This window comes from Streptomyces sp. NPDC046335 (assembly GCF_055587985.1).
Window position 1 is genome coordinate 406414 of sequence record NZ_JBVJFF010000005.1, and the last position, 55953, is coordinate 462366.

At 72.5% G+C, this 55953-nt stretch carries 51 protein-coding genes (2 of these 51 cut by a window edge); 28 read left to right on the forward strand and 23 right to left on the reverse strand.

Annotated elements, in window-relative coordinates:
- The 4 genes from ACZ6JY_RS14265 to ACZ6JY_RS14280 all read left to right on the forward strand — a co-directional run.
- Positions 1 to 303, forward strand: the final stretch of a protein-coding gene (locus ACZ6JY_RS14265) for a bifunctional DNA primase/polymerase (protein ID WP_469195712.1). Its footprint begins 357 nt before the window's first position; only the last 303 of its 660 coding nucleotides appear in the window; its start codon lies beyond the left edge, outside the window; its stop codon occupies positions 301 to 303.
- Positions 304 to 409: 106 nt separating this feature from the next.
- Positions 410 to 1186: an ABC transporter ATP-binding protein gene (locus ACZ6JY_RS14270; protein WP_469195714.1), complete on the forward strand. Its 777-nt coding sequence runs from the start codon at positions 410 to 412 to the stop codon at positions 1184 to 1186.
- Positions 1183 to 2820, forward strand: coding sequence for a transporter (locus ACZ6JY_RS14275; RefSeq protein ID WP_469195715.1), 1638 nt, complete (start codon positions 1183 to 1185; stop codon positions 2818 to 2820). Before ACZ6JY_RS14270 ends, ACZ6JY_RS14275 begins: the two co-directional genes overlap by 4 nt.
- 448 nt (positions 2821 to 3268) lie before the next feature.
- On the forward strand, positions 3269 to 4636 hold the full coding sequence (locus ACZ6JY_RS14280; protein ID WP_469195717.1) for a PAS domain-containing protein: 1368 nt from the start codon (positions 3269 to 3271) through the stop codon (positions 4634 to 4636).
- Between the two features lie 44 nt (positions 4637 to 4680).
- Here the strand turns inward: ACZ6JY_RS14280 and ACZ6JY_RS14285 are convergent, their stop codons facing one another.
- Positions 4681 to 5445 carry an SIS domain-containing protein gene (locus ACZ6JY_RS14285; RefSeq protein ID WP_469195719.1) on the reverse strand — a complete coding sequence of 255 codons (765 nt, stop codon included), beginning with the start codon at positions 5443 to 5445 and terminating at the stop codon, positions 4681 to 4683.
- Between the two features lie 150 nt (positions 5446 to 5595).
- Here ACZ6JY_RS14285 and ACZ6JY_RS14290 point away from each other — a divergent pair, with 150 nt between their 5' ends.
- Both ACZ6JY_RS14290 and ACZ6JY_RS14295 read left to right on the forward strand, forming a co-directional pair.
- Entirely contained in the window at positions 5596 to 6288 is a 693-nt protein-coding gene (locus ACZ6JY_RS14290) for a metal-dependent transcriptional regulator (RefSeq protein WP_062776393.1), read from the forward strand.
- A 649-nt stretch (positions 6289 to 6937) separates the two neighbouring features.
- Positions 6938 to 7801, forward strand: coding sequence for an alpha/beta fold hydrolase (locus ACZ6JY_RS14295; RefSeq protein ID WP_469196142.1), 864 nt, complete (start codon positions 6938 to 6940; stop codon positions 7799 to 7801).
- 30 nt (positions 7802 to 7831) lie between these two features.
- Here ACZ6JY_RS14295 and pdxH read toward each other — a convergent pair whose 3' ends face one another.
- Positions 7832 to 8467, reverse strand: coding sequence for a pyridoxamine 5'-phosphate oxidase (gene pdxH / locus ACZ6JY_RS14300; protein WP_469196144.1), 636 nt, complete (start codon positions 8465 to 8467; stop codon positions 7832 to 7834).
- Between the two features lie 402 nt (positions 8468 to 8869).
- Here pdxH and ACZ6JY_RS14305 point away from each other — a divergent pair, with 402 nt between their 5' ends.
- The gene (locus tag ACZ6JY_RS14305) at positions 8870 to 9970 is read left to right on the forward strand and encodes a citrate synthase 2 (protein WP_469195721.1); all 1101 of its coding nucleotides are present in this window, start codon (positions 8870 to 8872) and stop codon (positions 9968 to 9970) included.
- Positions 9971 to 10000: 30 nt separating this feature from the next.
- Here ACZ6JY_RS14305 and ACZ6JY_RS14310 read toward each other — a convergent pair whose 3' ends face one another.
- From ACZ6JY_RS14310 to ACZ6JY_RS14350, 9 genes are all read right to left on the reverse strand, one after another.
- Complete coding sequence (locus ACZ6JY_RS14310) at positions 10001 to 10591, reverse strand: TetR/AcrR family transcriptional regulator (protein ID WP_469195723.1); 591 nt, start codon at positions 10589 to 10591, stop codon at positions 10001 to 10003.
- Positions 10579 to 11313, reverse strand: coding sequence for an enoyl-CoA hydratase family protein (locus tag ACZ6JY_RS14315; protein ID WP_469195725.1), 735 nt, complete (start codon positions 11311 to 11313; stop codon positions 10579 to 10581). The genes ACZ6JY_RS14310 and ACZ6JY_RS14315 overlap by 13 nt, the downstream gene beginning before the upstream one ends.
- Positions 11314 to 11325: 12 nt before the next feature.
- Positions 11326 to 12534, reverse strand: a complete 1209-nt coding sequence (locus tag ACZ6JY_RS14320; protein WP_469195727.1) for an acyl-CoA dehydrogenase family protein — start codon at positions 12532 to 12534, stop codon at positions 11326 to 11328.
- Complete coding sequence (locus ACZ6JY_RS14325) at positions 12531 to 14441, reverse strand: acetyl/propionyl/methylcrotonyl-CoA carboxylase subunit alpha (RefSeq protein ID WP_469195729.1); 1911 nt, start codon at positions 14439 to 14441, stop codon at positions 12531 to 12533. The genes ACZ6JY_RS14320 and ACZ6JY_RS14325 overlap by 4 nt, the downstream gene beginning before the upstream one ends.
- Positions 14442 to 14451: 10 nt before the next feature.
- Complete coding sequence (locus tag ACZ6JY_RS14330) at positions 14452 to 16056, reverse strand: acyl-CoA carboxylase subunit beta (RefSeq protein WP_469195731.1); 1605 nt, start codon at positions 16054 to 16056, stop codon at positions 14452 to 14454.
- A 52-nt stretch (positions 16057 to 16108) separates the two neighbouring features.
- On the reverse strand, positions 16109 to 17806 hold the full coding sequence (locus ACZ6JY_RS14335) for an acyclic terpene utilization AtuA family protein (protein ID WP_469195733.1): 1698 nt from the start codon (positions 17804 to 17806) through the stop codon (positions 16109 to 16111).
- Complete coding sequence (locus tag ACZ6JY_RS14340; protein WP_469195735.1) at positions 17803 to 18600, reverse strand: TIGR03084 family metal-binding protein; 798 nt, start codon at positions 18598 to 18600, stop codon at positions 17803 to 17805. The genes ACZ6JY_RS14335 and ACZ6JY_RS14340 overlap by 4 nt, the downstream gene beginning before the upstream one ends.
- Positions 18601 to 18779: 179 nt before the next feature.
- Positions 18780 to 19856 (reverse strand): EamA family transporter, encoded by a 1077-nt coding sequence (locus tag ACZ6JY_RS14345; RefSeq protein ID WP_469195737.1) that lies wholly within the window; start codon positions 19854 to 19856, stop codon positions 18780 to 18782.
- 180 nt (positions 19857 to 20036) lie between these two features.
- A complete protein-coding gene (locus tag ACZ6JY_RS14350; RefSeq protein WP_469195739.1) occupies positions 20037 to 22874 on the reverse strand; it encodes an FAD-binding and (Fe-S)-binding domain-containing protein in 2838 nt (945 codons plus the stop codon).
- A gap of 213 nt (positions 22875 to 23087) precedes the next feature.
- On the opposite strand from ACZ6JY_RS14350, the gene ACZ6JY_RS14355 reads away from it, so the two are divergent.
- The 7 genes from ACZ6JY_RS14355 to serC all read left to right on the forward strand — a co-directional run bounded on the left by ACZ6JY_RS14355 (position 23088) and on the right by serC (position 29954).
- Entirely contained in the window at positions 23088 to 24800 is a 1713-nt protein-coding gene (locus tag ACZ6JY_RS14355) for a sensor histidine kinase (protein WP_469195741.1), read from the forward strand.
- On the forward strand, positions 24797 to 25231 hold the full coding sequence (locus ACZ6JY_RS14360; protein WP_469195743.1) for a roadblock/LC7 domain-containing protein: 435 nt from the start codon (positions 24797 to 24799) through the stop codon (positions 25229 to 25231). Before ACZ6JY_RS14355 ends, ACZ6JY_RS14360 begins: the two co-directional genes overlap by 4 nt.
- The gene (locus ACZ6JY_RS14365) at positions 25228 to 25584 is read left to right on the forward strand and encodes a DUF742 domain-containing protein (protein ID WP_469195745.1); all 357 of its coding nucleotides are present in this window, start codon (positions 25228 to 25230) and stop codon (positions 25582 to 25584) included. The genes ACZ6JY_RS14360 and ACZ6JY_RS14365 overlap by 4 nt, the downstream gene beginning before the upstream one ends.
- A complete protein-coding gene (locus tag ACZ6JY_RS14370; RefSeq protein ID WP_469195747.1) occupies positions 25565 to 26251 on the forward strand; it encodes a GTP-binding protein in 687 nt (228 codons plus the stop codon). Before ACZ6JY_RS14365 ends, ACZ6JY_RS14370 begins: the two co-directional genes overlap by 20 nt.
- The gene (locus ACZ6JY_RS14375) at positions 26248 to 27501 is read left to right on the forward strand and encodes a cytochrome P450 (RefSeq protein ID WP_469195749.1); all 1254 of its coding nucleotides are present in this window, start codon (positions 26248 to 26250) and stop codon (positions 27499 to 27501) included. The genes ACZ6JY_RS14370 and ACZ6JY_RS14375 overlap by 4 nt, the downstream gene beginning before the upstream one ends.
- On the forward strand, positions 27498 to 28727 hold the full coding sequence (locus ACZ6JY_RS14380; RefSeq protein WP_469195751.1) for a cytochrome P450 family protein: 1230 nt from the start codon (positions 27498 to 27500) through the stop codon (positions 28725 to 28727). The genes ACZ6JY_RS14375 and ACZ6JY_RS14380 overlap by 4 nt, the downstream gene beginning before the upstream one ends.
- 108 nt (positions 28728 to 28835) lie before the next feature.
- Positions 28836 to 29954, forward strand: coding sequence for a phosphoserine transaminase (gene serC / locus ACZ6JY_RS14385; RefSeq protein ID WP_469195753.1), 1119 nt, complete (start codon positions 28836 to 28838; stop codon positions 29952 to 29954).
- A 52-nt stretch (positions 29955 to 30006) separates the two neighbouring features.
- Here the strand turns inward: serC and ACZ6JY_RS14390 are convergent, their stop codons facing one another.
- Together ACZ6JY_RS14390 and ACZ6JY_RS14395 are read right to left on the reverse strand one after the other, a co-directional pair.
- Complete coding sequence (locus ACZ6JY_RS14390) at positions 30007 to 30852, reverse strand: ABC transporter permease (protein WP_469195755.1); 846 nt, start codon at positions 30850 to 30852, stop codon at positions 30007 to 30009.
- Positions 30849 to 31844: an ATP-binding cassette domain-containing protein gene (locus ACZ6JY_RS14395; RefSeq protein ID WP_469195756.1), complete on the reverse strand. Its 996-nt coding sequence runs from the start codon at positions 31842 to 31844 to the stop codon at positions 30849 to 30851. The genes ACZ6JY_RS14390 and ACZ6JY_RS14395 overlap by 4 nt, the downstream gene beginning before the upstream one ends.
- 105 nt (positions 31845 to 31949) lie before the next feature.
- On the opposite strand from ACZ6JY_RS14395, the gene ACZ6JY_RS14400 reads away from it, so the two are divergent.
- Positions 31950 to 32723 carry a TetR/AcrR family transcriptional regulator gene (locus ACZ6JY_RS14400; protein ID WP_469195758.1) on the forward strand — a complete coding sequence of 258 codons (774 nt, stop codon included), beginning with the start codon at positions 31950 to 31952 and terminating at the stop codon, positions 32721 to 32723.
- A gap of 8 nt (positions 32724 to 32731) precedes the next feature.
- Here the strand turns inward: ACZ6JY_RS14400 and ACZ6JY_RS14405 are convergent, their stop codons facing one another.
- Entirely contained in the window at positions 32732 to 33745 is a 1014-nt protein-coding gene (locus ACZ6JY_RS14405; RefSeq protein WP_469195760.1) for a TolB-like translocation protein, read from the reverse strand.
- Between the two features lie 98 nt (positions 33746 to 33843).
- Here ACZ6JY_RS14405 and ACZ6JY_RS14410 point away from each other — a divergent pair, with 98 nt between their 5' ends.
- Positions 33844 to 34569 (forward strand): SGNH/GDSL hydrolase family protein, encoded by a 726-nt coding sequence (locus ACZ6JY_RS14410; RefSeq protein WP_469195762.1) that lies wholly within the window; start codon positions 33844 to 33846, stop codon positions 34567 to 34569.
- Here the strand turns inward: ACZ6JY_RS14410 and ACZ6JY_RS14415 are convergent.
- Positions 34566 to 35024 (reverse strand): hypothetical protein, encoded by a 459-nt coding sequence (locus ACZ6JY_RS14415; RefSeq protein WP_469195763.1) that lies wholly within the window; start codon positions 35022 to 35024, stop codon positions 34566 to 34568. The genes ACZ6JY_RS14410 and ACZ6JY_RS14415 overlap by 4 nt on opposite strands.
- Positions 35025 to 35107: 83 nt before the next feature.
- Between ACZ6JY_RS14415 and ACZ6JY_RS14420 the strand changes: the two genes are divergently transcribed.
- Together ACZ6JY_RS14420 and ACZ6JY_RS14425 are read left to right on the forward strand one after the other, a co-directional pair.
- Positions 35108 to 35917 carry a helix-turn-helix domain-containing protein gene (locus ACZ6JY_RS14420; protein WP_469195765.1) on the forward strand — a complete coding sequence of 270 codons (810 nt, stop codon included), beginning with the start codon at positions 35108 to 35110 and terminating at the stop codon, positions 35915 to 35917.
- On the forward strand, positions 35914 to 36216 hold the full coding sequence (locus ACZ6JY_RS14425) for a DUF397 domain-containing protein (protein ID WP_469195767.1): 303 nt from the start codon (positions 35914 to 35916) through the stop codon (positions 36214 to 36216). Before ACZ6JY_RS14420 ends, ACZ6JY_RS14425 begins: the two co-directional genes overlap by 4 nt.
- Positions 36217 to 36226: 10 nt before the next feature.
- On the opposite strand, the gene ACZ6JY_RS14430 is transcribed toward ACZ6JY_RS14425, so the two are convergent.
- Positions 36227 to 36733: a carboxymuconolactone decarboxylase family protein gene (locus ACZ6JY_RS14430; protein ID WP_469195769.1), complete on the reverse strand. Its 507-nt coding sequence runs from the start codon at positions 36731 to 36733 to the stop codon at positions 36227 to 36229.
- Between the two features lie 28 nt (positions 36734 to 36761).
- On the opposite strand from ACZ6JY_RS14430, the gene ACZ6JY_RS14435 reads away from it, so the two are divergent.
- From ACZ6JY_RS14435 to ACZ6JY_RS14445, 3 genes are all read left to right on the forward strand, one after another.
- On the forward strand, positions 36762 to 37310 hold the full coding sequence (locus ACZ6JY_RS14435) for a MarR family winged helix-turn-helix transcriptional regulator (protein WP_469195771.1): 549 nt from the start codon (positions 36762 to 36764) through the stop codon (positions 37308 to 37310).
- Positions 37311 to 37381: 71 nt separating this feature from the next.
- The gene (locus ACZ6JY_RS14440; protein ID WP_469195772.1) at positions 37382 to 37969 is read left to right on the forward strand and encodes a Uma2 family endonuclease; all 588 of its coding nucleotides are present in this window, start codon (positions 37382 to 37384) and stop codon (positions 37967 to 37969) included.
- Between the two features lie 60 nt (positions 37970 to 38029).
- The gene (locus ACZ6JY_RS14445) at positions 38030 to 39025 is read left to right on the forward strand and encodes an aldo/keto reductase (RefSeq protein WP_469195774.1); all 996 of its coding nucleotides are present in this window, start codon (positions 38030 to 38032) and stop codon (positions 39023 to 39025) included.
- A gap of 147 nt (positions 39026 to 39172) precedes the next feature.
- Here ACZ6JY_RS14445 and thpR read toward each other — a convergent pair whose 3' ends face one another.
- Positions 39173 to 39784 carry an RNA 2',3'-cyclic phosphodiesterase gene (gene thpR, locus ACZ6JY_RS14450; protein ID WP_469195776.1) on the reverse strand — a complete coding sequence of 204 codons (612 nt, stop codon included), beginning with the start codon at positions 39782 to 39784 and terminating at the stop codon, positions 39173 to 39175.
- A gap of 51 nt (positions 39785 to 39835) precedes the next feature.
- Here thpR and ACZ6JY_RS14455 point away from each other — a divergent pair, with 51 nt between their 5' ends.
- A complete protein-coding gene (locus ACZ6JY_RS14455; RefSeq protein WP_469195778.1) occupies positions 39836 to 40351 on the forward strand; it encodes a GNAT family N-acetyltransferase in 516 nt (171 codons plus the stop codon).
- A 23-nt stretch (positions 40352 to 40374) separates the two neighbouring features.
- On the opposite strand, the gene ACZ6JY_RS14460 is transcribed toward ACZ6JY_RS14455, so the two are convergent.
- The 3 genes from ACZ6JY_RS14460 to ACZ6JY_RS14470 all read right to left on the reverse strand — a co-directional run bounded on the left by ACZ6JY_RS14460 (position 40375) and on the right by ACZ6JY_RS14470 (position 43930).
- Positions 40375 to 41721, reverse strand: a complete 1347-nt coding sequence (locus ACZ6JY_RS14460; protein WP_469195780.1) for an MFS transporter — start codon at positions 41719 to 41721, stop codon at positions 40375 to 40377.
- A 110-nt stretch (positions 41722 to 41831) separates the two neighbouring features.
- Positions 41832 to 42269, reverse strand: coding sequence for a MarR family winged helix-turn-helix transcriptional regulator (locus ACZ6JY_RS14465; protein ID WP_469195782.1), 438 nt, complete (start codon positions 42267 to 42269; stop codon positions 41832 to 41834).
- 206 nt (positions 42270 to 42475) lie between these two features.
- Entirely contained in the window at positions 42476 to 43930 is a 1455-nt protein-coding gene (locus ACZ6JY_RS14470) for an NCS2 family permease (protein WP_469195784.1), read from the reverse strand.
- A 227-nt stretch (positions 43931 to 44157) separates the two neighbouring features.
- Here ACZ6JY_RS14470 and ACZ6JY_RS14475 point away from each other — a divergent pair, with 227 nt between their 5' ends.
- The gene (locus tag ACZ6JY_RS14475; RefSeq protein ID WP_469195786.1) at positions 44158 to 44415 is read left to right on the forward strand and encodes a DUF2530 domain-containing protein; all 258 of its coding nucleotides are present in this window, start codon (positions 44158 to 44160) and stop codon (positions 44413 to 44415) included.
- 168 nt (positions 44416 to 44583) lie between these two features.
- Positions 44584 to 46986, forward strand: a complete 2403-nt coding sequence (locus tag ACZ6JY_RS14480; RefSeq protein WP_469195788.1) for an HAD-IC family P-type ATPase — start codon at positions 44584 to 44586, stop codon at positions 46984 to 46986.
- A 23-nt stretch (positions 46987 to 47009) separates the two neighbouring features.
- On the opposite strand, the gene ACZ6JY_RS14485 is transcribed toward ACZ6JY_RS14480, so the two are convergent.
- The 3 genes from ACZ6JY_RS14485 to ACZ6JY_RS14495 form a co-directional block, all read right to left on the reverse strand.
- Complete coding sequence (locus ACZ6JY_RS14485; protein WP_469195790.1) at positions 47010 to 47846, reverse strand: calcium-binding protein; 837 nt, start codon at positions 47844 to 47846, stop codon at positions 47010 to 47012.
- Between the two features lie 215 nt (positions 47847 to 48061).
- The gene (locus ACZ6JY_RS14490; RefSeq protein ID WP_469195792.1) at positions 48062 to 51235 is read right to left on the reverse strand and encodes a sacsin N-terminal ATP-binding-like domain-containing protein; all 3174 of its coding nucleotides are present in this window, start codon (positions 51233 to 51235) and stop codon (positions 48062 to 48064) included.
- Positions 51236 to 51663: 428 nt separating this feature from the next.
- Positions 51664 to 52608 carry a DUF3027 domain-containing protein gene (locus ACZ6JY_RS14495; protein WP_469195794.1) on the reverse strand — a complete coding sequence of 315 codons (945 nt, stop codon included), beginning with the start codon at positions 52606 to 52608 and terminating at the stop codon, positions 51664 to 51666.
- Positions 52609 to 53092: 484 nt separating this feature from the next.
- On the opposite strand from ACZ6JY_RS14495, the gene ACZ6JY_RS14500 reads away from it, so the two are divergent.
- From ACZ6JY_RS14500 to ACZ6JY_RS14515, 4 genes are all read left to right on the forward strand, one after another.
- Positions 53093 to 54433: an MFS transporter gene (locus ACZ6JY_RS14500; RefSeq protein ID WP_469196146.1), complete on the forward strand. Its 1341-nt coding sequence runs from the start codon at positions 53093 to 53095 to the stop codon at positions 54431 to 54433.
- Between the two features lie 76 nt (positions 54434 to 54509).
- On the forward strand, positions 54510 to 55019 hold the full coding sequence (locus tag ACZ6JY_RS14505; RefSeq protein WP_469195796.1) for a DUF2771 domain-containing protein: 510 nt from the start codon (positions 54510 to 54512) through the stop codon (positions 55017 to 55019).
- Positions 54989 to 55738 carry a futalosine hydrolase gene (locus ACZ6JY_RS14510; protein ID WP_469195798.1) on the forward strand — a complete coding sequence of 250 codons (750 nt, stop codon included), beginning with the start codon at positions 54989 to 54991 and terminating at the stop codon, positions 55736 to 55738. The genes ACZ6JY_RS14505 and ACZ6JY_RS14510 overlap by 31 nt, the downstream gene beginning before the upstream one ends.
- Positions 55701 to 55953, forward strand: the 5' portion of a protein-coding gene (locus tag ACZ6JY_RS14515) for a 1,4-dihydroxy-6-naphthoate synthase (protein ID WP_469195799.1). The gene runs 647 nt beyond the window's last position; only the first 253 of its 900 coding nucleotides appear in the window; it begins with the start codon at positions 55701 to 55703; its stop codon lies beyond the right edge, outside the window. Before ACZ6JY_RS14510 ends, ACZ6JY_RS14515 begins: the two co-directional genes overlap by 38 nt.

Sequence of the window (55953 nt, forward strand, 5' to 3'; positions counted from 1 at the left end):
CGGATGGAGCTGACGCTCGGCCCCGTGACCCGCACGCCGGACCGGCGCATGCAGTTCTTCGTGCTGCCCGGCGCCGCGGCCAAGAACCCCGGCCTCGTCCGCGAGCTGGGCTGGCCGCCCGCCGGCATCGACCTGACCACGCTCGGCGAGGGCACCTACGTGGCCGCTCCCCCCACCCGCTTCGGCGCGTCCGGCGCGGTCCAGTGGGCCTGCCGCCCGACCGCCGCCAACCGCTGGCTGCCCGACTCCGAGGAGATCATCTCCCCGCTGGCGTACGCGTGCGGCAGAGAAGCACGCCGCTGAGACCCTGAACGCGCTGAGACCCTGGCCTCGCGGGGGAACCCTGACCTCGCGAGGACGGTGGCCGACGTATCGTGCGGGAACGGCGACAGCGGCGAAGGGTGGCACGGTGACCGAGGCGGCGGCGGTACGCGTGACGGGGCTCTGGAAGCGCTTCGGCGAGCAGGTGGCCGTCGCCGGGATCGACTTGGTCCTGCCCGCGGGCAAGTTCATCGGTCTCGTCGGGCCCAACGGCGCGGGCAAGACCACCACGCTCTCCATGGTCACCGGTCTGCTCAGACCCGATCAGGGCACCGTCGAGGTCGTCGGCCACGACGTCTGGCGCGACCCCGTGCAGGTCAAGGCCCGCATCGGCGTCCTCCCCGAGGGCCTGCGCCTCTTCGAGCGGCTCTCGGGGCGCGAACTCCTCGCGTACACCGGCAGGTTGCGCGGGCTGCCCGGCGCCGAGGTCGACAAGCGCGCCACCCAGCTCCTGGACGTGCTCGACCTCGCGGGCGCCCAGCACAAGCTCGTCGTCGACTACTCCACCGGCATGCGCAAGAAGATCGGCCTGGCGGCGGCGCTGCTCCACAACCCCGAAGTGCTGTTCCTCGACGAGCCGTTCGAGGGCGTCGACCCCGTGTCGGCCCAGACGATCCGCGGCGTCCTTGAGCGCTACACCGCATCCGGTGCCACCGTCGTCTTCTCCTCGCACGTCATGGAGCTCGTCGAGTCGCTCTGCGACTGGGTCGCCGTCATGGCCGCGGGCCGCATCCGCGCGCAGGGCACCCTCGCCGAGGTGCGCGGCACGGAGACCTCGCTGCAACGGGCATTCCTCGAACTCGTCGGCGCCGGAAGCCGTGACGCGGGCTCCGACCTGGACTGGCTGGGCGGCGGGCCCCGATGACCGCCGCCCCCTCCGACGCCACCGCCGCCTCCGGCACCAGCGCGGGCGGCCCCGCGATCACCTCCGTCTTCGTACGCCTGAAGCTGTCCCTGCTGCGCAACGGGCTGCGGCAGTCGGCCGGGCGCCGGGCCGCCTACATCGCCTCGATGGCCGCCGCCCTGCTCGTCGCGGCACTCCAGTTCCTCGGCCTTGTCCTGCTGCGCGGCGACCCGCACGCCGCCACCGTCTGCGTCCTCCTCGTCGGCGTGCTCGCCCTCGGCTGGGCGGTCATGCCGCTGTTCTTCCCCAGCGGCGACGAGACGCTCGACCCCACCCGCCTGGTGATGCTGCCGCTGCGGCCACGCCCCCTCGTACGGGCGCTGCTCGTCGCGTCGCTCGTGGGCGTCGGCCCGCTGTTCACGCTCTGCCTGGCCGCCGGTGCGGCGATCGCGCTCGCGCACGGCGTGGCGGCGGCCGTGACGGGCGTGCTCGCGACCGCCCTCACCCTGCTCCTCTGCGTGGCCATCGCCCGGGCCGTGGCCGCCGCCAACATCCGCCTCCTCACCAGCCGCAAGGGCCGTGACCTCGCGGTCCTCAGCGGCCTGGTCATCGCCGTCGGGGCGCAGGTCGTCAACTTCGGGGCGCAGCGGCTCGGCTCGTCCGGCCTGGGCACCCTGGACCCCGCGGCCGACGTGGTGCGCTGGCTCCCGCCGGCCGCGGCGCTCGGCGCGGTGGACTCGGTGAGCGAGGGCGCGTACGTCACCGGGGTGGCCCAGCTCGCCCTGTCCGCCGCGGCCCTGGTGGGCCTCCTCGCGCTCTGGCGGCGCAGCCTGACCCGGCTCATGACGACGCCGGACGGCTCGACCCTGGCGGCCGCCGGACCGGAGAGGGGCACGTCCCGCTCCTCCGGCGCCCTGGGCGCGCTCCTGCCCGCCGGGCGCACCGGCACCGTCATGGAGCGCAGCCTGCGCTACGTGTGGCGCGATCCGAAGACCAAGGCCGCCTGGGTGACCTCCCTGGCCATCGGCCTGATCGTGCCGGTGTTCAACGCGTTGCAGGGCACGGGCTCCGTCTACTTCGCGTGCTTCGCGGCGGGGATGCTTGGCGTCCTGATGTACAACCAGTTCGGCCAGGACACCTCGGCGTTCTGGATGGTGGCGATGACCATCTCCGCCACCCGCGACGCCTACGTGGAGCTGCGCGGCCGGTCCCTGGCCCTGCTGCTCATCACGGTGCCGTACGCGGTGCTCGTCTGCGTCCTCACCACGGCGATGCTCGGCGACTGGGCCGCCCTGCCGGAGGTCGTCGGCCTCTCCTTCGCGCTGCTCGGCGCGATGCTGGCCACGGGCGCCTGGACGTCGGCCCGCTTCCCGTACTCGATCCCGCAGGAGGGCTACAAGAACGTGGCGCCCGGGCAGGCGGGCCTCGCCTGGATCTCGATCTTCGGCGGCATGGTCGCCGCGGCGCTGATCTGCGCCCCGGTCCTCGCGCTCACCATCTGGCTGCACGCCGCGGGCGCGGCCGACCGGAGCTGGGTGCTGCTACCGGTGGGGGCGGTCTACGGCTACGGGATCACCGAGCTCGGCATCCGGATGGCGGCGCCCCGGGTCGCCGGGCGGCTGCCGGAGATCCTCTCGGCGGTGAGCAAGGGCTGAGAGCGGCCCGCCCCTGTCCGGCTCCGCCCCGGTGGGTCCCGTGAACGCAGGCGACCCGCGGGCCATGGTCCCTCCACCGGAAGGATCCGGGTGGAGGAAGCCGGCCGGACGTACCGGCGGCCCGCGGGTCGGGTGACTGCTCTGGACTGGGCCGGCCGCACGCTCGACTCACGCGCTGGTCCGGCACCGCACTGGGTGTGGTGACGGGCCGCTAGCCCGCAGCCACCTCTCGCGTCCGCAATGAAATCACTGCAGCAACACCTCCTTCCTCGAGTGCTCCACACCTTAGGAACGTGCCTCGGGGACCTCAAGCGGTTTTTCTTCGGGGTACGGTTTCCGTCCAACTTCCGGGAACCTGCTGTGGGGTGCGTCACGTTCGAGTTGAATGATCTGACGTGCGGTACTGGCAGCTCATGAGGACGAGGACACGGCCTGCAGGGGGTTCCGGGTGAGTGCTTCGCGGCGGAGCGGAACTACTGACGAACTGGGTCCCGAAGAGCCCGGGCCGGGCGGAGCCGAACTGCTCGCGGCGCTGCTCGACGGGATGGACGCGGCGCTCTGCGCGTTCGACGCCGAGGGCGTGGTGACGCACTGGAACCGCGAGGCCGAGCGCATCCTCGGCTGGTCGGCGGCGGAGGCCGTGGGGCAGCGGGGCTTCTCCGGGTGGGCCGTGCGCGCCGCGGACGCCGCGGAGGTCGAGGGGCGGCTGCTGTCCGTGATGGACGCGCCGGGGCGGCAGGTGCACGAGTTCGCCCTCGTGACCAAGGACGGCGGGCGGGTCCTCGTCCGCATGCAGTCCGCCGCCGTGCGGGGCGGGGACGGGAAGGCCGCGGGCGTCTACTGCGCCTTCAGCGAGGTCCACGCCCAGATCGACCTGGAACGCTCCATCGCGCTGAGCGAGGCGCTCCTGGAAACGGCCTCCTGGGGCGTCGTCATCGTCGACGCGGACCTGCGGCCCGCCGTCGTGAACGAACACGCGGCCCGTGCGCTCGGAGTGGGGCGTACGGCGGTTCTCGGGCGGCCCCTCGCGGATCTCCTCGGGCACGGTGTCGAGGAGCTGGAGAGCGCGCTGACCCATGTCCTCGCCGAGGGGGCGCCGCCCGCCCCCGCCGAGCTGTGGGTGTCGGTGCGGACCGGTGAGGGGGAGGGCTTCGAGCGGCGGTGCTGGCGCAGCGGCTTCGTGCGGCTCGCCTCGCCGCTGACGGAGGAGCCCGTGCCACTCGGGGTCGGCTGGCTCTTCCAGGACGTCACGGAGGCCAGGCAGAGCGCTCAGGAGGCCTCGCAGCTCCGGTTCCGCTCGCAGCAGCTGCACCGGGCCGCCCGCGCCGCCGGGGAGTGCGAGGACCCCACGGAGGCGGCCACGGTTCAGCTCGACTTCGCGCTGGCCGGGTTCGCCGACCATGCGCTGGTGGATCTCGTGGCGGGCGGGGAGCCGGTCCGTCTGGTCCGGGTCGCCGCGACGCCCGGCGGGGCGCCGGGGCCCTGCCTTCCGGTGGCCATGGCGGGGATTCCGGTGCGGTATCCGGAGGGGCATCCCGCGCCGCAGTGCGTGGAGCGGGCCGGGTCCGTGCGGGCCAGCGCGGGGTCGGCCGCGCCGGAGCGGGCGCGGGCCTGGGCCGTCGCGCGGCAGTGGCCGGAGGACTCGGTGCACGCGCTGTGCGCGGTGTTGCGGAGCCGGGGGCGGACGCTGGGGGTCGTGACGTTCCTGCGGGCGGCGGGGCGGGGGGCCTTCGAGCTCCTGGACGCGACGTACGCGGAGAGCGTGGCGGGCAGGGTGGCCGCCTCCCTGGACCTGGCGGCCACCGCCACGCCGTAGCCCTCGCTCCGAGGGTGCCGGGGGCCGGGGGCCGCGCCGGCGGATCAGTGCCGGTAGAAGATCCGCTCCCCGTACTCCTGGAAGATCCGGCCGTTCCAGTCGTGGCCCCCGTCCACGTTCCCGGAGCGGAGCAGCGGCGGCTGGACGCCCCGCTCGGCGAGGCGCTCGATCGTGGCGGCGATCATGGCCTGCATCAGCGCGCCCGTGACGACGCTGGACGCGGACCCGAACGGCGCGTCGACCCCGTCGAGCGACAGCTCCGCGTCCCCCACGGCGATCTTGGAGTCGACCACGACGTCGCAGTGGTCCAGCAGGAAGGTGCCGGAGACGTGCCGCGAACGGGTCTCGGAGGCGTAGGCCACGGAGGTCACGCCGATGACCTTGAGGCCGAGCGCGCGGGCGTTCATCGCCATCTCCACCGGCAGCGAGTTCCGCCCCGAGAGGGAGACGATCACCAGGGCGTCGCCGGGCTTGGCGGGGCTGGAGTCCAGGACGGCTCCCGCGAGGCCGTCGACCCGCTCCAGGGCGGAGCCGAGGGTCGCGGGCATCACGTCGACGCCGACCACGCCGGGCACGGCGAGGAGGTTCATGAGGGCGAGCCCGCCCGCGCGGTAGACGACGTCCTGCGCGGCGAGGGAGGAGTGCCCCGCGCCGAAGGCGAAGAGGCGCCCGCCGGACTGGACCGCGTCGGCGAGCAGGGTGCCTGCCTCGGCGATGTTCCCGGACTCCTCGTCGCGGACGCGCTGCAACAGGCCGATGGCGGCGTCGAAGTACTGACCGGCTGTTTTGCTCTCGCTCTTCGAGCTCATTCGGATCACGTTGAGGTCTGGACCAGTGCCCTGTCAACACTGCCGTCGGGCGGTACGGGGCCGGTTTTCCCACGGCGCGGCACGGTTGTCGGTGGTATGCGTCAGAATTGAGGGCAGGGCCAGCGCACGAGCGAATTCTGAGGGGCACCCATGTCGGGGCTGATTGACACCACTGAGATGTATTTGCGCACCATCCTCGAATTGGAGGAGGAAGGTGTGGTCCCCATGCGCGCCCGGATTGCCGAGCGGCTCGACCAGAGCGGACCGACGGTGAGCCAGACCGTGGCGCGCATGGAGCGCGACGGCCTGGTGGCGGTCGCCAGCGACCGCCACCTGGAGCTCACCGAGGAGGGCCGCCGTCTGGCCACCCGTGTGATGCGCAAGCACCGCCTGGCGGAGTGCCTGCTCGTCGATGTGATCGGGCTCGAATGGGAGCAGGTGCACGCCGAGGCGTGCCGTTGGGAGCACGTGATGAGCGAGGCGGTGGAGCGCCGCGTCCTGGAGCTCCTGCGCCACCCCACCGAGTCTCCGTACGGAAACCCGATCCCGGGCCTGGAGGAGCTGGGCGAGAAGGACGGCGCGGATCCGTTCCTGGACGAGGGCATGGTCTCCCTGACCGAGCTCGACCCGGGCGCCGAGGGCAAGACGGTCGTCGTGCGCCGCATCGGCGAGCCGATCCAGACGGACGCCCAGCTGATGTACACGCTGCGGCGGGCCGGCGTGCAGCCGGGCTCCGTGGTGAGCGTGACGGAGTCGGCGGGCGGCGTGCTCGTGGGCAGCAGCGGTGAGGCCGCGGAGCTGTCCTCCGAGGTCGCTTCGCACGTCTTCGTCGCCAAGCGCTGAGGCGGGCACGGACCGCCGAGGAGACTGAGGTCAACTTCCCCCGCCGAAGAGAAAGTTGATGACGGCGAGCGGGCTCCGCGAAATCTCGCGGAGTCCAAGATTCAGTGTGCGGAATTGCAGCGCACGCGCGTTTTGCGTGCGAGGCTGTCGCGAGAGGCATATGACCTGAGGGCTCTTGACCGCGTCGACGCCAGGTCTGGCCGCCCGGCCGGAGAGGGGGCAGGAGGATGTGCCCGTCTGGTGAACGCGGGGACCCCCGCGGCGAGCACGAGCGTCCGCGTGATGAGTACGGACGCCCGCACGGTGAGCGTGAGCAGGGACGTCGCCGTGGTGCGGCGGGCACGTGGCGGACGCCGGGCGCACAAAGTGATGGCCCCGGCGCCTCGCGGCGCCGGGGCCTGTCCTCCCCTGTGCTGACCCGGAGCCCCGAGCTCTCAGGGTCATTCCCTTCGGACCGGTTTCCCCGAGCGGCCCGTCCCCCGAGGAAGATCTCCCCTCGGCGGCGCCGGTCAATCCTTGAGCGTGGTCACCCGAACGAGGGGTGTTATCAGCGATCCGCCCGTTTTCGAAAGGGAGTTCGATAGCGTGCGGTGGTGTGGGGCAGGACCAGACGGGGATCCCGACAGAATCTAGGGGGGTGCCAGGAATCATGGTGCGGCGCATCGACGTGAGGGGTGCAGGTGGCGTACGCCTCGCCGCCTGGGAGTTCGCCGACCCTCCCAAGCTCAGGGAGGCCGAGCGGTCACCGGGCGGCGTGCTCTTGCTGCACGGCCTGATGGGCCGCGCCTCGCACTGGGCGGACACCGCCCGCTGGCTCTCCGAGCGGCACCGCGCGGTCGCCCTCGACCAGCGGGGCCACGGCCGCAGCGAGAAGCCGGCGGAGGGGCCCTTCACCCGTGAGGCCTACGTGGACGACGCCGAGGCCGCCCTCGAACAGCTGGGCCTCGCGCCCGCCGTGATCATCGGCCACTCCATGGGCGCCCTCACCGGCTGGCAGCTCGCCGCGCGCCGCCCCGACCTCGTCCGGGGGCTGATCATCTGCGACATGCGGGCCTCCGCGCTCGGCGCGGCCTCGCAGCGGGAGTGGGAGGACTGGTTCAAGTCCTGGCCCGTCCCCTTCGCCACGCTCGCCGACGTCCGCAAGTGGTTCGGCGAGGACGACCCGTGGGTCGAGCGCCCCAACCCCGCGCGCGGCGAGTTCTTCACCGAGGTGATGGCCGAGGGACCCGACGGCTGGCGTCCCGTCTTCGACCGCGCCCAGATGCTGAAGTCCCGCGAGACGTGGGTGCACGACGCGCACTGGGAGGAGCTGATCCAGGTCCGCTGCCCCACGCTCGTCGTCCGGGGGCTCTACGGCGACCTGGGCCGGGCCGAGTCCCAGGAGATGGTCCGCGTCCTGCCTCGCGGGGAGTACGCGGAGGTCGTGGACGCCGGGCACCTCGTCCACTACGACCGGCCGGACGCCTGGCGCGCGGCGATCGAACCGTTCCTGGACGGGGTCCTGACCGGTTAGCCCGCGGCCCGTGGCCGGCCGGCGGGGCCGTCACGGGCTCAGGCGGTCCACCTGCCAGGCACCGCTTCCCGCCGCTCGGGCGTACCGCAGCCGGTCGTGGAGGCGGTTGCTCCGGCCCTGCCAGAACTCCACCGTCCGCGGGGTCACGCGGAAGCCGCCCCAGTTCGGCGGGGCCGGGACCTGTTCGCCCTCGGGGTAGCGGGCCGCCAAGTCGGCGTAGGCGCGGTCCAGTTCCTCGCGGGAGATCAGTACGGAGGACTGGGCGCTGGCCCAGGCGCCGAGCTGGGAGCCGTGCGGGCGGGTGCGGAAGTAGGCGACCGTCTCGTCGCGGCCCACGCGCGTCGCCGTGCCGGAGACGATGACCTGGCGGGCCATGGGGTGCCAGGGGAAGAGCAGCGAGACGTACGGATTGGCGGCCAGCTCGTGGGCCTTGCGGGAGGCGTAGTTGGTGAAGAAGACGAAGCCCCGCTCGTCGAAGCCCTTCAGGAGGACCGTGCGGGAGCTCGGCCTGCCCTCGGCGTCGGCCGTGGAGACGACCATGGCGTTCGGCTCGTGCACCAGGCCCGTCTCGCGCGCCGCCTCCTTGAACCAGAGGGCGAACTGGTCCATGGGATCGGCCGGGAGCTCGGCCTCGGCGAGCCCCGCGGTGACGTACTGCTCGCGCATGCCGGCCGGCTCGGGCAGGGGTTCGGACGATGAGGCGCTGGAGTCGGTCACACCGCCATCCTGCCGTATGCCTCCGGGCGCCCGGCGGCCGCGCCCGCCGGCAGAGGTGACGTGTGGCACTGAGTGCCGCATCTCATCGCCAAAGGTGGCACCAAGGGATATCGTCCTGCTGCCGAACCGGTTGGGTGACCACCAGCCTCACTGGGCATCACCGGGGTGAACGTTCCGGACCGCGAGTCGCCGGACGCGCCGCACTTGGGTGCGTCGGACCGTGTAACCGGGCCGCGATCGCCTGTTGTGACCGATGGTCATGAGCTGTCCCCTGATCTCACGCGAACACCATCACGTCGAAAACCATCACGCCGAACCCATCACGTCGAACCCATCACGAGGAGCCGCCTGATGTCCGATTTCGTACCCGGACTTGAAGGAGTCATCGCGTTCGAGACGGAGATCGCCGAACCGGACAAGGAAGGTGGCGCGCTGCGCTACCGCGGCGTCGACATCGAGGACCTGGTCGGCCACGTCTCCTTCGGAAACGTGTGGGGCCTGCTCGTCGACGGCGCCTTCAATCCCGGTCTGCCGCCCGCCGAGCCGTTCCCCATCCCGGTCCACTCCGGGGACATCCGTGTCGACGTACAGTCCGCGCTCGCGATGCTCGCCCCCGTGTGGGGCCTGCGCCCGCTCCTGGACATCGACGAGCGGCAGGCCCGCGAGGACCTGGCGCGCGCCGCCGTCATGGCCCTCTCCTACGTGGCCCAGTCGGCCCGCGGCCAGGGCCTCCCGATGGTGCCGCAGCGCGAGATCGACAAGGCCGAGACGGTCGTCGAGCGGTTCATGAAGCGCTGGCGCGGCGAGCCCGACCCCAAGCACGTCAAGGCCGTCGACGCCTACTGGACCTCGGCCGCCGAGCACGGCATGAACGCCTCCACCTTCACCGCCCGCGTCATCGCCTCCACCGGCGCCGACGTGGCGGCGGCGCTGTCCGGGGCCGTCGGCGCCATGTCGGGCCCCCTGCACGGCGGTGCGCCCTCCCGCGTCCTCGGCATGATCGAGGAGATCGAGCGCACGGGCGACGCGGTGGCGTACGTGAAGGGGGCGCTGGACAAGGGCGAGCGGCTGATGGGCTTCGGGCACCGGGTGTACCGGGCCGAGGACCCCCGCGCTCGGGTGCTCCGCCGCACCGCCCGTGAGCTGGGCGCTCCTCGCTTCGAGGTCGCCGAGGCGCTGGAGAAGGCGGCCCTCGACGAGCTGCACGCGCGGCGGCCCGATCGTGTCCTCGCCACGAACGTGGAGTTCTGGGCGGCGATCGTGCTCGACTTCGCGGAGGTGCCGGCGCACATGTTCACGTCGATGTTCACGTGCGCGAGGACCGCGGGGTGGTCGGCGCACATCCTGGAGCAGAAGCGGACGGGGCGGCTGGTGCGGCCATCGGCCCGGTACATCGGCCCCGGCTCGCGCAACCCCCGCGAGATCGAGGGGTACGGGGACATCGCGGGCTGAGGTCCGGCCTCCGGCGGGACCGGGAGGGGCTCAGCGCAGCGCCCGCTCCACCAGCACCGTCCACTGGGCCACCACCCGGTCCCGCCGCGCCCCGTCGTCCGTGAGGAGGTTCGCGAGGCCCAGGCCGCGGGCCATGTCCAGGAGGCCCTGGATGGTCTCGCGGACGCCGGGGACGGACTCGTCGGCGGCGAGGAGCTCCACCGCGATGCGGTGCGTCTCACGGCCGACGCGGGCCTCGAGATCGGTGACCCGGCCCCCGAGCTGCGGCTCGTTGGACGCGGCCACCCAGAGGTGGAGCGCCGCGCGGAAGAGCGGGCCCGTGTAGAGGTCCACCAGGGCCGCGACGACCGAGGCCCTGTCCTGCGCGGGCAGGGCGCGCAGAGCCGTGGAGCGCCGCTCGGCGACGTACTCGACGGCGGCGGTGAACAGGTCCTCCCGGGTCGGGAAGTGGTGCTGTGCCGCGCCCCGCGAGACGCCCGCCCGCTCGGCGACCGCCGAGACCGTGGAGCCCGCCCAGCCGTGCTCGGCGAGGCAGGACACGGCGGCCTCCAGGAGCCGCTGCCGCGTCGCACGGCTGCGGTCCTGCTTGGGCGAGCGGTCCGCGGCGGTCACAGCACCCATGGGCGCTCCCGTCGTTCGAGGAACGCCGTCATCCCCTCGCGCGCCTCGGCGGAGCCGAAGAGCCGCGCGGTGAGGGCGACGACAGCGTCCGAGTGGTCGTCGAATGCGTCGAGCACCCTAGCCGTGAGCAGCTTCTTCGTCTCGGCCAGGGCGCCCGGTGCGGCCCGCCGCAGCCCGTCGAGCATCGGTTCGAGCGTGGCGTCGACGTCGGACCCGTACGCCGTGACGAGGCCGATCCGTGCCGCCTCGACCGCGTCGAAGCGCTCTCCGGTGAGGCAGTAGCGGGAGGCGGCGCCCGGGTCGACGCGGGGCAGCAGCGTCAGGGAGATCACGGCGGGCGCCACGCCGATGCGGACCTCCGTGAGCGCGAAGGACGCGCCGGGCCCCGCCACCGCCAGGTCGCACGCGCCGAGCAGCCCGAGCCCGCCGGCCCGCACATGGCCGTCCACGCGCGCCACCACCGGTTTGGGCAGCGCCATGATCTGCCGCAGCAGCCGTACGAAGTCGTGCGGTTCGGGCGGCTTCCTCAGGTCGGCGCCCGAGCAGAACGTCGTCCCGGTGTGGGCGAGCAGGACCGCGCGGACGGCGGGGTCCCCGCCGAGGCCGCCGAGCGCCTCGGAGAGGGCTCCCAGCAGGTCGGCGGAGAGCGCGTTGCGGCGCTCGGGGCGGTCGAGGGTGACGGTGACGATGCCGCGTACGGGCGAGGAGACGACCAGGCTCATCAGAAACGCTCCTCAGTACGACTTGGGGAGGCCCAGCGTCCGGTGGGAGACGTAGTTGAGGATCATCTCCCTGCTGACCGGGGCGATCCGTGCCACCCGGGACGCCACGATCAGCGAGGCGAGGCCGAACTCCTTGGTGAGGCCGTTGCCGCCGAGGGTGTGCACGGCCCGGTCGACGGCCTTCACGCAGGCGTCGGCGGCGGCGAGCTTGGCCATGTTGGCGGCCTCGCCCGCGCCCGCGTCGTCCCCGTCGTCGTAGAGGCGGGCGGCCTTCTGCGTCATCAGGCGGGCCAGCTCGATCTCGATGTGGGACTCGGCGAGCGGGTGCGCGATGGCCTGGTGGGCGCCGATGGGGCTCTTCCAGACGCTGCGTTCCTTCGCGTACGTGGTGGCCCGGTCCAGGGCGAAACGGGCCATCCCCAGCGAGAAGGCGGCCGTCATGATGCGCTCGGGGTTCAGGCCCGCGAAGAGCTGGAGGAGCCCCCCGTCCTCTCCCCCGCTGCCGAAAGCTTGGGAGGGGCCCCCGCCGACCAGCGCCCGCGCGGGCAGCCTGACGTCGTCGAGGACCAGCTCGAACTGCTTCTCCGCGGCCTGGAGCTCCATGGGGATCTGACGGCGCTCGAAGCCGGGGGTGTCGCGCGGGACGATGAACAGGCACGGCTTGAGGTTGCCGGTCGTGGTGTCCGACGTGCGGCCGACGATGAGCGTGGCGTCGGCGATGTCGACGCCGGAGATGAACACCTTGCGGCCGGTCAGGAGCCAGTCGCCGGAGTCGGGGTCGCGGCGAGCCGTGGTGGTGATGCGGTGGGAGTTGGAGCCCGCATCGGGTTCGGTGATGCCGAAGGCCATGGTCCGCGAGCCGTCGGCGAGGCCGGGCAGCCAGGCCCGCTTCTGCTCCTCGGTGCCGAACCGGGCGATGACGGTGCCGCAGATCGCGGGCGAGACGACCATCATCAGGAGCGGGCAGCCCGCCGCGCCCAGTTCCTCGAGGACGATGGAGAGTTCGGCGATGCCGCCGCCTCCGCCGCCGTACTCCTCGGGCAGGTTCACGCCCAGGTAGCCGAGCTTGGCGGCGTCCGCCCACAGTTCGTCGGGGTGGCCGCCGTCCTGGACGACGCGCGTCATGTAGTCGCGGCCGTACCGCTTGCCGAGGGCCGCGACGGCGGCGCGCAGGGCCCGGTGCTCTTCGGTTTCGAGGACGGTGCTGCGAGCGGTGCTCATACGGACTCTTCCTCCTGGACGACGGGCTTGGCGACGGCGGGTACGCCGGCCTTGACGACGGCGAGCAGCGCGCCCACCTCGACCTGGCGGCCGGTTTCGGCGTGCAGGGCGGTGAGCGTGCCGGCGGCGGGAGCCGTGATGCGGTGCTCCATCTTCATGGCCTCCAGCCAGATGAGGGGCTGCCCGGCGGCGACCCGCACCCCTTCGGCAAGGCCATCGGCGACGCGTACGACGGTGCCCGGCATCGGCGCGAGCAGGGAGCCGGGATCGCGGCGCGCGGTGGGTTCGGGGAGCAGGGGCAGCGGGGTGAGGACGGTGCGCCCGCGCGAGGACGTCACGTACACCTGGCCCGCCGCGCCCCCGTACCGCGCGACCTCGTACGTCCTGCGTACGCCTTCGGATTCGATGACGACCCGCGTGGCGGTGACGCCGAGCACCCGTACCCCTTCGGCGCGCGGGCCCTCGCGGGTGTGGTCGTAGCGCACCTCGTGCTCGGTGCCGTCGGGTTCGGTGCGCCAGCGCTTGAGGTGCGGCTGCGAGCGGAGGCTGCGCCAGCCGCCGAACCGGGAGCGGCCGTGCGCGTCGGCGAGCGACGCGGCCAGCGCGGCGTGCGGGTCGGCCTCGGGCGCCGCCAGTTCCCCGGCGTGCCGGTCGTAGAAGCCGGTGTCCATGCGCGCCCCGGTGAACTCCGGGTGCCGCAGGGACCGTACGAGCAGGTCGCGGTTGGTGACGGGCCCGTGGATCACGGCCCGCTCCAGGGCGCCCGCGAGGCGGCGCACGGCCTGTTCGCGGGTCGGCGCCTGCGCGACGGCCTTGGCGAGCATCGGGTCGTAGTGCACGCCGATCGTGTCGCCGTCCGCGTACCCGCTGTCCAGGCGGACGCCCGGCACGTCGACGCGGTGCAGGGTTCCGGTCTGCGGGGCCCATCCGGCCGCCGGGTCCTCGGCGTAGAGGCGGGCCTCCACGGCGTGGCCGCGCTCGGGCGGCGGGTCGGCGGCGAGGGCGGTACCTTCGGCGATCCGTATCTGGAGCGCGACCAGGTCGAGGCCGAACACGGCCTCGGTGACGGGGTGTTCCACCTGGAGGCGGGTGTTCATCTCCAGGAAGTGCGCGCGCCCTTCCGCGACGAGGAACTCCACGGTGCCCGCGCCCCGGTAGCCGGTCACGCGCGCCGCATGTACGGCCCGTTCGTGCAGTTCGGCGACGAGTCCGGGGGCGAGCCCCGGCGCGGGAGACTCCTCGATGACCTTCTGGTGCCTGCGCTGGAGCGAGCAGTCGCGGGTGCCGAGCGCCCACACCGTGCCGTGCGCGTCGGCCATGATCTGCACCTCGACGTGGCGTCCGCCCTCGATGTACGGCTCGACGAACACCTCGCCGTCCCCGAAGGCACTGGCCGCCTCCGCCCGCGCGGCCGTCAACGCCCCCTCCAGCTCGGACAGTTCGCGTACGACGCGCATGCCGCGCCCGCCGCCACCGGCCGCCGCCTTCACCAGGACCGGCAGGTCGGCCTCGGTGACCTCGGCGAGGGGTTCGATGCCGAGGAGTTCCTTGGCGCGCGTCTTGGACGCCATCGCCTCGATCGTTTCGGGCGGCGGGCCGATCCAGACCAGGCCCGCGTCGAGGACCGCGCGGGCGAAGCCTGCGTTCTCGGAGAGGAAGCCGTATCCGGGGTGGACGGCGTCGGCGCCCGCGGCCAGCGCGGCCTTCACGATCAGTTCGCCGCGGAGATACGTCTCGGCGGGCGCCGCGCCGGGCAGCCGTACCGCCGCGTCGGCCTCGCGGACGTGCAGGGCGTCCGCGTCGGCGTCGGAGTACACGGCGACCGTGGCGATGCCCAGGTCGCGGCAGGTGCGGAAGACGCGGCAGGCGATCTCGCCGCGGTTGGCCACAAGGACTGACTCGATCATCGTCACTGCCTCACATCCGGAAGACGCCGAAGCCGCCGCGCGCGCCCTCGAAGGGGGCCGTGTGGATCGCGGACAGGCACAGGCCGAGCACGGTGCGGGTGTCCCGCGGATCGATGACCCCGTCGTCGTAGAGCCGCCCGGAGAGGAACATCGGCAGCGACTCGGCCTCGATCTGCCGCTCCACCATCTCCCGCAGCGCGGCGTCGGCCTCGTCGTCGTAGGGCTGCCCCTTCGCCGCCGCCGACTGCCGGGCGACGATGGACAGGACGCCCGCGAGCTGCTGCGGGCCCATGACGGCCGACTTGGCGCTCGGCCAGGCGAAGAGGAAGCGGGGGTCGTAGGCGCGCCCGCACATGCCGTAGTGCCCTGCGCCGTAGGAGGCGCCCATCAGGACGGATAGGTGCGGGACCTTCGAGTTCGAGACGGCGTTGATCATCATGGCGCCGTGTTTGATGATGCCGCCCTGCTCGTACTCCTTGCCGACCATGTACCCGGTGGTGTTGTGCAGGAAGAGCAGCGGGATGTCGCGCTGGTTCGCCAGCTGGATGAACTGCGCGGCCTTCTGCGACTCCGCGCTGAAGAGCACGCCCCGCGCGTTGGCGAGGATGCCGACGGGGTAGCCGTGCAGGGCCGCCCAGCCGGTGACGAGCGACGTCCCGTACAGCGGCTTGAACTCGTCGAAGTCGGAGCCGTCCACGATGCGGGCGATGACCTCGCGCGGGTCGAAGGGCGTCTTCAGGTCGCCGGGCACGATGCCGAGCAGTTCGTCCTCGTCGTACGCGGGCGGCTCCACGGCCGTCGGATCCGGATCGGCGTACGCCTTGCGCCAGTTGAGGCGGGCGACGACCCGGCGGGTCCGGCGCAGCGCGTCGTGTTCGTCTTCGGCGAGGTGGTCGGCGAGGCCTGAGGTGCGGGCGTGCATCTCGGCGCCGCCCAGCGACTCGTCGTCGCTCTCCTCGCCGGTCGCCATCTTCACGAGTGGCGGTCCGCCGAGGAAGACCTTCGCGCGCTCCTTGACCATGATCACGTGGTCGCACATGCCGGGCACGTAGGCGCCGCCCGCCGTGGAGTTGCCGAAGACGACGGCGACGGTGGGGATGCCGGCCGCCGAGGACTGCGTGAGGTGCTTGAAGAGGGCACCTCCGGGGATGAAGATCTCCTTCTGGGAGGGGAGGTCGGCGCCGCCCGACTCCACCAGGTGGATCGAGGGCAGCCGGTTCGCGTGCCCGATCTCGTGGGCGCGGAACGCCTTCTTCAGCGTCCAGGGGTTGGAGGCGCCGCCCCTGACCGTCGGGTCGTTCGCGGTGATCAGGCACTCGACGCCCTCGACGACGCCGATGCCGGTGACCATGGAGGCGCCCACGGGGTAGTCGCTGCCCCAGGCGGCCAGCGGCGACAGCTCCAGGAACGGCGTGTCGGGGTCGAGGAGCAGCTCGATGCGCTCCCGCGCCAGTAGCTTGCCGCGCTCGCGGTGGCGTCGCACGTACTTCTCGCCGCCGCCCTCAAGGGCCTTGGCCTGTTCGGTGGCGAGTGCGGCGAGCCTCTCCAGCATGGCGGCGCGGTGCTCGGCGTACTCGGCGCCCGCCGGGTCGAGCGCGGAGGCGAGGACGGTCATGCCCGCACCTCCGGCGCGCCGGGCGTGGGCGGTCCCTCGGTGCTCCTCGGGCTCACAGCAGTACCTCCGGTATGTCCAGGTGACGGGCGCGCAGCCACTCGCCGAGGCCCTTGGCCTGCGGGTCGAAGCGGGCCCGGGACGCGACGCCCTCGCCGAGCAGGCCCTCGACGACGAAGTTCAGGGCGCGCAGGTTGGGCAGGGCGTGGCGGGTGACCGGCAGGTGGGCCGCCTCGGGGATCAGTTCGCGGAACCGGTCCACCGTCAGTTCGTGGGCCAGCCATCGCCAGGCCGCGTCGGAGCGCACCCATACGCCGACGTTCGCGTCGCCTCCCTTGTCGCCGCTGCGGGCGCCCGCGACGCGGGCGAGGGGGGCGCGGCGGGCCGGTCCCGGGGGCAGGGGCTCGGGCGGTGGCGGCTCTGGCAGGTCCCGCGGTACGAGGGTGTCGGGGCCGGTGGCCACGGGGATGCGCTCCCCGCCGGGCAGCACCGCCACGTGCTCGACGGTGTCCCGGTCCACGTGGGCCGCTTCGAAGACTCCGTAGGGGGCGGCCTTGCCGGGCGGGGCGGTCACGTGGAAGCCGGGGTAGCTGCCGAGGGCCAGCTCGATCACGGCGCCGCTCAGCTCCCTGCCCACGGCGTCGGCGTCGGCGTCGCGCACGACGAGGCGCAGCAGGGCGCTCGCGGTCTCCTCGGTGGCCGCGTCGGCGCGGTCGGTGCGGGACAGCTCCCAGCGGACCTCGGCGGGGCGCGTCTTGGCACGGTCCAGGGCGTCTTCGAGCTGGGCGCGGACCAGGGCGGCCTTGGCCTCGATGTCCGGGCCCGTGAGGACGAGGACGACCTCGTTGCGGAAGCCGCCGAGCCGGTTGAGGCCGACCTTGAGGGTGGGCGGCGGTGCCTCGCCGCGTACGCCCTCGATCCGTACCCGGTCAGGGCCCTCCCGCGTGAGGACGGCCGTGTCGAGCCGGGCGGTGACGTCGGGGCCCGCGTAACGGGCGCCGGCCGTCTCGTAGAGGAGCTGCGCGGTGACCGTGCCGACGTCGACGAAGCCGCCGGTGCCGGGGTGTTTGGTGATGACGGCCGAGCCGTCCTCGTGGATCTCGGCGAGCGGGAAGCCGGGGTGGCGCAGGGACGCCGGGTCGTGCTCGGCGAAGAACGCGTAGTTGCCGCCGGTGGCCTGTGTGCCGCACTCCAGGACGTGCCCGGCGACGACCGCGCCCGCGAGGCGGTCGTACGCGTCCTGGCCCCAGCCGAAGTGTGCGGCCGCCGGGCCGGTGACCAGGGCGGCGTCGGTCACCCGCCCCGTCACGACGACGTCCGCCCCGGCCTCCAGGCAGGCCGTGATGCCGGCGCCGCCGAGGTAGGCGTGGGCCGTGAGGGCGCCGGGGAAGCGGCTGCCGAGGTCGTCGCCCTCGACGTGGGCGACCCTGGCGGGGACGCCGAGCCGCCCCGCGAGGTCCCTGACGGCGTCCGCGAGCCCGGCCGGGTTGAGCCCGCCCGCGTTGGCGACGATCCGCACCCCCCGGTCGTGGGCGATGCCGAGGCACTCCTCCAGTTGCCGCAGGAACGTCTTGGCGTAGCCGCGCGCGGGGTCCTTCAGGCGGTCACGGCCGAGGATGAGCATGGTCAGCTCGGCGAGGTAGTCCCCGGTGAGAACGTCGATCTCACCGCCGTCCAGCATCTCCCGCATGGCGCTGAACCGGTCACCGTAGAAGCCGGAGGCGTTGGCGATACGCAGGGGCGGCCGGGTCATCCGGTGCCGCCCTTCGCCGGGCGTCCCGCGCCCGGTGGGCCCGCGAACGCCTGGGCGATGTCCAGCCAGTGGTCCGCGTCGGGGCCCTTCGCGTGTACCGCCAGGTCGGAGCGGTGGGCGCGGTGGGTCACCAGGAGGCAGAAGTCGAGCGCGGGGCCGCTCACGCGCTGGGGCGCGTCCTCGGGGCCGTACGCCCACGGCTCCCCCGTCACCGGGGACGTGAGCTCGACCCGGAACTCCTCCCGCGGCGGGCTCATCCCCCGTACCGCGAAAGCGAAGTCCCGCGCCCTGACGCCGATCCGCGCCACGTGCCGCAGCCGGTCCGTCGGTACGCGCCGCACGCCGAGCGCGTCCGCCACGTCCTGGCCGTGCGCCCAGGTCTCCATGAGCCGCGCGGTCGCCATGGACGGCACGGCCATGGGCGGCCCGTACCAGGGCAGCCGGGTCCCGGCGGGGGCCTCGGCCAGGGCCCGGCCGAGCGCGGCACGGCCGGTCCGCCAGCGGTCGAGCAGCTCGGCGGGCGGCAGCTTCGCGCCCTCCTCCGCGCCCTCGTCCACGAACGTGTCCGGAGCCGCCGCCGCCTTCTCCGCCTCGGCGGCGAAGGCCTCCGGGTCCGTGGCGGCGAGCAGGGCCGCCCGGTCGGTCCAGGCGAGGTGCGCGATCTGGTGGGCGACCGTCCAGCCGGGCGCGGGCGTGGCGAGCGCCCAGCGCTCACCGCCCAACTCCGCCACCAGCCGGTCCAGTTCCTCGCTCTCGGCACGCAGGTCGTCGAGCACGGACAGGGCATCGGACACGGAACGCTCCCCTCGGGGCACGGCGATGTGCCAGGGAGCATGGCAGCGCCCACAGAAACAAGCAAGCGTGCTTGCATAATTTCCGTGGGCCGACGGGGCCGACGGGGCCGACGGGATGGGCGGGGCGGGCGGCCACCGCGCCCCGCTATTGACCCTGGCCCGCTACTGGCCCTGCCCCGCTATTGGTCCTGGCCCGCCACCGGTCCGACGTCCCGCTTCGCGCCCCCGCGCCCCCGCCCCCGTCCGCGCCCCACCTGCGTACGCACCGCCCCCATGCTCGCCGCGATGACCAGGGCGACCGCCAGCGCCTCCACGGCGGAGAGCGCCTGGCTGAGGATGAGGAACCCGGCGAGCGAGGCGATGGCCGGTTCCAGGCTCATCAGGACCGCGAAGGTGTGCGCGGGCAGCCGTCGCAGCGCCAGGAGCTCAAGGGTGTACGGCAGCACGGACGACATCACGGCGACCACCGCGCCGAGCGCCAGCGTGCCGGGCTGCACGAGCCGCGACCCCGACTCGACGATGCCGAGCGGCAGGAACAGCACCGCGGCGACCACCATCGCCAGGGCGAGCCCGTCGGCCTGCGGGAAGCGCCGCCCGGTGCGCGCGCTGAAGACGATGTACGCCGCCCACATCGCGCCCGCGCCGAGCGCGAAGGCGACGCCCGCCGGGTCGAGGCCGCTGAGCCCGCCCCCGCCGCCGAGCAGGAACACACCGCACAGCGCGAGCCCCGCCCAGATCAGATTGACCGCGCGGCGCGACGCGATGACGGAGAGCGCGAGCGGCCCGAGGACCTCAAGGGTGACGGCGGGGCCCATCGGGATGCGGGCCACGGACTGGTAGAACAGGCCGTTCATCCCGGCCATGGCCACCCCGAAGGCCACAACCGTGCCCCAGTCGGCGCGCGAGTGCCCGCGCAGCTTCGGCCGGCAGATGATCAGCAGCACCAGCGCGGCGAAGGCGAGCCGCAGCGTCACGATGCCGAGCGCCCCGGCCCGCGGCATCACGCTGACGGCCACCGCGCCGCCGAACTGCACCGAGATGCCGCCCGCGAGGACGAGCCCCACCGGGCCGAGACGGGCCCGAAGACTCCCGGGTGCGGCCGCACCCCCCGCCGCCTCCGCGGTCGCCGCGGCGCCCGCGACCTCCGGCTGCTGCGCCACGACGGGGGCCGCCGCCGGTGCCGCCTGGTCGCTGCGCGAGATGTTCACCGCTGAGCCTTCCTGCCTCCGGGCCGCGAGTCCAGCATCCTGGACCATGCCGCTCACGATAATGAACTACGTAAGGATTGTGGAACCGCTTTACTGCTGTACGCAAACCGCGTCCACATGTCGAAGGTACGGCCGCTCACGGCGCGCGGGAAATGCTGATTACCCACCGGTTATGCGTGGCGCGCATGACGCACGCTCACGCCTCACCGAGCCCGTCTCAGAGCCACCTCAGAGCCCCTCCGCCAGGATCTCCGCGAGGTGTCGCGCGCGCACCCCCGCGAGCTGGTGCAGCTGCGTGCGGCAGGAGTACCCGTCGGCCAGGACGACCGCGCCGTCCGGCGCCTCCCGCACCGCGGGCAGCAGTTGTTCCTCCGCACAGGCCGCCGAGACGTCGTGGTGCCCGCGCTCGAACCCGAAGTCTCCCGCGAGCCCGCAGCAGCCGCCGGTCAGCTCGCCCGTCAGGCCCGCCTTCGCCCGCAGCCGCCGCTCCGCCGCGTCGCCGAGGACCGCGTGCTGGTGGCAGTGGGTCTGGCCGGTCGCGGGGCGGTCGACACGGGGCGGTTGCCACGCCGGGGCCAGTTCCTCGACGGCCTGGGCGAAGGTGCGTACGGCGGCGGCGAGGCGGTGCGCGCGCGGGTCGTCGCCGAGCAGTTCGGTCAGGTCCGACCTGAGCGCCGCCGCGCAGCTCGGCTCAAGGACCACCACCGGCACCCCCGCGTCCACCAGCGGAGCCATCCGCTCCAGCGTGCCGCGCAGCACCGCGCGCGCCCGGTCGAGCTGCCCCGTCGACACGTACGTCAGTCCGCAGCACACCCCCGGCGGCGGCAGCTCGACGGCGATCCCCGCGGCCTCCATGACCCGCACGGCGGCCTCGCCGACCTCGGGCGAGAGGTGGTCGGTGAAGGTGTCGGGCCACAGCACGGCACGTGGCCCGGTGGCCGCCTCGGCGCGGTGCCCCGTCCGCCACCACTGCCGGAACGTGCGCGGCGCCACCTCGGGCACAGCCCGCCGCGCGTCGATCCCGCCGAGCCGCTTGCCGAGCGCCGCGAGCGGCCGTACGCGCGCCAGAGCATTCACCACCCGCGCGGTGCGCGTCACCGCGACGGTCCGCAGCCAGCGCGGCAGCCACCCCATCGAGTAGTGCGCGGCGGGCCTGCGCCGCCCTTCGTAGTGGTGGTGCAGGAACTCCGCCTTGTACGTGGCCATGTCGACGCCCACCGGGCAGTCCGAACGGCAGCCCTTGCAGGACAGGCAGAGGTCCAGGGCGTCCCTGACCTCCGTGGAGCGCCATCCGTCCGTCACCACCTCGCCCGCGAGCATCTCGTGCAGCAGGTGCGCGCGGCCCCGCGTCGAGTGCTCCTCCTCGCCCGTCACCCGGAACGAGGGGCACATGACGTCCGTGGGTGAGCCCGGCGCCGCCGTACGGCACTTCGCGACCCCCACGCACCGCCTGACCGCCGCGGAGAAGTCGCCGCCGTCGTGCGGGTAGCCGAAGGCGACGTCGACCGGTTCGCGCGGCAGCGGCGCGAACCGCAGGCCGGCGTCGAGGGGCGCGGGCCGTACCAGCATCCCGGGGTTCAGCAGCCCTTGCGGGTCCCAGAGGTCCTTGACGCGCTCGAAGAGGCCGACGAGTTCACTCCCGTACATCTTCGGCAGGAGTTCCGCGCGGGCCTGCCCGTCGCCGTGCTCGCCGGAGAGGGAGCCGCCGTGCGCGACGACGACGTCCGCGACCTCCTCGGAGAAGCGGCGGAACCGGGCCACGCCCTCGCGGCTGAGCAGATCGAAGTCCACGCGTACGTGGATGCAGCCGTCCCCGAAGTGGCCGTACGGGGTGCCGCGCAGGCCGTGCTCGGCGAGCAGCGCGCGGAAGTCGCGGAGGTAGGCGCCGAGCCGGGCGGGCGGCACCGCGCAGTCCTCCCAGCCGGGCCAGGCCTCTCCGCCGGGCGAGCCGTCCGCCTCGTCCGGCATGCGCGTGGCCGTGCCGCTCGCGTCCTCGCGCACGCGCCACAGGGCCCGCTGCCGCGCCGGATCGTCGACGACCACGGCGTCCAGCGCGTCGGCCGCCCGTACGAGGTCCCCGGCACGCGCGCGTGCCTCGGCCGGGCTCGCGCCGCCCGTCTCCACGAACAGCCAGGCGCCGCCCCTCGGCAGGCCGCCCGCGCCGCGCACGAGGTCGGCCGCCATGCCTTCGACGGTCAGCGGCCCGTACGGCAGGAGCCCGGGTGCCGCCTCGGCCGCCGCGCTCTCGTCGGCGTAGCCGAGCACGGCGAGGGCGCGGGCGCGGGGCGTCTCGACCAGGCGCAGGGTCGCTTCGGTGAGGATGCCGAGGGTGCCCTCCGAGCCGCAGAACGCGCGCGCGAGGTCGGGGCCGCGCTCCGGGAGCAGGGCGTCGAGGGCGTAGCCGGAGATGCGGCGCGGCAGGTCGGGGTAGCCGGTGCGCAGGAGCTTCAGGTGGTTCTCGACGAGCGTCCGCAGGCCGTCGGGCGCGCCCTGCCAGCTCTGGCCGAGCCGGTGGGTGTCGCCCCGGCTGCCGATGACGGACAGTTCACGGACGTTGTCGGCGGTCGTGCCGTACGCCACCGAGTGGGAGCCGCAGGAGTTGTTGCCCACCATGCCGCCGAGCGTGCAGCGGTTGTGCGTCGACGGGTCGGGGCCGAAGGTGAGGCCGTGCGGGGCGGCGGCGGCGCGCAGGTCGTCCAGGACGACTCCCGGCTGCACCACGGCCGTTCGCGCCTCCGGGTCCAGGGAGACGATCCGCCGCAGGTGCCGGGTGAAGTCGAGTACGACGCCGGTGCCCGTCGCCTGGCCCGCGATCGAGGTGCCCGCGCCGCGCGCCACCACCGGCGTCTTCCGCTCCCGGCAGACCGCGAGCACGGCCGCCACGTCGTCGGCGTCGCGCGGTGCCACCACGGCGGCGGGTACGCGGCGGTAGTTGGAGGCGTCCATGGTGTGCAGGGCCCGCGCGGTGACGGAGAGGTCGACGTCACCACGTACGGCCGCCCGAAGGTCGCGCTCGAGGCCCGGGCCTTCCGGGGCGTCACGTCGGGTTCCCTGACGCTTGCTCATACGGTCGCTCATGCGGTCGCTCATAGGGCCAGGATGCCCCCGCGGGGGCCCCTGGCGGCCACCCCGCCGGAGCCGCTATGTCATGATCCGGAAGGGATCATTCCCACCCCGGTCATTAACTCTCCTATAGTGACCAGAACTTGAGCTGACCTTGAGAATCACCCGAGCACGTTCGAGTAAAAGTGTGTCGCTTCCGATCGAGGACCCCGATTGATGACCGCGCCAACCCCCCTAGCGCGCCCCGGGACGAATGGGGCATCTCCTGGCCGAGCGCAGTCGAGAGCGTGGGGACACGCTCCCTTGCGACCGTCCGCCCTCGTCCTCCTGGCCTGCGCCGTGGTCACCGCGGCGCTCACCGGAACCGCCGTCGCGCTGGCCCCCGCCTCCGTGCGCACGCCCCTCGCGTGGGGCGCGGGCGCCGCGGCGCTCGCGCTCAGCGTCGCGGTGGCCGCCGCGTTCCACGGCGCGCGGTCCGCGTCGCTGCTGGGCCGTCAGCTCGCCGCCGCGCGGGCGGACCTGGCACGCTCCATGGACGAACAGGCGCAGCACGCGGCCGACTTCGCCCAGGAGCACGCACATCTCACCGGCCGTCACGCGCGTGAGGTCGCCGCGCTGACCGCGGAACACGTACGGGAGCGCAACGCGCTGACCATGCGTGTCCGTACCGCCGAGTCCGAGCGTGCCGCCGCACTCGCCGCCTCCGCCAACGCGGCGGGCCGCATGCAGGCGCTGGCCACCGGCATGCTCGCCGACCTCCGCGAGATGGAGGGCAGGCACGCCGACGAGGACGTCCTCACCGACCTGCTGCACCTGGACCACAGGACCGCGCAGGCCGGCCGCATCGCCGACTCCGTGGCCGTCCTCACCGGGGCCCGCTCCGGCCGCCGGTGGGCCCGCCCCATCGTCATGGAGTCGATCCTGCGCGGCGCGATGGGCCGTATCGGCGGCTACCAGCGTGTACGTGTCCACTCGGCCAGCGAGGCCGCCGTCGCGGGGCACGCCGCCGAGGGCGTCATGCACGCCCTGGCCGAAATCCTCGACAACGCCGCCAATTTCTCGCCGCCCACCTCTGAGGTGCACGTCTACATCGAGGAGGTCGCGGCCGGCGTCATCGTCTCCGTCGAGGACAGCGGCCTCGTCATGGGCCCGGTGCAGCAGCGCCGCGCCGAGCAGGCCGTGTCCGGCGGTACGAAGGGCTTCGGCGGGCTCTCCGGTACGCGGCTCGGCCTCGCGGTGGTCGGCCGCCTGGCCCGCAAGCACGGCCTGACGGTGTCGTTCCGCCCCTCGGCACGCGGCGGCACGGGTGTACTCCTGCTGATCCCGCAGGAGCTTCTCTCCCACCCCTCACAACCACTTCCGGCGAGTTCTCCGCCCGCGACGGCCCTGCCTGCGGCCAAGGCAACTCCGGCAGCCGAAGCGCCCCAGACGGCCACGCCCCACCCCCCGGCCACCCCGGACTCCGCGGCCCCCACGGACGACGACACCGCCATCCTCACCCCCGTGGACCGCGAGCCCCTCCCGACCCACGACTCCCCGGCCGGCGGCCCCGGCGGCGCTTCCGGCGAGGCCCCGGGTCGGGCTCCCGGCGGCTCCCCCACCAAGGCCCCGGGTGGATCCCCCGGCAGCGCCCCCGGCGGCACCCCCGAAGCCCCCGGCGCCGCTCCCGGCAGCACCCCCGGCGAGACCCCCGGCAGCTCCCCCGGCACCGCCCTCCCCAAGCGCCCCCGCGGCCGTACCCTCGCCGCCGCCGAGCGGGCCCGTACCGGTGGGGACACCGGGGAGAACCCGCGGCCGCGCGCCGTCGATGCCGCTGTCACCGCGGCCCGTTTCAGCAGCTTTCGCCAGGCCGTCCGGGCCACGCCATCGCCCAGTGGCACGGACGCCCCCGCAACCTCCCCGCACCCGGAAGGCGACTCCCCCCGATGACCACCGGCACCACCAATGACGCCAAGCTCACCTGGCTCCTCCAAGGCCTCATCGAGCGCACCCCCGGCGCCCGGCACGCGCTCGTCCTGTCCAGGGACGGCCTGAAGCTGTGCCGCACCCCGGAGCTCTCCGTAGACCAGGCCGACCAGCTCGCCGCCATCGCCGCCGGCATCCAGTCCCTCTCGCACGGCGCGTCGGCCGAGTTCGGGGACGGCAGCGGCGGCGTGCGCTCGGCGATGACGGAGTTCTACGGCGGCATCCTCTTCATCGTCGAGGCGGGCGAGGGCGCCCACCTCGCGGTGATCGCCGCCGAGGACGCCGACCCCGGGCTCGTCGGACACACCATGAGCGAGCTGGTCGAACAGCTCGGCGAGCACCTGCGTGCCGAACCCCGCGCGGACGACGCCCCCAGCGCCACGCCCGCCTCATGAGCCGCCCCGGCCGGGACGACTCCCCCGACCGGCTGTACACCCTCACGCAGGGCCGCAGCCGGTCGGCGCCCGACGCCCCGTTCGACCTGGTGACCCTCGTCGTCGCCGAATCGGCCCCCACGCCCGGCATGCAGTCCGAGCACACCGCGATCCTGCGGATGTGCGAACTGCCCACGGCGGTCGTCGAGATCGCCGCCGAGCTCGGCCTGCCGGTGAGCATCACCCGCATCCTGCTCTCCGACCTGCTCGACGCGGGCCGCATCAGCGCCCGCCACCCGCGGGCGGCAGCCGGTCACCGCCTTCCCGACCCCGACATCCTGGAGCAGGTGCTCGTTGGACTCCGCAATCTCTGAACCGAGCCAAGAACGCGGCGAACGCGTAGAGCTGTCCGCGACCGCCGACAACGGTCTGAAGATCGTCGTCGTGGGCGGCTTCGGCGTCGGCAAGACGACCCTGGTCCGGTCCGTGAGCGAGATCCGTCCCCTCAGCACCGAGGAGACGATGACGCAGGCGGGGCGTGGCATCGACGAGACGGGCGGCCTGGAGGGGCTGCGCGCCAAGACGTCCACGACGGTCGCGTTCGACTTCGGCCGCATCACGCTCGACGCCCGCAACGTCCTCTACCTCTTCGGCGCCCCGGGCCAGGAGCGCTTCTGGTTCCTGTGGGACCGGCTGTTCTCCGGGACGCTCGGCGCCGTCGTCCTCGTGGACCCGCGGCGCATCGAGGACTCCTGGTACGCGATCGACCGCCTGGAGCACCACGGGACGCCGTTCATCGTGGCCCGCAACGACTTCGGCGGCTCCGCGCACACCGCCGAGCAGTTGCGCGAGGCGCTCGACCTCGACCCCGGGGTGCCGCTCATCGACTGTGACGCGCGCTCCCGCGAGTCCAGCAAGACCGTACTCATCACCCTCGTCGAACACCTCAAGACGCTGTACGCGGCCGGGCCGAGCGCCGCCCTGCCGGGCCCGGCAGAGCTGAACCCCGCCCAGGAGACCGCCCAGGAGACCGCCAAGTGACCTGCCCCGTAACCGGCGCCGCGGCCGGCCCCGTCCCGCTCTGGGGCCCGCGGTACGCCACCGAGCCCACCCGTCTGTACCGGGAGATGCGGCGCGACCACGGCCCGGTGGCCCCCGTACTCCTCGACGGCGACGTGCCCGCCTGGCTGGTGCTCGGCTACCGCGAACTGCACCAGGTCACCGGCGACCCCGTCCTGTTCAGCCGCGACTCCGAACTGTGGAACCAGTGGCCGGACATCCCCGCCGACTGGCCGCTGCTCCCGATGATCGGCCACAAGCAGCCGTCGATCCTCTACACCGTCGGCGAGCGGCACACCGAGCGCGCCACGATGATCGCGAACGCCCTGGAGTCGGTCGACCCGTTCGAACTCAAGGCCTACGCCGAGCAGTTCGCCGACGAGCTGATCGACGGCTTCTGCGGCCGGGGCTCGACGGACATCATCGCCGAGTACGCGATGCTGCTGCCGGTACGGGTCCTCACCAAGATCTACGGCTTCTCCGACGAGGAGGGCCCCGCCCTGGTCACCGCGTTGAACGACATGATCGACGGCCGGGAGCGGGCCCTCGCGGGCGCGCGGCACCTGAGTGAGTCGATGGCGCGGCTCATCGCCGACAAGCACGTACGGCCGGGCCAGGACGTCGCCTCGTCCATGCTGGCGGACCCCTCGGGCTTCACCGACAACGAGATCGCGGAGGACCTGATGGTGATGATGGCCGCCGGCCATCAGCCCACCGCGGACTGGATCGGCAACTCGCTGCGGCTGATGCTCACCGACGACCGCTTCGCCGCCTCCCTCTTCGGCGGCCGGCACAGCATCGCCGAGGCCATGAACGAGGTCCTGTGGGAGGACACCCCGACGCAGAACGTCGCGGGCCGCTGGGCCTCGCGCGACACCCACCTCGGCGGCCGCCGCATCAAAGCCGGTGACCTGCTCCTCCTCGGCCTCGCCGCCGCCAACGCCGACCCGCAGGTGCGCACCGACAGCTCCGCGCTGACCGGCGGCAACAGCGCCCACTTCTCCTTCGGCCACGGCGAGCACCGCTGCCCCTTCCCCGCCCAGGAGGTCGCCGAGGTCATCGCGCGCACCGGCATCGAGGTGCTCCTCGACCGGCTGCCCGACCTGGACCTGGCCGTCCCCGCGGCGGACCTGACGCGCCGCCCGTCCGCCTGGCTGCGCGGCCTGACCGAACTGCCGGTGGCCTTCACCCCGACCCTGACTCCGGCCTCAGCCCTGGGAGAGCACAGATGACGCGTATCGTCCTGGACCCGTTCGTCACCGACCTGGACGGCGAGAGCGCCCGGCTGCTCGCCGCGGGCCCGCTCGCCGAGGCGGAGCTGCCGGGCGGCGTGCCGGTGTGGGCGGTGACGCACCACGCGGAGGCCCGCCGGCTCCTCACCGACAAGCGCCTGGTGAAGGACATCAACGTCTGGGGCGCCTGGCGGCGCGGCGAGATACCCGCCGACTGGCCGCTGATCGGCCTCGCCAACCCGGGCCGCTCGATGCTGACGGTGGACGGCGAGGAGCACCGCAGGATGCGCTCGCTCGTCGCGCAGGCGCTGACGCCGCGCCGCGTGGAGCGGCTGCGCGAGCGCATCACGGACCTCACGGACGGCCTCCTCGACCAGGTGGCATCGGCGGCCGTCGACGGCGTGGTCGACCTGAAGGCGGTGTTCGCGTACCCGCTGCCGATGTACGTCGTCAGCGACCTGATGGGCATCGAAGAGGCCGACCACCCGCGGCTGAAGGTCCTCTTCGACAAGTTCTTCTCCACCCAGACGCCGCCGGAGGAGGTCGTGGCCACGCTAGGCGAACTCGCCGAGATGATGGGCAAGGTCGTCGCCGCGCGCCGCGAGCAGCCGGGCGACGACCTGACGAGCGCGCTGATCCAGGCCTCGGAGAACGGCGACCACCTCACCGACGAGGAGATCGTCTCCACCCTCCAGCTGATGGTCGCGGCGGGCCACGAGACGACGATCTCCCTGATCGTCAACGCCGTGGTGAACCTCAGCACCCATCCCGGGCAACTCGCCCTGGTCCGCGAGGGCGAGGCCGGCTGGGACGCGGTGGTGGAGGAGACGCTGCGTTACTCCACGCCGACGTCACACGTCCTGATCCGCTTCGCCGCGGAGGACGTCCCGGTCGGCGACAAGGTGATCCCCGAGGGGGACGCGCTGATCGTCTCCTACGGCGCCATCGGCCGCGACGAGGCGGCCCACGGCCCGACGGCGGCCGCCTTCGACATCACCCGCACCTCCGCCAACCGCCACATCTCCTTCGGCCACGGCCCGCACGTCTGCCCCGGAGCGGCCCTCTCCCGCCTGGAGGCAGGCGTGGCACTCCCCGCCCTGTACGCCCGCTTCCCCGCCCTGACGCTGGCGGTAAAGCCCGAAGCTCTCCGCAACAAGCCGGTGGTGACACAGAACGACCTGTACGAACTGCCGGTGAGGCTCAGCTCCAGCCCCTCCGGCGTTTGAGGAGCGGGGTCCGGGGCGGAGCCCCGAGGCGGGCACACGGCTCAGGGCGCGGATCTCACCCGGCGGACACCAGGCGAACCCCGCGCCCTGAGCCGATAGGCTCACCCCGTGGCTGAGATCCAGATTCCCGCTGACATGAAGCCCGCCGACGGCCGTTTCGGCTCGGGCCCCTCCAAGGTGCGCACGGAGGCGCTGGACGCCCTCGCCGCGACCGGAACCTCCTTGCTCGGTACGTCCCACCGCCAGGCCCCGGTGAAGAACCTGGTCGGCCGCGTGATCGGCGGCGTCAAGGACCTCTTCTCCCTCCCCGAGGGATACGAGGTGGTCCTCGGCAACGGCGGCTCCACCGCGTTCTGGGACGTGGCGACGCACGGCCTCATCGAGAACAAGTCGCAGCACCTGAGCTTCGGCGAGTTCTCGTCGAAGTTCGCGAAGGCGGCCAAGCTGGCGCCGTGGCTGGCCGAGCCGAGCGTGATCACCAGTGACCCGGGGTCGCACCCGGACCCGCGCGCGGAGGCGGGCGTCGACGTCTACGCCCTCACGCAGAACGAGACGTCGACCGGTGTCGCGGCGCCGGTCAAGCGCGTCGCGGGCGCCGACGACGGTGCGCTCGTCCTGGTGGACGCCACGTCGGGTGCGGGCGGCCTGCCGGTCGACATCACCGAGAGCGACGTCTACTACTTCGCCCCGCAGAAGTCCTTCGCCGCGGACGGCGGCCTCTGGCTGGCCGTGTTCTCCCCTGCGGCGATCGAGCGGGCCGAGCGCGTCCACGCGTCGGGCCGGCACGTGCCGGAGTTCTTCTCGCTGCCGACGGCGATCGACAACTCCCGCAAGAACCAGACGTACAACACCCCGGCGCTCGCCACGCTCTTCCTGCTGGCCGAGCAGCTCGACTGGATGAACTCCCAGGGCGGCCTGGAGTTCACGACCGGCCGCACGGCGGCGTCCTCACGGACGCTGTACGGCTGGGCGGACGATTCCAAGTACGCGACGCCCTTCGTCACTGACCCGGCGAAGCGCTCGCAGGTCATCGGCACGATCGACTTCGCGGACGAGGTGGACGCCGCGGCGGTCGCCAAGGTCCTGCGCGCCAACGGCATCGTGGACACCGAGCCGTACCGCAAGCTGGGCCGCAACCAGCTTCGTATCGCGATGTTCCCGGCGATCGACCCGGCGGACATCGAGGCGCTCACGAAGTGCGTCGACCACGTCATCGAGAAGCTCTGACGCTGCGCTGCCGCAGTTCCCCGCGCCCCTGATGGGGCGCGGGGTTCTGCTTTTACCGGCTCAGCGCCTTGAACTTCCGTACCGCGAGCGGCAGGAAGACCAGCGAGATCACCAGCGGCCACACGAACGCCATCAGGACGGCGTTCTGCTCGACCCAGCTCGCGCCTCCGGCGCCCGGGTTGCCGAACAGTTCCCGCGTGGCCGTGCCCGTCGACGAGACGGGGTTCCAGGCGGCGACGGGTGCCAGCCAGTCCGGCATCAGCGAGGGCGCCACGAAGACGCTGGAGATCATGGTGAGCGGGAAGGCGACCGCGTAGAGCCCGCCCGCGGCTTCGGGCGTCGGCACGATGAGGCCGAGGAAGACGCCCACCCAGATGAGGCTGAACCGCAGGAGCAGCAGCAGCGCGAAGGCGAGGGCGGTGTCGAGGAGCCCGGCGCTGGAGCGCCAGCCGATGGCCAGGGCGGTCACGGCGAGGATGCTCAGCTCCGCGCAGGCCACGACGAGGTCGGCGACTCCCCGGCCCGAGGCGACCGCGGAGGGCGCCATGGGCATGGAGCGGAAGCGGTCGATGACGCCCTTGGAGGCGTCGGTGACCACGGCCATGGCGGTGTTCATGAAGCCGAAGGCCATGGTCATCACGAACATGCCGGGCATCAGGAACTGCTTGTAGTCGCCGCCGTCACCGCCTCCCGGCACCTTCATCGCCTCGCCGAAGACGAACCCGTACAGGAGTACGGAGATGATCGGGAAGCCCAGTTGCCAGGCGATGGTGATGGGCTGGCGCAGGAAGTGGGTGAGGTAGCGGCGGGTGACGTTCCAGCTGTCGGCGAAGGCCCAGAAGAGGCGGCCGTGCGGCCGTCCGTGTGACGTGGCGTCCGCGGTGAGTGCGACGCTCATGCCGCGACCTCCTTCTTCTCCGGCTCGGTGGTGGCGTCGGCTGTCTCGGAGGGCTGACCGGTCAGCCGCAGGAACACGTCGTCCAGGCTCGGCCTGCGCAGGCCGATGTCCTCCACGGCGACGCCCTCGTCCTGGAGGGTGCGCGCCACGTCGGTGAGGGCGCGGACCCGGTCGGTGACGGCGGCCTGTACGCGGCGCTCCACGTCGACGACGAGCGGTTCGCCCGCGCAGACCCGGCGGACGGCACGGACGGCCGCCGGCAGGTCCGCCGTCTCGCGCACGACGACGTCGAGGTGGCTGCCGCCGACGGTGTTCTTCAGCCCGTCGGGGGTGTCGTCGGCGATGGCCCGGCCCCGGTCGATGACGGTGACTCGGGAGGCGAGCCGGTCGGCCTCCTCCAGGTACTGGGTGGTCAGCAGCACGGTCGTGCCGCGGGCGACCAGGTCTCGTACGGTGTTCCAGACCTCCTGGCGGCCGCGCGGGTCGAGGCCGGTGGTCGGCTCGTCGAGGAAGAGCACGCCGGGGGCGAGGATCATCGAGGCGGCGAGGTCGAGGCGGCGCCGCATGCCGCCGCTGTACTGACCCGCGCCCTTCTCCGCCGCGTCCACCAGGTGGAACTGTTCGAGGAGTTCCTGGGCGCGCAGCGCGGCCCTGCGGCCGCCCAGGTGGAAGAGGCGGCCGAACATCTCCAGGTTCTGCCGGCCGGTGAGGATCTCGTCGACCGCCGCGTACTGCCCGGTCAGGCCGATGCGTCCGCGCACCAGGGCGGGTTCACGCACGACGTCGGCGCCGGCCACCTCGGCGTGGCCGCCGTCGAGCCGGACGAGGGTGGAGAGTATCCGCACGGCGGTGGTCTTGCCCGCGCCGTTGGGTCCGAGAAGTCCGTGCACCGTGCCCTGCTCGACGCGCAGGTCGAAGCCGTCCAGCGCGTACTTGTCGCCGTACCGCTTCCGCAGCCCTTCGGCCCGTACCGCGAAGCCTTCGCTGTTCATCGCCCACCCTCCAGAAAACCCGACGGACACTTACCTGAGTACACCGTACCCAATTTTGCGAGTACACCGTACCCAATTACGGGGACGGCGATTAGGGTGAGGGTCATGACGAGCACAGACGGCGGCGACGTCCAGCGCACCGGCAGCGACATCGCCCGGAGCCTTGAACTGCTGTGGGGCGGCGGCGAGCGCCCCACACGCGGGCCGAAGCCGGCGCTCACGCTGGACCGGATCGTCACCGAGGCGGTGCGCCTCGCCGACGCCGAGGGCCTCGCGGCGGTCTCCATGCGCCGCCTCTCCACGGAGCTCGGCACCGGCACGATGTCCCTGTACCGCTACGTCCCCGGCAAGGGCGACCTGTTCGACCTGATGCTGGACCGGGTGTACGCCCCGCCGGAGGAGGAAGAGCCCTGGTCGGGCGGCTGGCGCGAGGGCATCGAGGGGTACGCCCGCGAGACTCTCGTCACCTACCGCCGCCACCCATGGCTGCTCCACGTCAACCAGGCCCGCCCGGTGCTCGGCCCCGGCGCGGTCAGCGGCCTGGACAGGACCCTCGGCCGCATCAGGCCGATGGGCCTGACCGACCCCGAACTGATCGGCGTCATCGTCGCGGTCGAGGGGTACGTCACCGGGGTCGCCCGCACCCAGGCGCACGAGGTGGAGGCCGTGAAGAAGAGCGGCCTGAGCGACCAGGCGTTCTGGGAGGCGCAGCAGCCGACACTCGAACGGATCATGATGAGCGGCAAGTACCCGACGCTCGCGAGCCTCTCCGAGGACTCGTTCGGCTCGGACTTCGACCACTTCGAGTTCGGGCTCCAGCGGCTGCTCGACGGTCTGGACGTACTGGTGGCCAGGCGCGAGGCGGAGACCGGGGCCTGACCCCGGCCCTACTTCCCCCTCGTGCCCCTCGCGCCGCGCCGCGAGAGCCGCTTCAGGCCGAGGAAGGCGAGCAGCACGGCGCCGAAGACGACGGCCCCGGTCTTGACCCCGCCGCCCATGCCGCCGCCGTCACCCCCCGAGGCCGAACCTCCGCCCCGCCCGGAGGAGTCGGAGCCGCCGCTCTTCCCCTTGACCTCCACGGGGGTGACCGCGCTCTGCGCGCCCTCGGTGCCGTACATCAGGGTCGTGCCGTCCGGGGTGTACGTGACGGACTCGCCCTGCCGCTGGAGCGGCACGCTCAGCCGCCCCTCCCGCTCGGGCTTCGCGCCGGCCCCCTTCCAGGTGTACGAGACGCCGCCGAAGTAGCCGCGCAGGGCGAGCTGCTTCCCGTCGGGGGAGAAGGCGCCGTCGGTGACCCAGAGGTCGGTGTCGGCGATCCGCTTGAAGACGTTGGTGCCGGAGGAGGACATGCGGGCGGGTCCTTCGTAGAGGCCGCCGCCCTCCTCGTTCTTGTCGGCGATGTAGATGCGCCCGGTCTTGGGGTGCACCATCAGCGCCTCCGCGTCCCGGGCCCCGTCGGCGTACTTCACGACGTACTGCGTGGCGCGGACAGTCTGGTCCCTGAGCTCCTTGGGCTCGGGCAGCTTGTAGACCCACACGTTCGACCACTTGCCGCCGAGGTTGTCGCCGATGTCGCCGACGTACAGGTTGCCGTCACCGCCCACGGAGATGGCCTCCACGTCACGCGGTGCGCCGACCCCGGTCATGGTGACGGTGGCGACGGTCTTCCCGGTCTTCGAGTCGACGGCGTACAGGTAGGCGCCCTTGTCCTGGTCGTTGTGCGTCCAGTAGACGCCGGGGTGGGCGCGGGACGCGGCCAGGCCGCTGGACTCGACGATCCTGGGGTCCTTGACGGTGAACCCGTCGTGCCCGTCGTCGGCGACGGCGGGCACGGCCACGGCGATGGACAGCACGGCAGCGGCGAGAACAGACGGAACCGGAACAGCCCGAAGCGAACGCATGGCCCCAAGCGTGCCATCCGCCCGTCGGCGGGGTGCTCCGGCGGGGCGTGCTCAGCCTCACATCGCAGCCGCACGCCCCGATCGGCCATGATGAGCGGATGCTCAGGTTCATGTTCGTCGGCGACTCGATGACCATCGGAAGCGCCGGTGAACACACCTGGCGCCGCCGGATGTGGCAGCACCTACGGGCCACGCTCGGCGAAGACGGTTTCGCGGTCGTCGGCCCGCGCACCGCCCTGTACGACAAGACGGCGGGCGAGCCTTCGTCGTACGACTACGCCGATCCCGACCCGGACTTCCCCCGCAACCACCTGGCGGGCTGGGGCGAGGGCTGGCTGCACATGGCGCCCCTGATCCCGGGCGCACTCACCGACGACCCGGCGGACGTCCTCCTCGTCTCCCTCGGCCTGATCGACCTGGGCTTCTACACGGACGCGGACCAGACCACGGAGAACGTACGTGCCTTCGTCGCGGGCGCGCGGTCGGTGAACCCCCGTATCCGGATGGTCCTGCTCCCCGTGATCCCCAACATCCGTGCGGAGTCGGACGCGCCCTTCGCGGCCGAGGTGGCCCGCTTCAACGAGCTCCTCGCGAAGACGGTCGCGGACCTGGACACGGCGGCCTCACCGCTGCTCCTGGCCTCACCTCCGTACGGGTACGACATCCACGCCGACACGTACGACGGCACGCACCCGAACGCGAGCGGCGAGCACAAGCTGGCCGGTGCCTTCGCGGAGGCGTTGGCGCAGGGCTGGGGAGTCGGCGGCGGTGACGCCACGGTCGGGGATTGCAGGAAAGTGTCACAGCCTCTTGTCTTGACCTAGGGCTTTTCGGCGCCGAGGTGGGAGTTTCCTGCAATGGGCCCCTGTCGGCGCGTCGTCCGCTCCACTGCCTCGTGGAGCGACTTCGCCTCCACGAACGGCTTTTCGGCCGTCGGCAGCGAGCGCCAGTCCAGCGGCCAGGTCCAGCCGTCGAGCGCGGGTACGCCGACGTAGGCGAAGCCCGCCGAGGTCCGCCCCAGGGGGCGCGCTCCGGCCGGCCAGCCGTACGACTTGGCCGTCCCCGGCGGGAGCAGGAAGTAGAAGTAGCGCGCGCCGGTCCCTTCGCGGATGACGGGCCCCACGTGGAACTCCGTGAGCCGCGTCAGGTCGTACAAGATCCGCTCGCCGGGCGGTCCTTCGACGCGTACGGCGTCGAAGTGGATCCCGGCGTGGCGCAGCGCGTGCCCCGTCGCCGGAATCCAGTCGTGCACCCTGAGCGGTGAGGTTTCCCAGTTCATGCGCCACATGCTTACGGCCGGTCACATACTGTGACCAGTGCCTCGCGGGAGCGGTGCGGGGCTGTGCACTTGGGGAGGTCGTTGTGCACCAGGGCGAGCGGGGCTCGGAGACGTTCGGCGCGCTGTTGCGGTTCTACCGCGAGCGGGCCGGGATCACGCAGGAGGCGCTGGGCACGCATGTCCAGTACTCCAAGTCGCAGGTGGCGATGGTGGAACGGGGCGAGCGGGCACCCCGGGGCAGGTTGGTCGAGCTGGCGGACCAGTTCCTCGGCGCACAGGGTGCACTGACGCTGCTCGCGGAGAAGGAGTTCGGCGAGAGCAGGCTGCGGCCCTGGACCGAGGATTACTTGGCCGAGGAGCAGAAGGCTGCTTCACTCCTCTCGTACCAGAACCATGTGCTCCCCGGCTTGCTCCAGACCGAGGCGTACGCGAAGGCAGTCTTTGAATGCAACTACTGCCCCGCGCTGGACGACGAGGAGATCGCGAAGCGGGTGGCGATCCGCATCGAGCGCCAGCGAATCTTTCAGCGCAAGCCCCCGGCCATCCTCGGTTTCATCGTGGAGCAGAGCGTTTTGGCCAGGCCCCTCGGCGGGGCCGCCGTCCTCAAGGAGCAACTGCTGCACATGCTTAACATCAGCCAGCTCCGTGACGTTCAGCTCCAGGTCATGCCCAACAACAGGCAGACCCACGCAGGCCTTATGGGAGCCATGATTCTCCTGGAAACTGCGGAGCGTCGTCAGCTCGCATACATCGAGGGGCACAAGGGCGGTTACTTCGTAAGCGAGCAACCCGACCTGGGCAACCTCGTCGGCAAGTACGGCATTCTGCGCGCGCATGCGCTGTCCCCCGAGGACTCCTCGGCACTGATCGAAGAGGCGGCACGAAATCTATGAACACGGACCTCTGCTGGTTCAAGAGCAGTTACAGCGGCGAGGAAGGTGAATGCCTAGAGGTAGCCCTCGCCTGGACGAAGTCCAGTCACAGCACCGACGAAGGCGAATGCGTCGAGGTAGCTCTGCCCTGGACGAAGTCCAGTCACAGCGGCGAGGAAGGTGAATGCGTCGAGGTGGCGCACACCCCCGCCGCCATTCACGTCCGCGACTCCAAGAACCCCGGGGGCCCCGCCCTCCGCGTCGCCCCCCACGCCTGGGCCGACTTCCTGGCCAAGGCCACCACCACGTACGTCCCCTGACCAGGAACCGTCACGCCGGTCGCGTGAGCCGGTTCGCGAGGGTGGACATCGTGTACGTACCGATTCCGAGGACGACTTCGAGGGCGTTGCGCTCGCTGTAGCCATGGGCGAGGAACGCCTTGAGGTCACCGTCATCGACGCCGCCCGCCGTCGCGAGGACGGCCAGCGTGAACTGCCGCACCGCTTCGAGACGTTCGTCGGGGACGGGCCGCTGTTCGCGCAGGGCGGTGACGACCTCCGGGTCGGCGCGAAGCTGACGGAGCTTGCCGGTGTGCAGGGCCACGCAGATGTGGCAGTCGTTGCGTACGGCGACGGTCATGACGACCGTCTCGCGGGCCACCGGCTCAAGCGTGGTGCGCTCGAAGGCGGCGCTCATGTCCAGGAAGCCGTTGAGCAGTTCCGGTGACTCGGCGAGGCGGGCGACGGCGTCCGGGAGCTGCCCGAAGGCCTTGGTCACCCGCTCCATGGCGGGACGGGACGCGGCGGGCGCGGTCTCGACGGTGTGGGTGGTGAACATGCGGTGGTGACCCCCTAGGATCGACAACATGGTTGACGGTACGGAGAAGGTAAACCAGGTTGACGATTCGGGCAAGGGAACGGCCCCCGAGGCGATGACGGACGCCCCGGCGGCGGACGCGCCGGGATATGAGCTGCCCCTGCTCCTCTTCGCCGGGTTCCGCACGCTGATCGACCGCCTGCACGCGGAACTCGCCCGGCAGGGACACCCCGACGCCCGCCCGGCCCACGGCTTCGCGATGCAGGCCATTGGGGTCCGGGGCGCCACCGCCAGCGAGATCGGGAGACGCCTCGGCGTCAGCAAGCAGGCGGCGGGCAAGACCGTCGACCGCCTCATCGCCCTCGGCTACGCCCACCGCACCGACGACCCCGCCGACGCCCGCCGCAAGCTGGTCCGCCTCACCCCGCACGGCCTCGACGCGCTGCGCCGCTCGGCGGCGGTCTTCGATGAACTGCGGGCGGAGTGGGCGGCGTCCCTGGGCCCGGACCGCCTCCGGGACCTGGAGTCCGCCCTGCGCACGGTCGTACCGCCGGACGCGTTCCGCCTCGACGCGGCGGGCTGGCTGGGCGGGCCGTGACGTCGTCGCCGTGCGTATCGTTGTACCGCGCGGCCGCGCTCGACCGGGGGCGGCCGGGGAGGAGCGCCGCAGTGACTGTTCTGGACGGCGGGACAGAGATGACCGACGCCGAGAACGAGCGGACTCTGGACGCGATGTTCGCGGCGCTTGAGCGAGAGCCCTTCGTCGAGGGATACAAGATCGACGTCGTCGGTGGAGCCGTCCACATGACACCGCAGCGGGACAATCACTGGGACATCACCTGGGGTCTTCTGAGGCAGCTCCGGCCCAAGTACGACCATCGCACCCTGTTGTCCGACGTGCGCGTCGACTACCCCGGCGAGCTCAACGCCTTCTGCAGCGACGTGGCGCTGGTCGCCGAAGGGGCCGAGCCTACGAAGCAGGGCGGCTTCCTGTGCAAGGACATCGAGTTCGTCGCTGAAGTGATCTCCAGGGGTACCGGCGAGAACGACTACGGGCCCAAGAGGACCGGTTACGCGACGGCCGAGGTCGCCGTCTACCTCGTCGTCGACCCGTACCAGGGCAAGTGCCACCTCTACACCCGGCCCAAGCTGGGCGACTATCGCGTCGAGACGGAGGTGGACTTCGGCGAGAAGATCGACCTGACCCACACCTTCCTGGGCCTCACCATCGACACCTCGGGCTTCGCCCGCGACTGATCCCCGCCTGCGGCCCGCCCCCTTGCCTGGAGCCCACTCCAAGGCGTTGGCTGGGATGTCATGAAGTACACGCAGCTGGGACGCACGGGGCTCAAGGTCAGCCGGCTCACGCTCGGGACCATGAACTTCGGGCCGTTCACCAATGAACCCGACAGTCACTCGCTCATGGACGCCGCGCTCGACGCGGGCGTCAACTACTTCGACACCGCCAACGTGTACGGGCAGGGCGCCGGCAAGGGCCGCACCGAGGAGATCATCGGCACCTGGTTCGCACAGGGAGGCGAGCGGCGCGACAAGGTCGTGCTCGCCACCAAGGTGTACGGGAACATGACCCGCCAGGGCGAAGAGGCCTGGCCCAACCACGACCGGCTCTCCGCGCTGAACATCCGCCGCTCCGTCGAGGCGAGCCTGCGCCGCCTCCGGACCGACTACATCGACATCTACCAGTTCCACCACATCGACCGGAACACACCGTTCGAGGAGATCTGGCAGGCCGTCGACGTCCTCGTACAGCAGGGGAAAATTCTTTACGCGGGCTCCAGCAACTTCCCCGGCTACAAGATCGCCCAGGCCAACGAGACGGCCGCCCGGCGCGGCAGCTTCGGCCTGGTCAGCGAGCAGTGCCTGTACAACCTCGCCGCGCGCAGGGCCGAGGAGGAGGTCATCCCGGCCTCGCGGGAGTACGGGCTCGGCGTCATCCCCTGGTCGCCGCTGCACGGCGGCCTGCTCGGCGGCGTCCTGAAGAAGGAGAGCTCCGAGGGGACCCGCCGCGCCGGTGGCCGCGCCGCCGCCGAGCTGGCCAAGCCGGAGGTCCGCGCGCAGGTCCAGGCGTACGAGGACCTGCTCGACAAGCACGGCCTCGAACCCGGTGAGGTCGCTCTCGCCTGGCTGCTCACGCGGCCCGGCGTCACCGGACCGATCGTCGGCCCGCGCACGGCAGAACAGCTCGCCTCAGCGCTGCGCGCCGTCGAGCTCGACCTGCCGCGGGACCTGCTCGACTCACTGGACGAGATCTTCCCGGGTCCCGGCCCGTCGCCGGAGTCCTTCGCCTGGTAGCACGCACCGCAGCACACGGGGCGTACGAGGCGGTCGCGAGCCGGGCGCTAGCCGCCGGCCGCGGCCGCCACCGCCACCACGAGGAACATCAGCACGAGCACACCGGCCATGATCCGGTTTCTGGTCTTGGGGTCCACACCGTTGAGGTTAACCGGCCGCGCCCGGCTCCCCGGACCCGCCTCCCCGCGCGGCGCCCCCGCCCCCCAGCGGCCAGCGCCCCAGCGCCTCGTACCGGGGCCGCTCCCCCGGCACCCCGCTCCTCGGCAGCTCACTGCGGACGAGGGTCAGCTCCCGTACGGTCCAGGGGGCGCCCCGGAAGGCGTCGAGCGCGTCGGCGAACGGGCGAAGATCCGTCCCGCCACGGCCGCGCGCCAGCGTCAGGTGCGGACGGTAGGGCCGGTGCTCCTCCACGGCGAGGCCCGCCTTGCGCGCCGCCGCCTCCGTGCGCCGGGCGAGGAGCCGCAGCTCGGCGACGCCCCCGGCCGTGCCCACCCACAGCGCACGGTCCCCGAAGTGGCCGCCGCCGCGCAGGGCCAGGGAGAAGGGCGGCGTGCGGTGCGCGGCCCGCTCAAGGCGGGCGGTGAGGGCGGGGACGGTCTCCTCGTCCACCTCGGCCAGGAACGTCAGCGTGAAGTGCCAGCTCTCGCGGGCCGTCCACCGCAGCTCACCGGAGCCCGGCAGGTCACGCGACGCGGCGGCGGCGGAAGCCAGTTCGGCGGTCACGTCGTCCGGCGGGACGACCGCGGCGAAGAGTCTCATGCCGGGAATTCTCCCTGGACCCGGGCCTCGCGGGCTGCCTAGCCTCCCCCTATGACTGATGTGAAGATCAGGCCCGGCGGCACCGACGACGTCCCCGCCGTGCTCGGCCTCTTCGACCGGGCCGTGGAGTGGCTCGTCGCGCGGGGGCGGACCGGGCAGTGGGGCACGAAGCCCTGGTCGGAGAACCCGAAGGCGGTGGCGCTCGTCGAGCGGTATCTGACGTCGGGCGAGCCGTGGGTCGCGGAGATCGGCGGCGTCGTGGCGGGCACCGTCACGCTCACCGACGGGCCGGGCCCGGGCATCCCCGAGGCCGGAGAGCCGGAGCGGTACGTCCACCTGCTCGCCGCCGACCACCGCTTCGCGGGCCGCGGCGTCGGCCGGGCCCTGCTCGCGCACGCCGCCGAGGAGACCCGGCGCCAGGGCATCTCGCTGCTGCGGGTCGACTGCTACGCGGGCGACGACGGCAAGCTCGTCGCGTACTACGAGAGCAACGGCTTCACCGCCACCGAGGCCTTCAAGGGCCCCGACGGCAGCTGGCCCGGCCAGATCCTGGAGAAGCGGGTCTGACCGGGACGGACGGACACGGGCTCTCACGCCGCGGCCGCCAGCTCCCTCTCCCTCGGCACGAACTGAAGGTGCTGCCGGCCGCGGCGCAGGTCCACCTTGAGGCGGAGGTTGGCGGCGCGCGCCAGCATCAGGCCCACGCCGACCGCGGCGAGCGCGCAGACGATGCCGCCGGCGGCCATGCTGATCCGGACGCCGTAGGCGTCGGCGAGCCAGCCGAAGAGCGGTCCGCCGAGCGGCGTGCCGCCGGTGAAGACCATCATGAACAGCGACATCACACGGCCCCGCATCTCGGGGTCGGTGGCCATCTGGACCGAGGAGTTCGCGGTGACGTTCACCGTCAGGCCCAGGATGCCGATCGGGACGATCAACGCCACGAACATCCACAGCTCGGGCGCGAACGCGGCCACGATCTGGAGCACGCCGAAGGCGACGGCCGCCCCGGCGAGCAGCCGCAGGCGCGAGGTGCCGCGCCGGGCCGCGAGCAGCGCACCGGCGAGGGAGCCGATGGCCATCAGGGTGTTGAACAACCCGTACATCCCCACGCCGCCGTGGAAGATGTCGTCCGCGAAGGCGCTCAGCCAGATCGGGAAGTTGAAGCCGAAGGTGCCGATGAAGCCGACGAGGACGATCGGCCAGATCAGCTCGGGGTGCTTGGATACGTAGTTCAGGCCGTCCCGCAGCTGCCCCTTGCCGCGCGGTGCGCGCGGGGTGGGGTGGAGCTCGGCGGTCCGCATGAGGAGCAGGCCGGTGAGCGGCGCGAGGAACGACAGGCCGTTGGCGAGGAAGGCCCAGCCGGGTCCGACGGCCGCGGTCAGGGCGCTCGCCACGGCGGGGCCGACGAGGCGCGCCGACTGGAAGTTCGCCGAGTTCAGCGAGACGGCGTTGCGGACCTGGTCCGGGCCCACCATCTCGGACACGAAGGACTGCCGCGTCGGGTTGTCGACGACGGTGACGAGGCCGGTGAAGAAGGCCGCGACGTAGACGTGCCAGACCTCGACGTTGCCGGTGAGGGTGAGCGCGGCGAGGAAGAGGCCGCTGATGCTCATCGCGCCCTGGGTGCAGAAGAGCAGGTTCCGCTTGGCGAAGCGGTCGGCGATGACACCGCCGTAGAGGCCGAAGAGGAGCATCGGCAGGAACTGCATGGCCGTGGTGATACCGACGGCCGCGGAGGAGCCTGTGAGGCTCAGGACCAGCCAGTCCTGGGTGATGCGGGCCATCCACGTACCGGTGTTGGAGACGACGGCACCGGAGGCGAAGAGGCGGTAGTTGCGGATCTTCAGCGAGCTGAACATCGAGGACTTGCGTGGGCGGACGGGTTTGTCGGGGACGGTCGGTGCGGGGGCGGAGTCTGCTCCGGATCCCGTACTCAAAGTAGGTTCGCCTCCTTGGCGTACGAAAGGTGGGCTCACGGATGGGCCACCCGTGACTCACGGATGGCTCACCCGTGGCTCACGGATGGCTGGGGTGGCTCACGGGCGGCTCACAAGTGCGCGAGCTTCTCCAGGACGGGAGCGGCGGCGCGCAGCCGTGCCCACTCGTCTTCGTCGAGGTGCTCGGCCAGACCGGCCAGCCAGGCGTTGCGCTTGCGGCGGCTCTCTTCGAGCATCGCCTCGGCGGTCTCCGTCTGGGTGACCACCTTCTGGCGGCGGTCCTCGGGGTGCGGCTCCAGCCGGACCAGGGCCTTGGCCTCAAGCAGCGCCACGATGCGGGTCATGGACGGCGGCTGCACGTGCTCCTTGCGGGCGAGCTCGCCCGGGGTGGCACTGCCGCAGCGGGCGAGGGTGCCGAGCACCGACATCTCGGTGGGGCTCAGCGACTCGTCGACACGCTGGTGCTTGAGTCGACGGGAAAGGCGCATCACGGCGGAGCGCAGGGCGTTCACGGCGGCGGCGTCGCCACCATGGGATAGGTCCGGCATGTTCGTTAGCGTAACTCATTACTCAAGCTAAAGACCACCCGGTCACCCGTGAGACTCCGCACGGAAACGCCGTATCACCTGAATGAGTGAGGCGGACACGGACAGTGGGTGACGCGGGCTTCGCCGATACGCCGTGAAACGGCGAATGAGCGCCCGGGACCATGTGGCCCGGACGCTCATTCGCCGGATGACTGCGACGAACGCCGCTACGTCAGGTTCAGCGCCGGCATCAGGTAGTAGAAGGCGAACACCGCCGACACCGCGTACATCGCGGCCGGCACCTCGCGGCCGCGCCCCGCGGCGAGCCGCAGGACGGTGAAGGTGACGAAGCCCATGCCGATGCCGTTGGTGATCGAGTACGTGAACGGCATCATCAGCATCGTCACGAACGCGGGGACGGCGATCGTGTAGTCCGCCCAGTCGATCTCGCGGATGGACCCGGACAGGATCAGGAAGCCGACCGCGAGCAGCGCGGGCGTGGCCGCCTGGGACGGGACCATCGTGGCGAGCGGGGTGAGGAAGAGCGCCACGGCGAAGAGCCCGCCGGTGACGACGTTCGCGAAGCCCGTGCGCGCGCCCTCGCCGACGCCCGCCGTGGACTCCACGAAGCAGGTGGTGGCGGAGGCGGAGGAGGCGCCGCCCGCGGCGACGGCGATGCCGTCGACGAAGAGCACCTTGTTGATGCCGGGCATGTTGCCGTTGGCGTCGGTCAGCTTGGCCTCGTCGCCGATGCCCATGATCGTGCCCATCGCGTCGAAGAAGCACGACAGCAGCACGGTGAAGACGAAGAGGACGCCGGTCAGGATGCCGACCTTCTCGAAGCCGCCGAAGAGGCTGATCTGGCCGACGAGCCCGAAGTCCGGCGTGGAGACGGGGTTGCCGGGCCACTCCGGGCTGGTCAGGCCCCATACGGCGGGCTTCAGCCCGGCGACCGCGTGGATGACCATCGCGACGACCGTCATGACGACGATGCTGAGGAGGATCGCGCCCGGCACCTTGCGCACGAGCAGCGCGAGGGTGAGCAGCACGCCGAGCACGAAGACCAGGACCGGCCAGCCGTTGAGGTGGCCGTCGCCGCCGAGCTGGAGCGGGACCGTGGTCTGCGCGGCGTCCGGCATGCGCGAGACGAAGCCGGAGTCGACGAGGCCGATCATCATGATGAAGAGGCCGATGCCGATCGCGATGCCCTTGCGCAGCCCCAGCGGTACGGCGCTCATCACGCGTTCCCGCAGGCCCGTCGCCACGAGCAGCATCACCACGAAGCCCGCGAGGACGACCATGCCCATGGCGTCGGGCCAGGACATGCGCGGGGCGAGCTGGAGGGCGACGACGGTGTTGACGCCGAGACCGGCGGCGAGCGCGATGGGGACGTTGCCGATGACACCCATGAGCAGGGTGGTGAAGGCCGCAGTCAGGACCGTCGCGGTGACCAGCTGCTTGTTGTCGAGCTGGTGGCCGTACATGTCCTTCGCGCCGCCCAGGATGATCGGGTTCAGCACGACGATGTAGGCCATCGCGAAGAAGGTGGCGAAGCCGCCGCGGACCTCCCTGGCCAGGGTCGAGCCACGCTCCGAGATCTTGAAGAACGCGTCGAGGCCGTTCTGTGGTGCTTGCGGCGGCTCTTTGCGGGCGTCGACCGGAGCGCTGGCCGAGGAAGACATGGAAAACCTCATGACCTGGGGGTGAGGAAGGTGATGTGCCGAGCTCGAAGGAACGCGAAACTTCAGTACGTTCGTACGAAAGCAATCGGCCATTAATGAGCCGTTTCAGTATGAATACATGAAGGCAAAATCGCTATCTCCGCGCGTAGACCCTTGGGGCGCAACGGTTCTACGGGCTTCCGCGCCCGCGGCACGCCCGGCGCGGCCCCGCCTCGTAAGGTGTACGCATGGCGAAGTGGACCCCAAAGCACGAGGCGCCGGAGCCCCTTGAGGGCCCCGTGGTCGCCACCATCACGGGCGGCACGATCCTCTGGTTCGTCCTCTTCCTGGTACAGCTCCCCTTCTACGGCTGGTTCGACGACCGGGACGCGACCTGGTGGGTGTGGACGTGTCTGGCCGGCGGCGGCCTCGGCCTCATCGGCATCTGGTACGTACGCGGACGCGACGCCGCGATCAAGAGGTCGCAAGTGGCGGAGCCCCAGTAGCCCGAGGCGAAAGTGGCAGAGCCTCAGTAACCCCGAGGCGAAAGTGGCAGAGCCTCGCCGGCCCCCTACGACCGCAGTACGAGCTCGGGACGGGGCCCGTCCTACCGTGGTCGGATCTTTGGCCCGCTCGGGGGGTGAAGCCCCACGGCCGCACTTACCGTCGAAGGCATGACGCATATCGACGCGGGCGCCGAGCTCGACCCCGTACACCCGGTGCCTCCCCCGGCGGGCCGGGCCACCGGACTGACCTCCGCGGAGGTCGCCGAGCGGGTCGAGCGCGGCGAGATCAACGACGTACCGGTGCGCAGCTCCCGCTCCCTCGGCGAGATCGTCCGGGCGAACGTCTTCACCCGCTTCAACGCGATCATCGGCGTGCTCTGGGTGATCATGCTCTTCGTGGCGCCGATCCAGGACAGCCTCTTCGGCTTCGTGATCGTCGCCAACACCGCCATCGGCATCATCCAGGAGTGGCGCGCCAAGAAGACCCTGGACAGCCTCGCGATCATGGGCGAGGCCAAGCCGACCGTGCGGCGCGACGGCAGGGCGACGGAAGTCTCCACCTCCGAGATCGTCCTCGGAGACCTGGTGGAGCTCGGCCCCGGCGACAAGATCATGGTGGACGGCGAGACCGTCGAGGCCGACAGCCTGGAGATCGACGAGTCGCTCCTGACCGGCGAGGCCGACCCGGTCGTCAAGAAGCCCGGCGACAGGATGATGTCCGGCTCGTTCGTCGTCGCGGGCGGCGGCGCGTTCACCGCCACCAAGGTCGGCCGCGAGGCGTACGCGGTGCAGCTCGCCGAGGAGGCGTCGCGCTTCACCCTCGTCCACTCCGAGCTGCGCTCCGGCATCTCCACGATCCTCAAGTACGTGACGTGGCTGATGGTGCCGACCTCCATCGGCTTGATCATCTCCCAGCTCGTCGTGAAGGACGACGACTTCAGCGAGTCCGTCGCCTACACCGTCGGCGGCATCGTCCCGATGATCCCCGAGGGCCTGGTCCTGCTGACCTCCGTGGCCTTCGCGATCGGCGTCATCCGGCTCGGCCGCAAGCAGTGCCTCGTCCAGGAGCTCCCGGCGATCGAGGGCCTGGCCCGCGTCGACACCGTCTGCCTGGACAAGACGGGCACCCTCACCGAGGGCGGCATGGACGTCACCGAGCTGCGCCCGCTCGGCGGCGCCTCCGAGGACCACGTACGCAAGGTCCTCGGCGCCCTCGGCGAGTCCGACCCCCGGCCGAACGCCTCGCTCCAGGCGATCATCGACACCTACCCCGACAGCGAGGAGTGGCGCTGCACGCAGTCCCTGCCCTTCTCCTCGGCCCGCAAGTACAGCGGGGCCTCCTTCAGCGAGGGCGACGGCACCACGTCCACCTGGCTTCTCGGCGCCCCCGACGTGCTCCTGCCCGACGGCGACCCCGTGCTCGGCGACATCGACGGGCTCAACCAGCAGGGCCTGCGCGTCCTGCTGCTCGCCCGCGTCACCGGTGAGCTCGACGACCCCGAGGTGGCCCGCGGGGCACACGCCACCGCCCTGGTCGTCCTGGAGCAGCGGCTGCGCCCCGACGCCGCCGACACTCTGCGCTACTTCGCGGAGCAGGACGTCGACGCCAAGGTCATCTCCGGTGACAACGCCGTCTCGGTGGGCGCGGTCGCGGGCAAGCTCGGGCTGCCCGGCGCGGAGAACACCGTGGACGCGCGCGGACTGCCCACCGAGCGGGACGAGATGGCGCGGGCCATGGACGACAACTCCGTCTTCGGCCGCGTGACCCCGCAGCAGAAGCGCGACATGGTGGGCGCACTCCAGTCACGCGGCCACACGGTCGCGATGACGGGCGACGGCGTCAACGACGTCCTCGCCCTCAAGGACGCCGACATCGGCGTCGCGATGGGCTCGGGCTCCGAGGCCACCCGGGCGGTCGCCCAGATCGTGCTCCTGAACAACAGCTTCGCGACGCTGCCCTCCGTCGTCGCCGAGGGCCGCCGCGTCATCGGCAACATCACGCGCGTCGCCACGCTGTTCCTGGTCAAGACCGTCTATTCGGTGATCATCGCGCTGCTCGTCGTCTGCGCGCAGGTGGAGTACATCTTCCTGCCCCGCCACCTGACGCTGCTGTCGACGCTGACGATCGGCGTCCCGGCCTTCTTCCTCGCGCTCGCCCCCAACAAGGAGCGCGCGCAGCCGCACTTCGTCCGCAGGGTCATGCGGTACGCGATCCCGGGCGGCGTCATCGCGGGCGTCTCCACCTTCGTGACGTACCTCCTCGCCGGGCACCACTACGAAGGCGCGGGCGCGCGGGAAGCCGAGACCAGCGCGGCGACCCTGGCGCTGTTCCTGATCGCCATGTGGGTGCTCGCGATCATCGCCCGCCCCTACACGTGGTGGCGGCTCGGCCTCATCGGCACGATGGGTCTCGGCTTCCTGATCGTGCTCACCGTGCCCTGGCTCCAGGACTTCTTCCAGCTGAAGCTGGTGGGCACGACGATGCCGTGGGCGGCGGTCGCCATCGCGGCGGTGGCCTCACTGGCCATCGAGTTCATCTACCGCTGGGTCGACCGCCGCGTACCGGCGTAGCCGCTGCTACGGCACTTCCGCCTCTACTGGACGTCGACGAAGTCGCTCTTCGACGTCACGGCCGGGGTGGTGGAGGTGCCGGCGAAGACGTAGCGGAAGTAGCCGTCGGCCGAGGCCTTGACGGTAGTGCTCAGGTTGCCCTTGGTGTCGGACTTCACCGTCTTGAGGGTGGTGTAGCTGCTGGCACCCTTCTTCTTGTACTGGAGCTTCACGTCCTGCTTGGTGTAGCCCGCGTACTTGGAGGTGTACCAGTTGGCGCGGGTCAGGGCGCCCTTGACGGTGAGGGTCTTGCCCTTCTTGATGGGCTCGGGGGAGGCGTTGGTGGTGAGGCGGGCGTAGCGCTGGACGCGCGCGTTCGAGGTCAGCTCGTCCTTCTGGACGTAGTCGCCGTCGTTGCCGACCGCGGAGGCCGCGACCTTCCACTTGCCGGCCAGGACGTTGTCGTAGAGGTCGGCCTTCGGGTCGACCACGACGGAGACCGTGCAGGTCGAGGTGGTCGCGTTCACGACCTTGCACGTGCCGTCGAGGTTCTCCGGCAGCAGCACGCCGTCGATGTCGTTCTCGATGTCGGTGCCGTGCCAGAGGAAGGCGCTGCCGTAGTAGATGCCCGAAGCGTCGGTCGCGGTGACGGCGATGTCGAACTTCACCTTGTTGGTGGTGCCGACGACGATGTCCTTGCCCTTGTTGACACTGACTTTCGTGATCTTCGTGTCGCCGACGACCTCGTCGGCAGCCGCCTTGACGACGGCGGTCTCGTGCTGCGTCAGGTCCGGCCCGTCGGCGGCCTGCGCGGCCGGGACGGCGAGTGCGGAAAGGGCCAGGGTGCCGGACAGTGCGGCCACGGTGGCACGAATACGCATGTGTTTCCCCAGGTGGAGAAGGGGCTCCCCGCGGTGCGTGAAGCCTTCACGCGGGAGCCCGGTGATCTAGGAGTCTGTTGACTCGGAAGATCAGACTCGCGGCCCCCGCGCCTGGTTGTATGAAAGGTGAAGAAAATGTGACCGGCTTCTGGACGGAGAGGTTCCGCCTCAGTCGTCCCAGTCGCCTCAGTCGCCTCAGTCCGCACCGGTGCCCCTCAGTCGAACCAGCGGTCCCGCGCCAACTCCGCCGTCCGGGACGGGTCTTCGAGCAGGGCCGTCACCTCGAAGCGGCGCGGCCACTGGCCCGCGGCCCAGGCGAGGCCCGCCGCGACGCCCTCCAGGGTCGCCGCGTGGACGGTGCCGTCCGGGGTGCGGCGCCAGTCCAGTTCGACGCCGCCCGCGACCAGTTCCTCGTACTCGGTGTACGTCTTCGGGGTCGCCGGGCCGAGCAGGGTCCGTACCGACGCGGGCACCTCGTGCTCGACGCCCTCCCCCGCGGGCTCCACGGCCGCCGTCTCGCTGAGGCGCCGTACCTGGAACAGCTCCGCGAGATCCGCGGCCTTGCGGGGCGTCACGGGCAGCAGCGGCACGCCACCGGCGAGCGGCAGCAGGTCAGGGGCGTCGGCGACCACCGCGTCCGCCGCGTCGACCACCACGACCTCGCCGTCGACCACCGCGCGCAGCTCCTCGGGGAGCGTCACCTGCTCCGGGTCGAGATCGGCCAGGGCGCCGTACAGCGCGTGCAGCTGACCTGAGGTCACGGTCCTGACGGGGTCCGCAAGCCGGTCCAGGAGTTCGGCGGCTCCGCCCGGCTCGCCGAGGAGGGCGGCCACGGACGTACGGACGCCGAGCGCCCGCAGCACCTGCTCGTCGCCGAAGCCGGTGGCGTCCGCCGCGTCGTAAAGCCCCACGAGGAGCGGATCGCCGCCCTCCGCGCGCAGCCCCGCGGGCCTGCGGCCGTCAAGGACCGGATGCCCGCGCAGCCACCAGGCCGTGTACGAACGGACGGTCTCCGTCGTGCCGTCCGGAAGCAGCACCCGCAGCGGCTGCGTCAGGGCGTCCCGCAGCGGCGGGCGCGAGAGCATCGCGAGGGCCTGTGGCCAGCGGTCGTCGTCGACCAGGTCGAGGTCCCGCACGGCGACGATCTCGGTGGCGACGGGCGGCACGGGCGTGTCCGGCAGCCGGTCGATCACGTCCTCGCACCACACGTCCACGGCGTCGAGGAGCCCGGCGTCGTCGGGCTCGGGGAAGTCACCCTCACGGGGGTCGAGTTCATCCGGGTCGAGGACGACGTCGGTGGCCCGCACCAGCGCGAACGTGGCGAGCACACCGCAGGCGGCCAGCGGCTGCTCGCCCCAGCGCCCGGCGGTCTCGGCGTCCACGAGGGCCAGCTCGTCCTCGCGCATGACCTGGGCGAAGGGGCTGCCGGGCAGGACGAGTTCACCGGCGGGGGCCAGTTCGCCGTCCTCGTCGGGCAGGGCGAGGGCCGCGAGCCACGGCTCGTCGCCCGGCGCGAGGTTCGCGTCGCGCACCAGCGTGAGCACGGCCTCCGCGAGCTCGTCCGCGTCCAAGGCCTCCTCGTCCCACGTGTCGTCGTCGAGGGAGGCGGCCACCGCGGCGCGCACCTGCGGCGTCGTCAGGACCGCGCGGGGCGTGGCGGGCAGGGCGCCCAGCTTTTCGAGCAGCGGGTGCACGGCGTCGGGGTGGGCGACCTTCAGGCCGAGGCGGGCCAGCGGCGCCTGGTCGCGGTCGTCGCCGGACGGTGGCAGCAGGACCTGCCGCGGCCCGATCGTCGTCCGTCCGCCCACGGAGCCGGACCCCGGGCCGGACGCCCGGGAGGAAACCCCCGCCAGCGGCACGGGCAGCCCCGAGAGGCGCTCCGGGTCGACTCCGGCGAGGGTGTCGTACAGCCGCCGCCACCAGCCGGGCTCCCGCTCCAGACCGGCGAGGCGGTCGATCGCCTCGGTCAGCGGGACCCTGGCGACCCCGAGGGTGCGCAGCTCGGCACGGCGCTCCAGGCCCGCGGGCAGCAGGCTGGGCAGCACCTCGGCGAGTACGCGTACGGTGTCGGCCCCCGCTCCCTCCACGACCTCGGCGTCACGCGGACGCAGGGCCTCGGGCAGCTCGTCCTCGTCCTCCTCGCCGCGGGGCAGGGCGGGCGGCAGGAAGGCGGTACGGGGCAGCCGCTCCAGGATGCCCTGGCGCAGCGCGCCGTCCAGCTCGCTCCTGCCGAGCGGCCCCGGCACCAGGGAGATGATGCCCTCGCCCACGGGCCGCCAGTCGGCGAGGAGTTCCGCGTACGCGTCCGCCGCGCGCTGCACGAGGAAGTCGGTGAGCGGCCCGGGGGCGGCGTGCCGCCGCGCGGTGTCCAGCGGGAACGAGGCGATGAGCAGCGCCGGTACGCCCAGCGGCTCGTCGCTCGGCGTCGGCGCGTGCACGACCGGCGTGGAGCGCGGACGCTCCGGGGCGCCGTCGGGGCCCGCGGGGACCGCCCAGGTGACGGACCAGTGCGGGCGCAGCCGCTCCTCGACGGGACGGTCCTTCAGCAGGGCGCTGTCCAGCGGTCCCTGGCGGCTGACGGTGCGCCAGCGGGTCGTGCCCTCGCGGCTGTCCTCGACGATCGTGTACGGGGCTTCGCTGCGGCGGCGCAGGGTGCGTACGGTGCCGTCCGGGGTCTCGACGCGGACCTCCTCCAGGCCCGGCAGGGCGAGGAGCAGGGCGTCGTCGATCCCGTCGAGCAGCCGGGCCACGAGGTCCTTCGCGGCGGCGTCGCGCAGCGGCAGGATGACGACGGTGTCGTACCCCTCGGGCGCGGCGCCCTCGGCGGCCATCGGCAGCCGCAGCAGCGGTACGTGGCCGTCCCTGCGGCGGATCTCGTCGCCGAGTCCCGGGCTGAAGCGGGAGGTCTCCGCGGCCAGTTCGCGCGCCTCGGTCAGGGACCAGCGGACGCCTCCGGTACGCCCCACGACGGCGGGCTCGTCGCTGACGGCGAGCACGGCGGCGAAGCCCACGCCGAAGCGGCCGACGCTGTTCTCCTGCCGTGTCTCGCTCTCCGTCTCCCGCTTGGCGGAGGCGCGGAGGGTGGAGAGGGACTCGACGCCGGCGGCGTCCAGCGGGGCGCCGCGGTTGGCGGCGGCGAGGACGCCGTCGCGGAGCGTCAGGGAAAGCTTGCCGGGGGTGCCCGCGCGGGCCGCGGCGTCGGCGGCGTTCTGGGCCAGCTCGACGACGAGGCGGTCTCGGTAGCCGCCGAGGGCGAGGTCCTCCTCGGCGTTGGCGTCCTCGCGGAAGCGGGCGGGGGCCGCGGCCCATGCGTCGAGGACTCCGCGGCGGAGGCGGGCGGTGCCGAAGGGGTCCGTTCCCTCGGCCGCCGGCCACACGGTCTTGCTCACGGTCGTCCCTCTTCCTTCGCGGTGGGCTGCGCCCGGCTTGTGACTGGCCGGCCCGGCGGCTCCGGTGCCCCGGCGGGCCTTGCCTTGCCCTGCCGGGCGAACGGTACCGCTTCTCGCCGGGGGCGTTGGGAAGACGGCCCGTGGGGGCCGGGGGGTACGGCGTCCCGCCGGGGGGGGCACTGGCCCGTGGGTGGCTAGCGGTCAGAGCTTTTCGCCGCTACGCGGCGCGTTTCCCACCGACCCACCCGAAACCCGGCACCACGGCCCCCACCAAGCCCCACGAACCCGCCCCGCGGCGTACCCGCCCACCCCTAGGGCCCCAGGCCGCATGAAAAGGGCGGGCGGGTGGGGACAACGCCGCGAAGCGGCGGCACGGCACTCCCGAAGCCTCGGGCCAGGCAGAGGGACCGCTCAAGGCCCCGGGGCCATCAACTGTGGCCGAGGTCCTCGCCCGAGCCGTCCGCCGGCACGGAGACCGAGCCGGAGTCCGCCGAGGGCCGCAGCGGCATCGCGTCGACCCGCGTCTCGTCCAGCACCGGCGGCGCCGGCCGCGGCGGCTTCGGCATGACGGCGGCCTCGGAGTGCCCACCGCACCCGTACGAAAGGGAGACCACGTGCCCGTCGGCGGGCCCGAACTCATTGCCGCAGATACCGAACGCCTGTCCGAGCGAGCCCCCGATCGCGACAAGGAACCCGCAGCTCACGCACGCCGCCGGCGCGGCCTGCGCCATCGCGGTCTTCGCGCCGTACCCCTCTTCCCAGCGGTCGGCGGCGACATGCAGCCCGTACCGCGAGAGGACCCGCGCCCTGCGCATGCCCAGCTCGTCGGCGACCGCCGCGATGGACCCGCGCGCGGGCGCCAGCGGCTGCTCGGCGGGCGAACCCGCGGTGATCTCCGCGTCCTCCGCCTCGACCAGCGCCGCCATCTCGCCCGACACGATCGAGTTCGGCGGCGGCTCCTCCTCGCCGGTGAAGCCCGGCTCCAGGCGGAGATCCTCGGCGTCGGTCGGCAGCAGATCGCCGGGCCCCATGTCCCCGGGGCGCAGCCGCTCGCTCCACGGCACCCACTCGGGGGCCAGGAGCGCGTCGGCCCCCGGCAACAGCACCGTCTCGTCGAGCGTGACGACCTTCGCCCGCGAAGCGCGGGCCACCGTCACGGCCCAGCGCCAGCCCCGGTAGCCGAACTCCTTGCATTCGAAGAGGTGCGTGACGACGCGGTCGCCCTCGACGACGACCTCGACATGCTCACCGACCACACCTGGCGCGGCTGCCTCCTCGGCCGCCGCGCGTGCCAGGCCGACCGCTTCGGCGCAGAGGCGGTCGGGGGTACGCGGGGTGCGCGGGGTACGGCTTCGCGTTGTCGCTGCGCTCACAGGTATCGCTTCTCTCCTACGCCGTCTCACGAGTGCGCCACCCTTGTGCGGGGGTACGAACGGAGCGGCAAAGGCACCTCCGGGCTTTCGAGCACCGGGGGCGGGCCGCGTCGACGTCCGCGCCCGACGTTCCTGGGCGCACCTACGTCACCCATTCTGCGGGATGACCGAGAGGCGCGCGGCCGAGAACAACCGCCGCAGGCGCGTTACGCACGCTACCTTCTCCTGGCCCCTGGGCCTACACCGACGTACGCGACCGTGCCCGAGCCGCGCTCCGAAAAGGCTCTCCGTGAGCCGCGGCACACGGGTGAGAGGCCCCCCGCGACCGGGCCGCGGGGCCCCGCGCGAAGGACTCCGGCACGGCTCACAGCCCATTGTCCGTACTAGTGGACCGCATGAGGGGCACTATGACGAGGTGGCCCCCACCAGGTCGACGCCCGTAGCGACTGTCTCGCCAGGACCGGCGAGGCGGACCGGACGTGCGCTGGTCCGGGCCCTGCACCTGCCGTTCACCGGCACCGCGCGCGGCATCCGCAAGGCGACGCACGCCCACGGAGCGGGCGAGTCCGGGCTCGGCAAGCTGATCGAACTGCACGCGGTGAACGGCGCGGGCGACGTCATGGTCACCGTCGCGCTCGCCTCGACCGTCTTCTTCTCCGTGCCGACGGACGAGGCCCGCGGCCGTGTCGCGCTCTACCTCGCCATCACCATGGCGCCCTTCACCCTGCTCGCCCCCGTCATCGGCCCGCTCCTCGACCGGCTGCCGCACGGCCGCCGCGCCGCGATGGCCGGATCGATGCTGGCCCGTGCGCTGCTCGCGCTCGTCCTCTCGACCGCCGTGGCCACCGGAAGCGTGGAGCTGTACCCGGCCGCGCTCGGCGTCCTCGTGGCGTCGAAGGCGTACGGCGTGGTGCGGAGCGCCGTGGTCCCACGGCTGCTCCCGCCCCGCTTCTCCCTGGTGAAGGCGAACTCCCGGGTCACCCTCGGCGGTCTCCTCGCCACCGCCGCCGCGGCCCCGGTCGGGGCGGGGCTCCAGGCGGTCGGGCCCCGCTGGCCGCTGTACGGCGCCTTCGTGATCTTCGTGTCGGGGATGCTGCTCTCGTTCTCGCTGCCCCGCAAGGTCGACTCGGCCAAGGGCGAGAGCAAGGCGCTGCTCGCCGCCGACGAGGAGCACCTGCGGCGGCACGCCCGCGCCCGTGCCGCCGGGGACACGGCCCGCGGCCGGCGCCCCGGGCTCCGTACGGTCGGCCCCGCCGTCACCCATGCCCTGGCCGCCAACGCGGCGCTGCGCTGTCTCTCGGGGTTCCTCATCTTCTTCCTGGCGTTCCTGCTGCGGGAGCATCCGCTCGCCGGGCAGAGCGCGGCCGTCTCGCTCGGGATCGTCGGCGTGTCGGCGGGCGCGGGCAACGCGCTCGGCACCGCGGTCGGCGCCTGGCTGAAGGCGCGGGCCCCCGAGGTCATCATCGTGACCGTCGTCGCGGTGGTGCTCGGCGTGGCGGTCACGGCGGCGGTGTTCTTCAGCGCGGTGGCCGTCGCCTGCCTCGGCGCGTGCGCGGGCTTCGCGCAGGCCCTGTCCAAGCTGTCCCTCGACGCGCTGCTCCAGCGCGATGTCCCCGAACTGGTCCGCACCTCGGCCTTCGCCCGCTCCGAGACGCTGCTCCAGGTCGCGTGGGTGATCGGCGGCGGCATCGGCATCGCGCTGCCGCTGATCGGCCCGCTCGGGCTCTCGGTGGCCGCGGCGATCGTCGCGCTGGGCTGGCTCTCGACCGTGCGGGGACTCCTGGCCTCGGCCGGACACGACGGACCGCGGCGCACCCTGGCGTAGGTCCGGTCACCGTGCCGCGGCGCGCCCGTGACCCCCGCGTAGTGGGACCCCACGACGCGCCCGATAGCCTTCGCCCATGACCTCCCTGCTCCGCGGCGGAGCCGCGAATGTGAACAGCGCGGCGCGCCGCCGCCGCACCGTGGCCGCCCTTGGCGCCGTCTCCGCCGGACTCCTCGTGCTCTCGGCCTGTGACAAGCCGACGCCGCTCGCCACCGTGACGGTCGGCAGCGACTCGGTGAACTCGGAAGCCTCCTGCTACAACGACGGCAAGGAGCTCAAGCAGTCCCAGCTCAAGTCCTGCCTCCAGGACAAGGACGTGAAGTCCATCAAGGTCGACCCCGACGAGAAGGTCCGCTTCGGCGTCGACCCGGAGATCGCCGAGAAGGGCTGGACGCTGCTGATGAACGGCCGTCCGCTGACCGAGGCCAGCAAGAAGACGTACGTGGTCATCCCCGGCAACGTCTTCTTCAACCAGCAGTACGGCGGGGGCGGCAAGAAGTCCACCGTCAGCATCCTCGAAGGCGGCGAGGGCGGCACCCAGAAGGCCACGGGCCTGTGGTCGTTCACGTTCAAGAAGGACTCCTGACCCCGCGCGGCGCGTCTCCCGGGGGCGCTGAGCGCGTCCTCGTCGCCACCGCGGTCCCCGCCGAACGGGACGCGGTGGCCGCGGGTCTGCCCGCCGGGAGCCTCATCGACGTCCTCGCCGTCGGCGTGGGCCCCGGCGCCGCCGCGGCGGGCACGGCGACCGCGCTCGCCCGCGCCGCCGCCGCGGGGCGGCCCTACGGCCTCGTCGTCTCGGCGGGCATCGGCGGCGGTTTCCGGCCCGAAGCGCCCGTCGGCTCCCTCGTCGTCGCGGACGCGGTCACGGTCGCCGATCTGGGCGCCGAGACCCCCGAGGGCTTCACGCCCGTCACCGAGCTCGGTTTCGGCGCCGTCACGCACCGTCCGCCGCCTTCCCTCGTACGAGAGCTCGCCGGCGCCTGTGGTGCCGCGACCGGCACCGTGCTCACCGTCTCCACCGTGACCGGCTCCGCCGAGCGCGCCGCGGAACTGCGGCTGCGCCACCCGGCAGCCCTGGCCGAGGCGATGGAGGGATTCGGCGTCGCCGAGGCGGCCGTACTGCACGGTGTGCCGGTGGCGGAGGTGCGCGCCGTCTCCAATCCGGTCGGCCCGCGCGACCGCGCCGCCTGGCGGATCGGTGAGGCGCTCGCCGCGCTCGGTGAGGCGTTCGGGAAGTTCACGCCGGTACTGGAGAGTTGGAACACGCATGACAGCCATGACCCCCGCGACCGACGCCGCGACTGACCCGCTGCGGATCGCGTACTCGCCCTGCCCCAACGACACGTTCGTCTTCGACGCCTGGGCGCACGGCCGGGTGCCCGGCGCCCCCGCGCTCGACGTGACGTTCGCGGACATCGACATCACCAACGGCGTCGCCGAGCGCGGCGCGGCCTCCCCCGGCTCGTCGGAGCTCGACGTCCTGAAGGTCAGCTACGCCGTGCTGCCCTACGTGCTCGACG

Coding starts and splice junctions, on each gene's coding strand:
- ACZ6JY_RS14275 (WP_469195715.1), top strand. CDS start 1,183: ATGACCGCCGCCCCCTCCGACGCCACCGCCGCCTCCGGCACCAGCGCG.
- ACZ6JY_RS14285 (WP_469195719.1), bottom strand. CDS start 5,445: ATGAGCTCGAAGAGCGAGAGCAAAACAGCCGGTCAGTACTTCGACGCC.
- ACZ6JY_RS14290 (WP_062776393.1), top strand. CDS start 5,596: ATGTCGGGGCTGATTGACACCACTGAGATGTATTTGCGCACCATCCTC.
- ACZ6JY_RS14295 (WP_469196142.1), top strand. CDS start 6,938: ATGGTGCGGCGCATCGACGTGAGGGGTGCAGGTGGCGTACGCCTCGCC.
- pdxH (WP_469196144.1), bottom strand. CDS start 8,467: ATGCGCGAGCAGTACGTCACCGCGGGGCTCGCCGAGGCCGAGCTCCCG.
- ACZ6JY_RS14305 (WP_469195721.1), top strand. CDS start 8,870: ATGTCCGATTTCGTACCCGGACTTGAAGGAGTCATCGCGTTCGAGACG.
- ACZ6JY_RS14310 (WP_469195723.1), bottom strand. CDS start 10,591: ATGGGTGCTGTGACCGCCGCGGACCGCTCGCCCAAGCAGGACCGCAGC.
- ACZ6JY_RS14315 (WP_469195725.1), bottom strand. CDS start 11,313: ATGAGCCTGGTCGTCTCCTCGCCCGTACGCGGCATCGTCACCGTCACC.
- ACZ6JY_RS14320 (WP_469195727.1), bottom strand. CDS start 12,534: ATGAGCACCGCTCGCAGCACCGTCCTCGAAACCGAAGAGCACCGGGCC.
- ACZ6JY_RS14325 (WP_469195729.1), bottom strand. CDS start 14,441: ATGATCGAGTCAGTCCTTGTGGCCAACCGCGGCGAGATCGCCTGCCGC.
- ACZ6JY_RS14330 (WP_469195731.1), bottom strand. CDS start 16,056: ATGACCGTCCTCGCCTCCGCGCTCGACCCGGCGGGCGCCGAGTACGCC.
- ACZ6JY_RS14335 (WP_469195733.1), bottom strand. CDS start 17,806: ATGACCCGGCCGCCCCTGCGTATCGCCAACGCCTCCGGCTTCTACGGT.
- ACZ6JY_RS14345 (WP_469195737.1), bottom strand. CDS start 19,856: ATGGTCCAGGATGCTGGACTCGCGGCCCGGAGGCAGGAAGGCTCAGCG.
- ACZ6JY_RS14350 (WP_469195739.1), bottom strand. CDS start 22,874: ATGAGCAAGCGTCAGGGAACCCGACGTGACGCCCCGGAAGGCCCGGGC.
- ACZ6JY_RS14355 (WP_469195741.1), top strand. CDS start 23,088: ATGACCGCGCCAACCCCCCTAGCGCGCCCCGGGACGAATGGGGCATCT.
- ACZ6JY_RS14360 (WP_469195743.1), top strand. CDS start 24,797: ATGACCACCGGCACCACCAATGACGCCAAGCTCACCTGGCTCCTCCAA.
- ACZ6JY_RS14365 (WP_469195745.1), top strand. CDS start 25,228: ATGAGCCGCCCCGGCCGGGACGACTCCCCCGACCGGCTGTACACCCTC.
- ACZ6JY_RS14380 (WP_469195751.1), top strand. CDS start 27,498: ATGACGCGTATCGTCCTGGACCCGTTCGTCACCGACCTGGACGGCGAG.
- ACZ6JY_RS14390 (WP_469195755.1), bottom strand. CDS start 30,852: ATGAGCGTCGCACTCACCGCGGACGCCACGTCACACGGACGGCCGCAC.
- ACZ6JY_RS14395 (WP_469195756.1), bottom strand. CDS start 31,844: ATGAACAGCGAAGGCTTCGCGGTACGGGCCGAAGGGCTGCGGAAGCGG.
- ACZ6JY_RS14400 (WP_469195758.1), top strand. CDS start 31,950: ATGACGAGCACAGACGGCGGCGACGTCCAGCGCACCGGCAGCGACATC.
- ACZ6JY_RS14405 (WP_469195760.1), bottom strand. CDS start 33,745: ATGCGTTCGCTTCGGGCTGTTCCGGTTCCGTCTGTTCTCGCCGCTGCC.
- ACZ6JY_RS14410 (WP_469195762.1), top strand. CDS start 33,844: ATGCTCAGGTTCATGTTCGTCGGCGACTCGATGACCATCGGAAGCGCC.
- ACZ6JY_RS14415 (WP_469195763.1), bottom strand. CDS start 35,024: ATGAACTGGGAAACCTCACCGCTCAGGGTGCACGACTGGATTCCGGCG.
- ACZ6JY_RS14425 (WP_469195767.1), top strand. CDS start 35,914: ATGAACACGGACCTCTGCTGGTTCAAGAGCAGTTACAGCGGCGAGGAA.
- ACZ6JY_RS14430 (WP_469195769.1), bottom strand. CDS start 36,733: ATGTTCACCACCCACACCGTCGAGACCGCGCCCGCCGCGTCCCGTCCC.
- ACZ6JY_RS14435 (WP_469195771.1), top strand. CDS start 36,762: ATGGTTGACGGTACGGAGAAGGTAAACCAGGTTGACGATTCGGGCAAG.
- ACZ6JY_RS14445 (WP_469195774.1), top strand. CDS start 38,030: ATGAAGTACACGCAGCTGGGACGCACGGGGCTCAAGGTCAGCCGGCTC.
- thpR (WP_469195776.1), bottom strand. CDS start 39,784: ATGAGACTCTTCGCCGCGGTCGTCCCGCCGGACGACGTGACCGCCGAA.
- ACZ6JY_RS14455 (WP_469195778.1), top strand. CDS start 39,836: ATGACTGATGTGAAGATCAGGCCCGGCGGCACCGACGACGTCCCCGCC.
- ACZ6JY_RS14465 (WP_469195782.1), bottom strand. CDS start 42,269: ATGCCGGACCTATCCCATGGTGGCGACGCCGCCGCCGTGAACGCCCTG.
- ACZ6JY_RS14470 (WP_469195784.1), bottom strand. CDS start 43,930: ATGTCTTCCTCGGCCAGCGCTCCGGTCGACGCCCGCAAAGAGCCGCCG.
- ACZ6JY_RS14475 (WP_469195786.1), top strand. CDS start 44,158: ATGGCGAAGTGGACCCCAAAGCACGAGGCGCCGGAGCCCCTTGAGGGC.
- ACZ6JY_RS14480 (WP_469195788.1), top strand. CDS start 44,584: ATGACGCATATCGACGCGGGCGCCGAGCTCGACCCCGTACACCCGGTG.
- ACZ6JY_RS14485 (WP_469195790.1), bottom strand. CDS start 47,846: ATGCGTATTCGTGCCACCGTGGCCGCACTGTCCGGCACCCTGGCCCTT.
- ACZ6JY_RS14505 (WP_469195796.1), top strand. CDS start 54,510: ATGACCTCCCTGCTCCGCGGCGGAGCCGCGAATGTGAACAGCGCGGCG.